This window comes from Yersinia sp. LJYL362, assembly GCF_048323875.1.
Map to the genome: position 1 here is coordinate 1 of NZ_JBLWEX010000299.1, position 43642 is coordinate 43642.

Here is a 43642-nt window from a genome sequence, read left to right on the forward strand (position 1 = left end):
CTTGCCATTCAGCCTCTGTAATTACAAGGCCTTTAGCTTGAGCCGCCGCCCATGCATCTGGGAATAAAGCCCTGCTAAGTTCTTGTCCATCGCGCGGGGCCGTTCCCTCTGGGATGTGTGTGCGGTTATCTTCCCACCAACTGAACAGTAGCGGTAAACCGCCAGCTGGCTTTGCGTCTAACTGTTGCTTAGTGACTGCACCTTTCGGATCTGTGGCGTCACCGGCTAATATTACCGGCCCTGTAAATGTGCCGCCTGTAGTATGCATAAGTAAATCGGGGTTAACGCTTTCAGCAAATTGTTCCGCTTCATCTCTGGCAGTAACTGCCCCATCTTTGCTTTGTGTAGCTATTGTTGCAGCCTCAGATGCAATCGATGCCGAATCTGTCGCCGCCGCAGCAGCATCGCTGGCTGTCGTAGCGGAACCAGAAGCCGATGTTGCAGAACCTTCCGCTGCCGCTTCTGCTGACTGGGCCGCTGTCTTTGCCGCGACCGCTTCATCTCGTGCCGTTTCCGCCCCAGCCACCGCCTCTCCGGCGTTCTCTATCAGCTCCCTGTTATCATCAAACCACGTTTTCGAGTCATTAACCCATGCAGTCAGATCGCTCAAAGATGGAATAACCACAGTGGAACCATCAGGAGCAATAATGGTGACATCGCCTGTACCAGTGGTTATATCTTGCCAGTCTTCTAATAACTTCTGATATAAAGCCAATTGCACGGCTGTTCTACGCGCCAAGTCAGACATTGAATTTGATACAGTCGTGACAATTGCATATTCAGAATTGGTAATTGCTGATGTTAAATTCTTTGTTACTCTTATTTTAGTATCGCTATCGACAGCAAGTATTTCATATATTACAACCTGCCCAGAGCCAGGAATAAATATCATCTGCCCAGGGGCGATTCCAAATATTGGGTTATTCCATAGCGTACCAACACCAGTAATCACATTTGTCCCAGCTACGGACGTGACTGTTCCTGCCTCATACCAAGACATAGCTATATTCCTATGGTTATTGTATTTAGTCGTATATTGAACAATCGATATAATAAATATACTGTTTAAATTTAAACGTTGGTCGTTGACCTTCAATCTGTTCTGAAAAAGTGTTTTGATGCCCGATAGATGTCCCAAACGCTAATGACCAGTTATACCCGAATAAGTAAATACCTAAAGCGGGATTTAACGCGGTAAGCCTTGTTGCTACCAATCCTGGCATCACTGCCACTTGCTTTCCTATATCCGTTATAGACGTCGCATCACCTATATTCACTACTGGATATTTATTAATCATTAATGGAATTGAATCTGTTGAATATGTCAGTTCACCTAACTCATTGAACAACTTTATGCCGTATCCCGAACTAACCAGGGCGATATTAGAGAATATATAAACCCATCCTGACCCCATTCCTTTCGCAGCGGTGAAAGACCAATTAGCCCCTGCATTTGAAAATTTAATCTCAAAAGTGGTGTTGCTGTCTGTCCTATAAAAACCAAGACATGTTTTATTGGATGGAACATTGGTTTGATAGGTATTGTTTGTTGTTATTCTTATTTTCTGTATTAGATTTAATGGGGTAATATCAGGGGATAACCATAAATACCCGTCATCACGTAATATTTGCATTCCATATGACATTATTTTAACACCACCATAAATGGTTGCTCCACAGAGACTCCAGACCAGGTTATGGTATTCCCACTAACAGATATTAATGATGGAGTGGTCCCATAATACGAAATGTAACCCATCTGGATCACGTCAAGACTCCTTCCGAATGAGGTATATGTTTTACTGCCTGACGCTGTAGTTATATAATCAACTATACATGTTGGAGTTAGCAGGGTTAACATATCCCTTCCTGTGGAATCCCTAATCTGTATTCCGTACGCCATCAGGATAGCCCCCGTTGCATTCATAGTTAACTAAAACATCAGCACTCTGCCACCTACCATGCCATTTAGTGTTTAAACTATTTCTAGGTTGAACGTAAACTTTGCCAACTCTATTTGTATAAGTGCGTACTACGCGCACTTTATCCTTATATTTCACGCTATCATAAGTGCTAATGTAGTAAGCGGTACAATCGACTTCTCGTTCATTTGATAGCTGTATCGAACAGCCAGTCAGTGCACTAATACTTACCAATAAGAACGCGCCTAATATTGTTCTGGTCATATACCTCAATCCTTTCGTTTGTCTGAGACATTCTGCCTTGCCCCGCAGTAGCGCCGTTTATTTCTATTGTCCCTGTTCTCATTCCAATGCGAATGCCAGTTGAATTGGAAGCCCAATTTGTCGATTGGAGATAGTCAGTTATTTTTGCAGACTCAATTGTTGCATCACCAATGAATGCTTGATTGATAAATGTCTGACCGTTGACGACAGCGAATGGTGATGAAACATTACCAGCAGGGCCGGAGAGTAATATAAATTGATCAGCATTAAACCCGATTGAGGATTTAGCCACCCCATTAATAAACTCAGCACCAATGACCATCCCTGCATTAACAAGCTGGCCGTTATAGTTAATACCCGCCCGCAGGCTGTAAGTAGCACTTGCTCCGTCACTATCAACCACTGCTGTTAACTTTTCATCAATAGCAGCAGTTTGCTCTTCAAAAGTCGCGGTTACCAATGTTTCAAACTCAGCGAATGCCCGTTCAGCATCAGCGACAGTGGTCGTTAAGTGGATAACCCCAGCTTTATTCTCTCCGTATTGCGCCCATTGCTGCACGATACCCGCATCATTCGCGACAGCGTTCTCCAGAATCGCCTCAGCATTCATGAAATCATTATTAAATAACTGCTGTCCCGCTACAGTGTTACTGATGAAATCATCACCAATAGCTTCGAGAATAGCGCTCGTGTCGGTACTCGACATGCCACGAACCCAATCTATCCACGGCGACTGATTACCGGATTTATCCACGATCCGTGCACGGAACCAAAACACTTGCCCCGCCCTTAATCCCTGCATGGTGTAGTTTCGTTGCGGATACGGTACATCACTCAACAGCATGGCGTCAGTGCCATCGGCAGACAGGCTATATTCAATCTCGGTTTTTAACGCATCTTCGGCTCCTTCTGGATAACCCCAATTCAGAGTGATGCCAAAGAGAATGCCTGTAGTTGCAAACCCAACTGGCATTGGAGGATTGCCCTCTTTGCCGTTTAAAGCTGTTTCAGTGGCGTTGGCCCAGATACTTGATATCTCAGCAGCATTGATAGCTCTGACTCTGCACTGATAGCGCCCGGCGTAAATACCCGTAACATCAAAACTACGTGTAGACGTGCGCGGGGCGGCGATCCAGTTGCCATTATCGCGCCGCCACTCGGCCTCGTAAGCAATTGCACTTTCAGCGGCATCCCATTCTACATGCAAGGTGGTGACAGCAAGCCCTTGAGCTATTGCAGAAAAACTGGTTATTTCAATGTTTTTTGGTGGCGGCTGAACACCTGGTGGAATAATACTAATCGGGCGATCTTCAATAATTGCACCGCTTTCTATCTTGGCCCATTTATTTTCATCGTATTCAATAGCATTAATTTGATAGGCTATTTCCTTCTCGGTTGATGCGTCCTTGATGCCAACAACGCGATAAAGCTGTACTGCCAGATCATCGGAATCAACACTCCAGGCACATTCAGCGGCAGGTAATTCACTGTATACAACACTAACAGTGACCACTTTATCATTCACTGATTGCACCGTTCTTGCCTGCGCCACCCCACTCGGAAGGTTAACAATAAGGCGATCCCCTGGCTTTGCGTCAGGCTTGCGATCAAGCGTAACATTGCGGCCAACTGCGCTACTTATGCGCCCTCCAAGCACTCGCCCAGCCAATAGCTGATCGGCAACCCCAACAACCCAACCCGGCAAGGGAATGCGGCCCTCAAGCCCCACTGTGAACGAAACCGCCCTATCCTTTTCATTGGTATAAAGAACCCACTTACCTCGGCGAATTGCCTCACTGCGCCGAGTACAGCCTATTGCCGTTATGTCAGCATTTAAAGTACCGTAACGCCTAACCAGGGACCGAACGACGACAGGTTCAATATCATCCTGATAACGGTTGTCAGGGTTTGAATATGACACCATCGCCTGGCTGTAATGGGTTCGCTCACTGGCGGAGCTATACTGAAAACCATCTTTCACATTAGCGAGAGAATAAACCATATCAACTGGACGGCTCATATCGGCCAACGCTCTGATCTCGCCGCCAGCCCAATAGAACATGCCAGAAAATATACTAATGATGTCACTCAGTACGTTAATTGCATCTTCTTGTCCTTGGATATAAACATCACATAGGTGACGAGGCTCGGTACCGCCGCGACCGTCAGGGACAAGCTGATCACAATATTTTGCTATCTCGTACAATTCCCATTTTGAGGTTGAGAGATTATTTGCCTTAATCCATTGGCCCAGCCCATATTCCTCATTAATGCAGAGGTCATAGAAAATCCAGGCTGGGTTATTGGTCCATGCCCATTTAAATGTGCCATCCCAAACACCGGAATAAATTCTGTTAATAGGATCATAATTTGATGGAACTCGAATTATGTCCATTTTAGGCTTGCACGTTATTGTCGGGATGTTCTGGAACTGTTTTGCATCAAATTGGATATACAGCAACGCCAGATTTGGGTAGCGCAATTTTGCGTCAACAATTTCGACGACAGCATCAACTAACATCCGATCGGCAACCCGGGCAGTATTTGTAGTATTTGGGGTTATCCTCCGAACGCGGATCTGCCAACCCTCTGTTGACGCTGGCAAATCAATACGGTGAGAGCGCGGATACCCCGTTGTTGATTTACCATCGACCGCAGACCGTAAAACCTCATTGTAAGCCCCGCCACCGGTTGCTAAATCAATCGCGTACTCAACTCGGTATCCAACTACATCACCATTATCGAGCTGTTGCTGCAATGCCGGCCATGACAGGCGAACACGCACGGCAGAGAGATCAGTATTGGTGATTGCCTTAACCCACGGAGTTTCATATTTCAGCTCAACGCCCACGGCAATGTCATTCTGAACATCTGGCATTCCCTGGATATAAGTTTGATGCTGGGTTCCAGGGCGAAACTCCCACTGCACACCGGGAAAATTGACACTGCCGTCCGCATTGCCGATTGGCGTCCCATCCAGAAAAATACGAGTATTATCCAGCCCACCAACCCACTCACCATGGCCCAACACCAGCAGCATCTTTGCAAATGAAGTAGCAATTAGTGAATCTGGTGATTCAACCGGTGTATGACTGTCTGAACTCCCCGCCTTTTTACCCACAATTGCCGACATACTTTTCTCCGGGCGAAAAAAACCGCCCGGAGGCGGTTCAATATTAAAGTTAATAGTTACATCTGATCTTCGGTATAGATGCCTGCTGAAATAATGGCACCGCCGATAATTCGCTCACCGTAACCAATGGGGATAGGGTTTCCCTGCGCCACGGTATTCACTGGTCCACCGAAAGCGTAGCTTGGGGTATTCTCTGCTGATTGCCTTGACGCAAGCCCACCCTGTTGCGGTGATAACATTTGCACCACTCCACCGAGCATCATTGCTGCACCAACTTTAAAAAAACCAGCAGCTAAAGGGCTTGCGGTACCACCAGACATCCATGTCATAACTGCGCCCACAGCTATAAGAACTGCTCCAAGTATTGTTTGGAATATACCGGCTTTCTTACTACCAATAATAATGGGGATAATACGGATAGGTTCTTTCCCGTTAAGACTTAATTCATTCTCACCAATATTCCGTTTTCCATTAAAGACCGCAAATGTAAGCCCCTTGGATTCACTATCAAGCATAAACTGTCTAAACCCCTTAATTTGTAAACTTAGAGCTTCTATTGCTTCTTTATGGTTGGACACATCCCAGTTATATTCCCGCCCGAATTTCTTACCTAAAACTCCACCGAGGGTTATTTTTCTTCGCATTTATTACTCCACGCACAAAAAAAAACCGCCTCTCGGCGGCTTAGTTTCAATTCAAACTTATGGGTTTTATATCTAAGTTTCCGCTTGGGTCAGAAAACAGCCTAACCCCTTTGCTTTGTCCTGCTTTTAAATTAATTTCCTGTTCTGTTGGGAGTTCGTCAGCGATACAGACTTTACCTTCTCCCTGAAACCCAATCATCCACTCCCCAGGCAACAAATAAAAACTAACTTTTTCACCGGGATTTAAACTTGCGGCCTTCTTCCCATTAAGGAATACTGCCGCATAGCATCCCCCCCCAAGGAAACCACTATCTCTGACCACTGTCAGTTGCGAGGCACCTGGTAGCAAGTTTTGATATAAAAATACTCTTTCCTTGGGTGCTTGTAGCGCATTGCTTGGTTTAACAGCGGTTGTAGCGCAACCCGATAGCCCCAACAAAATAATTACCATAAATATATTTTTCATATCGTTACACCCATCAGTTGATTACTGATAATCATAACATCAAGGCTTTATGCCGCAACTTCACTGTTATGCGATCCTGATAATAACCGCCAAATGGCACCCTCTTACTCATATGCCCGTACATATGATGAATCATCATTCCATCGCCGATATAGATTGCTGCATGATTCGGGACCGGGGCGCTGACCTGCATGATAATGACATCACCAGGCAATAACTCGCCGTCAATCTCCACAAACCCCACGCAGCTATAATTATCCATGTATAAATTTTCGGTACCGGATTCCCACCAGCAAGGTGAACGCTCGAAATTGGGCAATTCAATACCTCGTTCCAGTTTGAACCAGTCGCGAATAATGCTGAAGCAGTCCCACACCCCATGCACGAACGGACGCCCCTCAAGTGGTCGCGGTCCTATAACCGGTTCAACTATTCGTAAGTCACCTTCCGGCCAACTGACAATAACCCAGGGTAACTCGGACATGTCACACTGGGCATGATCAACATTGCTGGGCTGGGTTGTTGCATCAGGGTGACTGTGAACAATATGGGTGACACGCCCCCAATCTTCGGCGGCGACGTAATCTTCCGGGTGCAAAATGAAATTATCGCGGGGATCAGTGGACTGATTGCGGCACGGAAAGTATTTTTCCGTTCGTCCATTGCGACAAATTAAACCACAAGCCTCGCGGGGGTAGTCTTTTTCAGCATGCGCAAAAATCGCTGTCTGGGTTTTCTTCTGCATGCTTATCTCCTTAAGAGCGATGAGCCTGGCTCGGCGCCATAAGGCAAAGGTTCAGCACCATGCCGTAGTTTGCAGGCCCGAAGTGATCCGCTGCATTCATCACGACTCGGATCATCGGTTGGGTTATCATTTTCATCAAAATACAGCGAACCGGCATAATCACAGCCCCGCCCCGTTCGATACCAACCTCGCATACAATGACGGCAAACACTCCCCTGAATTTGCTCCCGAGGAATTTTGATACCCTGCATATTGTAAGGACCGGATAAATCGAACTGTATTCCGCCCGGGCCTTCACCTGCTTTGCGGTCGATGAAATAAACATACAATGTTTCATCATCCGGGCTGGCGGAGGGATTACCCTCTAAAAAATTACGCGCATCAAGATAGTGAGAAAAAGTTTTGTGTACCTGTACTTTCGCCTGAGCCAAATCCTGATAAGCGAGACACATTGCGCTGATGGTACCGTCAATGTTTCCCACGCTAAGGGAGGGGGTCGGTGCAGTACCGTCACCGGCTATTTCTATTCCGGCTAACTCCACTGGCCACGGCAAATACTCGACGCCTTGCCACCAGATAGATTTAACGGGAAGTTTGGTGATATCCCCGTCTGCCGCACGTAGCTCTTGGGAGGTGTACGGTATTTTATGGTTATGAAAAAAGAGTTCAGGACCATTAAAGGCGGTGCAATCAACCGCATAAAGCCAAACCTCGTTGCCGGGGTCCAGCGTTTGATAATCGTGTTTTATACCCATATTAAACCTTACGGATGATAAGCAATTTCGAGAGGGACATTGAGCTGAAACATCGGTTTACCGGCTGAGTTTTTACCTTTTGCTGTCGGGTCATATGCCTTGCAAACATAAAGGCCCAACTCCCCCATGGGGTTAGTCCATTCAAAAGCGGTGTGTCCCTGATGTTCATCCAGAAAATCGAGGATTGGCTTGATGTAGTCCCAATCTCCAATAAACTGAAGTGTCCATTCCGTTGACTTGGTGTTTATCCCATCACCGGCCCGCTGGATATACCCGTCACCAAACTGAATCTCTCGGGTTCGAAACTCGGTTTTTGCCGTAGCGTCTATCCGGGGGCAGAACGTGAAGACCTTTATCACTATCTACCCCCTTGGATGGCAGTTGTAATAGCGCCTCGCTGACCTAAATCTTTTTGTATCAACTCTCTGTATTTACTTTCGACGAAACGGCCAATTTCACTGCCAAACTGCTCGTATCCAGATGAAGACTGTGAGCTGGTACCACTGTCATTTATCTCAATGAAAACCTGTGGCGGCGCGCCACCCGCAGTTGATGAAATCTCAGGTTGCCGGGTTGTTAAGGCACGAACACCTAGTGAACCATCTGCTGATCGGGTCAACGGCATAATGGCTTCTGGCCCCGCTTCACCCATAACGCCAGCACCTTTCGCAAAAGCAAAGAACGTCGGTGAACTGACAACCTGCCCGCTATAAGCGCTCAAACTCGGAGAGTCATAAACCCCCCCTTTAGCGTTAAATGACAAACCACTGTAAGCCCCCGTAGAAAAAGCACTACTGGCCGAACCCGCGGCCCCACTCGTCCCCCCCATAAACCCGCTCATTAGGCCGCCAGAAACACCGGTAATGGTCTGCATAATCGAACTGGTAATAAGGGCTTGTGCCGCCATATCAATAAGATTCTTGATAATCGACTGAGATAGTGAGGCAAATAAATTAGACATAGCCTCTTTAGTTGACTGAGTGCCATTCACTAACCCGGTCAACATATTACTAAGGCGGTCTTGAGAATCTTGAAACAAATCCACGGCCATTCGTTGCAAGTCACCTTGTGAGGCGAATAATTGCAAGGATGCCTGGTATTGCTGTTCACGGGTTTCTGTTTCAGAGGCGAGGATGAGCTGATTTTTACGCTGCTCAGTAATCACACCCGCTGCTGCATAGGTCTCTATCAGCGCCTGACGTTTTGCTAATTGGTTACTGAGATTTTGTACCGGATCGACATTACCGGCCAGCTCATCATTCGCGCTGACGGCGGAACGTTGGTTAGCATCGGCTAGCGCAGCTAGATAATCCGTGTGGATCTGCTCTTTGCGGCGATAGAGTTCCTCGGTGCTTTGTATTTCACCCCCCGCAATCTGCCGCTGAAGCTGTTCCTGCGCCTGCCGCTGAGATTCTGCGGCACTGCGGTAAGGATCTGACGCAATAGCAGCGTTGTGGTCTTCCCATCGCTGTTTTGACTCTGTGAGGGTTTTATTCAACCGTTCCAGTTCAGCGCGCTGACCATCAGTATATTTCGCACCAGTTTCAATTGATGCGGCAAATAATGATGCAGCAGCCTCACCCTGTGCCAGTCGAACAGACTCAATCTGTATTTCTTTATTCAGGTTAGCAACAGCTTGCTCATAAGCCTTGGTGGCGCTTTCAGCCGCTTTAGTTGCACTGGCCGCCTTACTCTTTGCTTGCTCATTCGCCTTATTCTGCTCGGACTGATCGTAGTTCCTGAGTTCACCACTGACAAACTTTGATACCTCGGTGGGATCGGTGATTTTGAGCCGCTCAGCTTCCTGCCTGGCGATTTCACTCGCCTGCGCCCTGCCCGAGAGTTTCAATATAGCGAGCTTATCATCCTGCACTTTTTGCGCGTTTTTCAGCTCTTCGCTAACAGGTAAGATCAGGCTGGTAGAATTAAACGCGGCTTTGGCTTGGGTAGCAATATTCAAAGAATGGGTAAAGTTAGCCATCATTCCTGCTGCGATGCCCACTTCTACCTGTTCCAGCTTGAGGATGCCTACCCCCTCCTGAAGTGTGCCATTTAACTGAGCGCTCAGAACATTGGCACCATTTACCGCCCTGCTTTTGTTGTCCTGGGCATCGGTCAGTTCTTTGAGTGCTATCGCCTGATTGTTGAGAGAAACATTCAATTCTTCAGCCGCTTGCTTCCCAATGGTCGATCCCTCACCCCATAAATAAATCTGCCGGCTGTTTCGCTCAACGGCTTCAGTGGTTTTGTCGTAATTCTTTTGCGCATCAGCGACAACAGAAGAAAGTGCCGGTAATGAGTTATTCAGCTTGCCGATCTCAGCCGCTAACTGAACATTCCCCATCTCCCGCATTTTATCAATCAGCCCACCCACGCCACCCGCCAGCTCCGTCGCTGACCGCTTGGCTTGCTCTGACTTTTCATAAAAATAGTAGATTGCACCAGCAGCCAGCATCGCGGCTCCAACAGGGCCACCCACCAGCCCCAGCGCCTTGCTTGCTAGTCCGGATGCGATATTCAAACGCCCCTGAGCCGCCGAAAGAGCATCGGTTGCAGCAGCTTCGGCACGGGACGCAGTGGCAACAGCAGCCGAGTTAACAGCCAGTTGCTTACGAATACTGGCGCGGGCCTTTTCGGTTTGCGCCAATTGTAACTGAGCGACCAACGAACGTTGCGCTGCAACCGCGGATTCTCGCTCGGTCTGAATTTGTAGCAATGATGCCTGAACACCTTCAACCTGCGCAGCAGCCAGGGCAAGCTGCGATCGGGTCGCAGTTATTAGATTGCCGGTTGCACTGGAAATGCTACTGGCCAATCCACCGAAGTACCGTGCTAATCCAAGCCCAACCAACCCGGTACCGGCAGCAACCAGCACATCAATATTATTGGCAGCAGTGGAAATCACGCCGGATATCGCTGCCGTCACACCCATTGCCGTGTTGGCATCCCCGATATAGGCTTTCCAGTGGTTTGACAATTTAGTGATGGCATCCCCGACCGTCGTCGGCATGGCCTCTGCAAGTTCAGCATTACGGTCTTTTGCAGCTATTACTGCCTTGGAAAAGGTATCCATTGATAACTTTCCAGCCGCGCCAAGTTTTTTCACCTCAAGCTCGGTGGTACCTAAATAACGGGCAATATCACCGATAACAGTCGGCATAATTTCCATGATGGCATGCCACTGATCACCAGCAACTTTGCCATTCACCATGGATTTAGACAGTGCATTAATCGCGCTTTCGCCCTTTTCAGCACTGGCGGCATTGATGGTTAGGGCGCTGGAAATTGAATCAATAAAATCAATGGTGCTGGCCGTGGAGAAGCCAAGCTCCTTCATTGAGTTGGCACTGCGTATATATAGCTCGGATTGCTCCTCGATACTTTTATACGTGCGGTCGCTGATCTCCATTAAGCGCTGCTGAACGCTGTTATATTCTTCCTGTGAGCCGGTCGCCATTTTGATTCGAGATGCAATCTGCCCGTATTGGTCTGCTGTACTGATCAGACTACCTACTGCAAATGCCCCGGCAAACATCCCCACCATGCCGCTGGCCGACTCTTTCACGGTGACCAGTTCGCTATTAAGTTCAGCTAATGCACGCTTACTCTGGCGTGTAGCCGCTTCCGCCTTGCGCGAACCACCCTCCATGGTTTTATAATACTCACTCCCCATACGTGAGGCGCGGGCCATCTCCGCCTGATAAGAGGACGAGTTAGCCGTGATTTTAACGATCAGTTCGCGCAATGCCATATCAACACCAGTAAAGTAAAAAACCCGCCGAAGCGGGTTAGGTTATGAGGGATTCAAAGAAAGACTCCAAAGCGGTACTGTCTTCCTCTGTCTCTTCAGGCTCTTTCCATTGCAGCAATAAATCTTCAAGACTGACGTTACCGCCCTGCGACCGATATACTGCGCTGGCTATTTGTGCCGCATGAATATCCCCACGCCGATCCCCAATAGGACTGCCAGCATCAAACTCAATCCACATAGCCAATTCACGCGCTGTCATTGTGGTTTCAAGTTCATGCAGGGTTCGCCCCAGTCGCAATGCCAGCGTCATGAGAAAGGACATGCCCGGCGTGTTTACTTTTTTTCAGCAGTTTCAATATCCTGCTTACTGAGGTCGAGCGCTTCTTTGAGTAAGCGTGCATGCACCGGCCCATAACTTTCAGCTACCAGGGGAATATCTTCATTAGAAAACGCCTGTAGACCACTCTCATCAAGAAGCACATCAACAAACAACGTGACATCTGAGAGAATATTGTTGGTGATCCGGTCCTCAATCGAGGCTTTTACCGTTTTATCTGGGTTCGCCTCGCCTTTTACCGCAACCTCTCGCCAACGTAGCCAGGCACCCGAAGAGGCTTCACGTAGTATCACCGTGGCATCATCCCATTCAGGAACGACCACTGTTTTGTGTCGAAACCCTGAGCGGGGCGCAATAGCCAGTGATCGCAAATCCTTTTTAGCCATAATTATGCAGCCTCAGTAACAGTAAAATTACATGTTGCGGTAAAACCACCATCAGCCGTAGTAAAGGTAACAATTGCGGCGCCATCGTCCAGACCTTCATACTGACCGGTCACCGGATCGACGCTCACAATGGCAGGCGCTGACGAAATGAAAGTACCTGTTTTATTGGTGGCATTAGCCGGTAAAAATGTCGGGATTAACACACCGGTATCACCAACTTCGATAGCAACATTCGATTTGTTTAGCGTGATGCTGGTAACAGGAACATCAGTAGCGGCAATACGAACCGGTTTACCTTTGATGCGCAGTGTGAATGAAGCCGATACAACACCCGAGGTGCCAGCACTCCAACTGTTCTGACGCACTTCAGCAAGATAGGCATAACCATTGCCGCTGGGGAAGACGACCTTGATAGAGCGCATGGTATCGGTTTCGTAGGCTTCATAGAGCGAGTATTGCGCCTCCTCATCCGGACTCCAGTTGCGCGAAATGGTCATTTCTGACGGCGCAGGTAAACCGTTCGTCATTTCCTGCTCTTCAGAACACAGAGTTGTGACGTCGATATCCGCCTTTTGTCCACCGGTAAAGCTGATCTCTTTGGTAGCACAAGCCGCTGACAACCACACCACCGAGCCAGTCGGCAAAGGCTGAGTCGTCACACCAGCAGAAACATAAATTTTCGTGCCCTGCGTTTTTTCATAAATACTGGTCATATTTTTCTCCAGACATAAAAAAACCGCCCGTAGGCGGCTGGTAACTTTCTTTGAGGGTTATTCCCACACCTGAACTTCAAGCAGGGCGCGGAAAAGGGAGGTATCCGGTTCGAAATCAGTGATCTCATTCATCTGAACGGGCGAAAGCGGTTTAATAAGCGCCCTCACCTCACGGCGAATGGCACGGGCCTCGTCAATGGTTCTGGCATAGACATCAATTTGAAGCATCGATGCTGTGGCAGCCTGACCATCCAACACATCATCAGTCATGCTGGATGGCAGAATGAAAACCACCCACGGCGGGGATATTGCCGGGCCACTGCCATCAGTTTTTTGTGGGGCAACGTAAGGGTATACCTGCCCGCCCGCCAAATGTTTGATTAGGGGGTAAACATCAGCCTCGGTCATTTTGCTAATACCTCGTCAATGGACTTAATTGCACGGTCAATCGCAGCCTGTGCAGCAGCGTCGGCTTTAGAGTCAAATGCTGGGCGGATAAAAGGAACGGCGGGGAACTTTGACGTGCCAAGCTCAAGAAAGCGCCAATAGAATGAATTGTTCCTGTTGATCGCTTTCTTGGTGTTGTCGCTATTGGTGCCTGAAGGATTTGCCCCCCTGACCCGAATACCGGCGGTTGCTTCGGTCGCACTCCCTTTACCATTGGCAATGATGATGTTGCGCTTTAGTTTTCCGGTACGTTCTGGCGCGCGGTTTTGGGCCTCCGTTTGAATAACAGCCGCTCCCGCACGAACAGCCTGCCGCAGTACGGTACGGCTTTCGGCTTTACTAAGTAATTCAAGCTCTTTGTCCAGATCCAGCATGCCGGAGAAATCGAGATGTGCGTCAATCATGATTTCACTCCCCGCTTACATAACAGCTCAAGCCGTGTATTATTTTCGGCGGTAATTACTGAAACAATGTCATAAATCTCACCATTGCCAGTCGGAGGCTCATGCACAATTCGATTAGCCGATGTAACAGGAAAAGAACGATAACGACGCATCCAGATCCTGACAGTGGTTTCCGCCAGTTCAGCCCCCGAAGAAATTAGCTCTCGCCCAGAGATATCGGTTATATCAGCTCTAACGGATATTAATTTCTCCCAGTCAGTTACGGGCTGCCCGGATGGGAGAACACCAGAAGCACGTTTCTGAATGGTCACGCGGTATCGAAGTTTGCCTGCTTTCATACGCCGTAAATCCTGTAAGGTTGCAGCAGCGAATCGACTGTAAACTCAAGCTGTTTTGACGTGACGCCAATGACTGTGGCCTCTCGGTTGGTGTACCAGTGACCGATCAGTAGCAAAATGGCTGTATCAATATCCTCTTCATAAAGCAGTCCATCCTCTTCTGAATAACCCTCATCACTGGCTTCAGCATACAACTTGCGGCGGGTATAGTTTTCTACGAAGCGCTCACCGGCCTTAATTCTGGCCTCTAACCAGGCATCATCCTCCGTGAACTCCGGTTCGATGTTGCAGTGATGCTTCACCTGATCCAGTTCCAGCATAGGTTCGCCTTATTTAGCTTTAGTTTTCTTACCACCAGCACTGGAGTCAGGGGTTGGCTCCGGCGCTTCCGGCGCTTCCGGCGCTTCCGGCGCTTCCGGCGCTTCCGGCGCTTCCGCAGGTTGTAATACCTCAGGTAGCTTCGCATAACCTTTTTTCAGGAGTTCACGTCCATGCTGCTCACCCGTTTCAAATTCCTGACCGTGATCAAGAACGCTATAGCCGAAATAAATCTGCTTTAGTGCTATCAATTTCATGATGTTATCTCTGATAAAGCGGCCCGCAGGCCGCTCATTGAGGTGAATTGATTAACCGCCGACAGGTGCAGGAACCGTAAACGCACCGGTAATAAACGCTTCAGGGCGATACACCGCCAGTGCGAGACGCTCTTCGCAACGAATGGTGATCATGTTTTTCTCAAAGTCGTCGGAGTTTTCGGTACTGATCACCACATTGGCGTCTTCGCGGTCAAAAATCTGAGCGCCTGCGTTAAAGGCACCGGTCAGGAACTTGCCTTTGAATGCCGCCGATTCTGTAGCGACAACAGGCAGCCCCCACAAGGTCGGCGTAGTCAATGCTGACGGATTACCCAGGATGTAACGGCCCAATGTGTCTTTGGTCAGTTCGATCTTGGCCCAATCAATAAAGTGCAACACATGACCAGAGGCGGAGAAACGTGCAAGCTGAGACTGCAACATAGCCAGACGCAAATCATCAATGCCGTTCTGTTGGGCAACGTCAAATGACGGATCGAATACTGACGCCTGCGGCATAATCCCTTCAAGATGAACACCGGTACCATCACCGAACAAGATTTCTTGCTCTTCGGCATATTTCAGACCAAAGCGCATTTCAGTATCAATCGTTGATTGTAACTGTGAGAAATCATCAAGGATCTGTTTCGCGGCCTTGAACAAGTGGGCAATAGTGCGAACAGGCGTGATTTTTTCACCGAACTGAATGTCGCTGTAAGGCTTTTGCGTACCTTCAGCGACGACTCGCGCATTGTTGGTAAATCCGGTCTGCTGAACCCAATAAATGGTGCTTGATTGAGTGCGGCCAGGTGCAAGCAAATCACGGATAAACAATCGCTGTTTAGGCGCAACATCGATACCCGGCAGGCGGTGTGGTGCCACAATTTGCCCCGGTACATCGACAGACAATAGTGCGGCTTTCACCGGAATACTGATCCGCTGACTTGCGGCAAGCGTTGATACAAAACCTTTTAACGCCTCGGCTGATACAACCTGCTGACCAATTGATTCAACCGTCTGTACAGCATTATTCAATGGCATTTGGGCAACGTGCTGCTCCAGATCGCCCAAAGCCACTTTGAGGGTTTTCTCTGCTGCTGTCAGAGCGTTAAACTCTAACGCCATTTTGTCTACAGCTTCTTTAGTAGATGCAGAAAGCTGGCCCGCGTTTTTAGCTTCAGTCAGCGCTTCTTCTGCCTTGGCGTTAAACTTGCCAGTGGCCTCTTCCAGTGCTGCGGAAACCTTTTTCAGTACATCGTTTACATCAGACATATATTCTCCAGATTATTGGCACGCCGCTTTCAGTCCACTTAATGCAGACTCGAAGCTAGCTAAAGTTTCAGTATTGATTTCGGTGGTAGCGCTTGGCGTACCGGATGGAGTAACAGCAGCGCCCGGCATGCTGTCGGTTAAGGCTTTAAGTAATTTACGGCGCTCAGAGCGCGGGGTATTGGCTTTTGCCAGCAGCGCATCGAGTTTGCGAATGGCTGCTGATGGACTTTGATCATCATTGGTAATTTCATCAGCCGATAACAAACTGTCTGCGAAGCCTTTTTCGACAGCATCATTGCCCGCAATGTAGGTTTCATTGTCCATCATGGCTGCAATGTCTGCCGCTGGTAGGCCGGTTCTGGCTGAATAGATATCACCCATCGCCCGATCAAAAGGCTCAATATCAATAGCCGCTTTTGCCAGATCGTGACGGTTGCCCATCATGACAATCCAACAGTTGTGGATCATCAGAAACGCACCTCGCCCGACCTGAATCTCATCACCAGCCATGGCAATAATGGAAGCAGCAGAGGCGGCAATCCCCAATACTTTCACCGTGACCTTGCCGCTGTACTCGCGCAGCAGGTTATAGATAGCCAGTCCCTCGAACATGTCACCACCGGGCGAGTTGATGTTAACCGTCACATCCTCGCCGCCCATCGACCGCAACGCGGCAGCAATGCGTTTGGTGCTAACCCCCTCGCCCCAGTAGTCCTGTCCGATTACATCAAAGATTGAAATGCTGTTTTCGCCAGTGTCAGCGGCTTTTAACCCACCGTTCCAGCGCTCTACCGCACTTGGCGCAACCTCACAGGAAACACCCGCGCACGGGTGTCCCACCGGCGCTGCCGGAAGGTTTTTAATTGTCATTGGGTTTTACTCCTAGGCGGCTTGTTTTAGCGGTGACTGTTCAAGCGGGATGTCAGGGAACAGGTATCCGTGAAGCTCAGTGATGGCTTTCGCTTTAACAACAGCGTTATGTGATTTAAGGTCTTCAAGTGCAACAAGGTTAAGTTGCACGGTATAGAGATCCCCGCCCGGTATCGGTGGCAGATTTTCAAGACGGCGAACATCGTTGCGGTTCATCCAGCCATTTTGTAGCGCAGTGGTGTAGTAGGCAGAACGGCCCGCACTGTCGGCGCGCAACAAACCTTCAACAGAGAATTCAGCAAAGTAATCCTCATCACCAGCCAACAGGCAACGGACAATTTCCTGCTCAATATTGACCAACAGCGGGCGTAAGGTGTTGCTCAGAAAAAGGAGGTTCATCCCCTCAACACTGGAAGCCCAGCTGCTTTGCTTGGTCATATGGCCCACCATAAATGGCGGCACCCTGAACCAGCGGCAAATCTCTTCGATACTGAATGCCCGACTCTCCAACATCTGAGCGTCTTCTGGATTCATGGTAACGCTGTGGTACGTGAGATCGGCTTCAAGTACCATGGTTTTACCGGCATTTTTTGAGCCGGTGAATGCAGTCATGCTGCTACGCAGTTTTTCTCTCTGGGCTGTTGTTAGCGCGGTTTTACTGGTCAAAAAACCCGAGTTTTGCATGCCATTTTCAAATACTTTCGCTGCCGACTCTTCGATAGCCATGGCTGAACCAAACACGTCTCGACCGGTATTCATCGGCATTAACCCACACATACCATCCAGGCCAAATCCTCGGATGTGCATCATGGTTTTAACCGGTATCACCCGTTTTTTACCGTTCTCGGTATAGGTGTACTCGAGTTGGCCGTTATCAAGGCGCTTAACTACCATATTCTGTGGCAGTAACGGAATAAGAGAAACTACACGATCACCAATCATTCTCTTTTCTATGAACGCATTGCCCCGCAAACAGATACTGGCCACCAGCATTAGCATAAAGCGCGAAGGGGTCATTTCGGAATTTGGACTACGGCATAACACGGGATACAGCGGGTGATCAGTTGCTGTGCCTCGGGAGCCGTCCGGCATTCGCTTATACAATTTTAGGGGGAGAGTCGAAACTGACTCACTGATAAGCCGGACACATGCCCAGGCTGCGGCCAACTGAATAACTTTATCCGCCGTGACCACCTTACCGCTGCTGCTGGTGCCAAACCATTCTTGAAAGAAAGTGCCAGTAGTGAGGCTAATTGGCACACCAAGCCAGTTAAGGAGCGCGCTTTTAACGCGCCCCGGATGTTTATTTCGTGCCATTAGATACCTACTATTATTGGGTTATCAAAGAAACCATCCAGATCGCCCTCCTCCTCAATATCGACATCTTCAGCAGCGCCGATTGCCATTGCAGAAGCAACCACGCCATCAATGCGGCCGGTGCTTTTCTTCTTGGCAAAGATACGGTTATCTTTCTGGTCTGCTTCGAGTACCGCTGAGGCTGCATTCCAGCGCAGGCAAGGGTTACGCTTGATAATCAACTCTTTGTCATTGAGTTTTTCCTCAAACAACTCGATGGAACGCGGCATCCATAAACCGGATTCCTGCGCTTTGTAATAGCCCTGCCCATGCGGTACCAAAACGACACTGACCGAGTTGCTTTCCAGTTCAAGCTCAAGGTATTTGATGCGGTATTGGTCACAAGCGATGCATTTGATATCAAACATGGCTGTTAGCTCACCGAATCGGTGAGCAACAAAACCATAGTTCACCGCCTTGCCCGGTGGTGCTTGAATAAAACCCGCCTTTAGCCATTTGTCGTAAGGCACTCGGTCGGTTTTAGCACGCTCGAGCAAACTGTCTTTAGGTGTCCAGAACTCAACAAATAACTTGTTATGCTTGGGAAAAAACAGCGCCAGTGCGGTTAAGTCGCGGGAGCCTGACAAATCGAGTCCGCCATAGCATTCCTCTCCCGCCAGTTCATCAATATCGAATTCGTCTTCACAGTCCATCCAGGTATCACCGCCGATCCACGGCGTGGCTGATTCTACCCATTCACAAAAGTTGAGGCGGCGCACGATGCTTTCTTTGGCGGGCATCCCTCGGGCTGCGGTAACCTGTTCGCGCAGGTATTTAAGTTCAAATGTTTGGCCCAGCGAGGGGTTAGCTTTGCCCCAGCAAGATTCGTCTTTAAATGGGTCGTCACCTTCGTCCAGTGAACAGATAAAACTAAAGAAGCTGTCATCTTCCTGATCGCCGCTTGCGACCTTTTTGCCGTATTCGTGATAGTCATAGCAAACGCTGGTCTTATCATGGCCGCTGTTAGTGATTAGGAATATCAGAGCCTGACGCCGCCCTTTGGTACCGGCGCGCATCATCTCAACAACCTGATTGGTTTTATGTTCGTGAACTTCGTCAATTAGTGCGCAGTGGGGGCGCGGGCCAGATTGTCCATCGTCTGAGCTGATGGGTTTAAAGAATGAGCCGGTTTGCAGGAATGCCAGATTCCACACGTTTAAACCGGTACCGGATTTAACCACCCGCTGAGAGAGTGCCGAAGACTGATCGACCATTGAGACAGCATCGCGAAACAGGATCATGGCCTGGTCTTTTTTGGTCGCAGCCGCGTAAACTTCGGCCCGTGGTTCTTTGTCGGCTATCATACAGTAAAGACCGACACCACCGGCCAGTGGGGATTTGCCCGAACCTTTGCCCGACTCCACATACACCATGCGAAAACGTCGGGTGCCGTCACTGGATTTCCAACCAAAAATAGAGCCGATAACAAAGCATTGCCACGACAACAAAATAAACGGCTTGCCTTCGTAGTCGCCACCATTGAGTTTTAATATGTTGGCAAAAAAGGCAATAACACGGGAAACCGCTTCGACATCCCAAACTAATCCGCGCGCGGGGCCAAGTTCCAGATCCCGCAAATGTCTTTCACAGGCATGGCGAATATCGGGGCCTGCCACTATTTTCCCTGACGTCACATCGGTTGCATATTGTGTTACTGGATCAACTGAAGAACTGGGCGAGCGGGTCTTCTTTTTCTTCTCCGCCATTTACATTCACCTTTGATCTCGCGGCTGGGGTCAGGCCGAATTCAATTAAGTAGCCTTTGAAGCGGCGATCCGCATCGGCAAGCTGCCCTACGGCGGGATGTCCTTTAATAAGAAAATCACCCATCTGGGTTTTGGTCGTATAGGTGTTGCCCTCGATATCAATCTGCTGCCGCAACCGAAGGATTTCCGCATATAGATCACAAAGGCGTTCCAGTGCCATGGTATCGGCGACGGTCAACACGCCCATCTGATCCAGCAATAAGGTCAGCCGCCCCCAAGCCGCCTTGCCCCAGTCAGTTAAATGAGCGGGAGGACTTGGGATTTCTCGGGCGGGTTGAGGTTCGTTTTTATTCAGTGGGCGCTTGCCCGGATTACCGGTGACCACCTTCAAGTGGGTCGGTTTTGGTCGGCGTCCAGCCATGGAAAACCTCCCAAAAAAAAGTTTTCAATTCGCGGTTGTGCACAGAAATGACGATGATAGGTCATTGGGGATCAAAGCCCTGAACTTTCACCCCACCCTCCCCCTTTGATAGTCATTATCATTTGAGGTGATGGGATTCATTATCATTTGTTCCAGTGTGAGTTAGGGTCAATCGGCATGCCATCATCGGTACACCCCGTTACACGACCGCTCTTCTCTTGCCGTTGCTTCGTTGAGCTATGGTGTGGGGTGCATAATGATTGCCAGTTCTTTCTATCCCAGAATAGTTTCTGAGCCTTGGCTATCTGGACTAAGTTGCCAGACATCAAGGCTTCTTTGAGTCGATGCGGTTCGATGTGATCAACGACTGTTGCGGCTTCTATCCGTCCCTGTTGTTGGCACATCACACACAGGGGATTGTCACGCAAGAAAGCCACTCGAGCCTTGGCCCATCGGCTACCGTATACCCTTGGCTCTTTCATGGGTTATCTGATGAATGAGTCACGGTGGCTAAGTCGGCTGATACTTTCCTCTACTGACCGCACAGCTTTTGATAGAGCAACAAAGTCTTCATTTCGCTGATGATCAATACGTTCAAGCTGATGCCGAGTATCGGTGGCATTAGTGATGATGGCCGCAACGTTATCCTGAAGCTCTTTAATGGAAGCCAGAGAGGATTCAATCTTTGAGGCGCGAACTGCTCCACCTAATATAAAGCTATCAATATGAATGCCAGTACGGAGCAAGTATGTTTGGCCGGTATCGACAGCGAAGGGGGTGGGCATGGCATTAAGGATTTCACTAGCATCAGAGCTAGCCTTGCCCTTTACTGTAGGGCTACGGAATGATTCCCCCCCGTCGTTATCATAGAAACGCACATGGCACTCAGTGTCTTGACCGGCAGGTAAGTTATTAACTAAATAGCTCTGGTATGAATTCGAGATAGGCCGACTGCACATCTCTATTGTTTCATCGCCACGGCGATATTTGCTGTATATCCGAACCTTTCCGGGCCACCAAACGTTCCAGCTAACCACAACACCAAACACTGCTGGCGTGACATCAATAAGATTAGCCAGTGTAACTTTCTTAGTTTGTAGTGGTTCTTGGGTTAACTGCTTTTGTAGCTCAACAGCCCGCTCTAACTTGGTAATCAAGCTATCAATCGGGCCAGTATCAACACTGACTTTAATCTCAATCGTATTCATTTGGAGTTTCCTGCTGGTTGGTTTACTTGTTTTTGATTAAAAGCCGGTGATTTTTGACACCAGAGAAATTTCACCCAGCGTGTTTATGCTGCTTTTATCGTTGGACAATCGCCGATTTCAGAATTAAATAAAATGCCACCAGCCTGTTAATGCTCAGGGTGAGCGGTGGGCAACAAGTGGTAGCATTGCTTATCGTGTATTGTCGCAACCACTCATTGAATGGCTGCTGCAATACAGGCCGTCTCTCCGGCTGTCACATCGCTTCTTCCACCACGGCTGATGTTGCCGCCAATGCCCTGACTATCACGGAGGGGTGTTGGTTATTATTGATTCCGCCTGTACGCTCAATGGACAAGGAGCCACGTCAGTGCTAATACAGGCAGGCAGCGATAACCGGCGCGGGAAATAAAAAACCACCAACTTATTAGGCTAGTGGTTTAGGTTGTGCATTATCGATGGCGCTCATTGAGTACCATCTGTAATGCTTTTACTCTTTGTCACGTAAAAAGCTTTTGATGAAATCAGGGTTAGGGTATCGATAATTAATTATGTCTGGGGGCATCTTCATGAACCGATTTTCAGCACCTTTAACTGACACAAAGCAACTATGAACACCACATACGGTTGTATCTATTCGTTCGTCATACTCAAACAACAGTTCAGCCATCTTTTCTTGCCACTCGTCTGACATTGCCTGCATGAACACTCTAGGCATGACACAGAAAGAGGCGTGGTCTAATCCGAACCATAGTTGCAGGTCTTTACGATCATCATCATCCATCGTCTTTACCTTTGTTAATTATTAAAAAGCCCCGCTATTGCGAGGCTTCAGATGAATTTGGCTCACTGCTTACGCGTGGCGTTCTGCCGCCAGCTAATAATCTCATCTAGCCGTCCCTTGCAGATCCGCAACTCACGCTTGAGGGCCAGTGCATACAGCCCACTATCGCCCCAAGTGGTACCGACGAATTCTGGCACTTCGCATTGAGTTAATGCTGATTCTGGGGGCCACAACTGGATTAATTCGGCTGACTTATGCGGTGGGCTATTCTTGCAGGATGACAATGCTAGCGTCAGGCAGAGGCTTGATAGAACAATCATCACTCTCCGCCGAAGCTTTGAAACGCCGGAGTCGCTCGTCACTTTCATTGCGTAACTTCCTCTCATTATCTAACTGACGGGCTGTAGCAGCTCGGTTGGCGGCATCGTTAGCACCGTAAGCATCAATGATGTTACCCAGAGCAACGTTAGTAGCATGTTCGGTCACCAGCTCTGCTTCTCTTTTCTCGACCTGATTTGAGAGGTGATTACGATTGAGAAGCAGGAAAAGGAATGCCGGAATAACCACCGCCACAAATACAGTTCGCCAATTACTGACTAGCCAAGTCATGCGGGTATCTCGATATGAGGTGCGTCCAAGAACTTCGCAGGCTTGTCATTCGGGTTATCTGTCCAGGTGATACCGAAACGCAGCTTAACGCCTAGCTCTTTACCAGCGCGGTGCATGGCATCCAATACCGGCAACCAGCATTTATAATCATTCCAGTCGGCACCAGTGGGGAGCAGATCAACCGCATTGCCGGAGATATGGCGGCTGTTCATGGTCTGGCTTTTACCAGTGGCCACCAGCTCTTTTTGCCGTTCTACCGTGCGGACTCCTTCGATAACGCCGAAATCAACAGCCGAAAGCTCCAGAGCGCGGCGCACCACTTTCACCAGGCTAGCGTTAACGCCTTTCAGGTTATTCTCGCTTCGCTGGCTAAATCGAAAATTAGTTGTTTGCATTCTTAAACCCCGTAATCCGCTCCCAGAAGAATGAGAGAGCCACACTACCCATAGTTCCGCTCATGCCAGCAACAACCAGAACGTAGTAAATACTGAGTCCTGACTCGATGCTGATCAGTCCGCCGATTAACCCAGCGAACCCCGACACAGCAACCTGAGCGAATGCCGCCACCCAGCTCCATGTGGTTTTGTTCGTTCTGGTATCGATGATGTATTTAACGAAGCCGCCATAAATTGACATGGCAGCAATAAGCACCCAAACGATAAGACCGTATGAGCCAGGGTCATTTTTTGGCATTTTCATATCTCCCCCTCCCGGATGGGCTGGGCGTGTAGTTAAGGAATTTAGCCCACCAGTGCAGCCACTCATTAGCAGTGATGTGTGTGGAGTTGACTGGGTGACTGGTGGGCTAAAACTGAAAAGGCCCACCGGAGTGAGCCTTAAAACACGTACGTTAACGTTTTCATGCCGTTAACTATAATTTGAAGCCGGTTACGGTTCCGGCGTCAACACCTACCAATGTGCTGACCGCATACCTTAGAAACGACAAGACCCCGCCGAAGCGGGGTCTTTTAAATTGTGTAAGCTACGTGACTAAGTAACCACTCTTAACATATTACAAGAGTTTTTGCGTACGCGTTAATAAATTCTATATACTTATCATTGAAAATTAGAGTGGTACTGCTGTTCAGGAACAGTAATTTTAATGTGTAGTAACTTCAACAGGATGTGAGCATGAGTTTTTTAACCGATGAAGAAATTAAGTCTCTTTCAATAAAAAGAATGATTTTTCATGTAGTTGGTAAGAGTTCTGAAGCCGCTACTCTCCTAAACGAAATTTCCCCACCGTTGTATGTTGATTTCTTTCTCGAAAGAATTAAGTCTGCCCTAAATGGCAATTTATTTGAATTTACTGACCTATCAAATACAGAAAGAATTTTGAGAATTGTTAGAAACGAAGCCGACCAAAAAAAGAAGTGTTTCACTGAGCAATCAAGAATGTTAGCCACTGATTTTCAATCGCGTCATTCAGGTAACACAAGTATGGGGGTATTCTTCCTCTTTGAATTATTAACAAATGATACTGAAAAACTCTACGCCCTAATAAAATACGATAATGATGATGTTGTACGCTATGTACTAAAAGACGATGGTGATGAATCTCAAGTACCAAAGCTCGAACGTTTTCATGAAAGTTTTGTAAGAAAACCTGAAGCAATGCAAAAAATTGCTCTCGTTAAGTTAGCCCCTAAAAAAGGCGGGCAAGTAATAGTAAGAGATCGTAGTAAAAGAACTAATATCTCTGTCTATTTCGAAGGTTTCCTACAGGTACGGCGTGTTAACTCAGAGCAAGAACTATGTGATAAATTAATTAAAGCGTTAAAAGAAGTATTTAAGGAGCATAGAGCCTTGTTACCCGAAGCAATACGGCGTAGCGGAGTGAATAAAATCTATGAGGTTTTACACCATGCTGAGCAAGATTTTAACCCTGATGACCCATCTCCATTACTCACCAGTATATTCGGCCCATTAGATGAGACATCCCCGATACTAAAGTCTTTCACTAAACAAATCAGAGACTTAGGATTAAGTGGGGAGTCATTTAAAGTAACACCTGAGCGAATACAAAAACCACCAAGAAGAAGATTAGAGACTGCAGAAAATGTTGTCATAATGTATGATGATGCAAATAGACCTGAAGTGAAGAAACTCGACGATGGTCGCACGGAGATAAGAGTAGTAACTGCGAGGATTACGATTGATGACATCGATGCTAGCAAAAATCAGCGAGGCCATTGACGCTTCACGTAATGATCCGGCTGTCATCATCACTGAAACCTTGCTAGATAATAACACCGCGAAACTTTTTGTTTCCGGTGTTATGGACAATCTAGCATTAAATAAGTGGAGCGAGGTTTATAACTTTCAAAATGAACTCGTCAACTTCAAATTTATTGATGACTATAACGATGAAATCCCTCCTTCTCAAGCTAAACCAGGTGAGGTAAATAAAACAACTATTATTTTTAAAAACAACAATACATCCCCTTATATTATTACAATCGAAGGATGGAGACAATTTTTATTAAGTAATGTGAATACAAGTAAAATTAGTTCAGTAAACTTGGCTTTTATATCAGAGGGTTTTGAAACACTTGGTTATAAGGTTTCGAAGTGGACAAAATGGTTTGATCATTCAGGTTCGAATATTACCCCTCCTATTTTAAATAAAAAAAACACACCTGCAAGAAGCATAGTAAAATATTACTCACCAGAATTCATGCCACCTGAGGACTTATCTTCATGGATATTAAACTCTCCAAAACCTATAAATAATGTAGCATTTGACACATGGCTAAATATATCATGTCGAGAAGTTCTTAAATGCTTGCCAAATGAGCTTTTTGTTGCCGAAAAAAAAATGGTAGGACTATCTGGAAAACCACCTAAGAAAATCGAATTCGGAGAATATTTAACATGCAGAGAAGAATTTAAAAATATTCAGAAGGCGGCAAGGTGGGTTTATTTCGAAGGTGAAGAAGTAGAGCTAAAACACACGTTCCTCTCAAATGAATTAGCTAGAGAGTGGCCTGAGGGAACCAAATTCTGTAGCGGCATTAAGGTTCGTTTGAGTCCGGCATTAGAGTCAGCGAGATTGCTTTATAAGGCTCATATTAGATCTAGTAGTAAAGAAACTCTAAAAGCACTCGGTGATTTGCGGAAGAGCCTAGCTGATGACATGCAGAAAATAGTACAACAATCCAAGGAATTGACATCTTCTCTATGGAGAGACGTTGCTCTTGTTATCAGTACAATGGTAATTAAATATACTCTCGATGCTTCTAAAGTACCTAACTCATCTAAAGTGTATGCAGTTGTTTTTTTTGCTATCGCAATATACATATTACTATCACATTTCACCTCACTATTTATAAATTCAAATTTCATAAAAATAGTTGAAGAAAATAGACTGAGTTGGAGAAAAAAACTTTATGCTTACCTTGATGATAATGACTATAATGAATTAGCAACAACCCCAGTTGAAAGAGCTTACAATGCATATAAATTAGTTAAAAACATATCAACAACTTTAATAGTAAGTTTGTCGATCATTTTAATTTATTTAGGTCTTTCTGAGTTTATTAACGTAAAAGATACTTTTTCGTTACTTACAAAAGAACTAATCACATTATTGTCAGGCCAATTAAAAGTAATGGCGAACTTCAATTGCCCGCCATTTTTTTACCATTATAAATAGTTTATCATTGCTAAACAGCCATAGATAAACCCCTGAGCCGTCTGCATTTCTTTTCTGATTGTCCCATCTGAGCATTTACGTCTTTTTGCTATCATGCGCAATGAAACACCAAATACATAATGCAAAATTACCAACTCATACTCTTCAGGTTTATACTTTTTAAGTCGAGCTACACAACCATCAATCATTATACCATCATCATCGCAGCACTGGGGGCGTGACTTATTAGTGTTCGGCAATAAACTTTTAAATCCTGCGGCGACTGGTTGCCAATCTACCTGACTGTTATCACTAGCAGCCCATGCACCCCATAACTCTAAAACATATTGAATGTCACGCATTATGCTGCCCTCTTTGTGTAGACCTGCTCACGAACCTGGTCCCCGTTCATTACAAAGTCATTAAAATCGCCGTTATCGGGCCAGCGTACGCTGACAGATATCAAATCGTTTTTTGCTCTGAGATTGGCGGTGGCACAATTAAACGCTGCTGCCTGTCCAGTGGCTGAATGTTTATCCATATCAGCAAAAATAATGAGGTGTTTGACACCTGCCGGCACCCTGAATTTCTCCATGAATCCGGCGTTGATTACTGACCAGGTATTTATCCCGTACACCTGATAGCAGGACAGTGATGTTTCAATTCCTTCAGCAACTCCCAGTGTGGAGGCAACCGGAAACATGCGGATCGCCACTGAGCGAGCATGATCGAGATAGTTCTGTTCCTGTAGTGATTTAAGCCGTTTAGCGCTATCACCGATATTCGCTTTTTTATCCCCATCAAGCAGGGTCTGATGCAGGTAACAGAGTTCTCCCTTATCATCTGTCGCCAGAGAATAAAGCGCCTGATATACCCGCCCTGCATGCCGCTGTTTATCGCAAAACCGGACCGCTTCAACAGGAAGCCGGTTAATACCCCGCTGGCGCAAATAATCTGCGGCAGTGGTACCGCGCAAATCCACCAGCTTTGAAAACTTACTGATAACTCGCTGCCGCTGTTTCGCTGCTGAACTGGTGACAGGAATGCTGATGTGTCGGTAGTTATTGCCAATAAGCTGATCCACCTCGGCACACAACTCAGAAAAGGATTTCCCCTGCGTCAGGTTAAGCAGCTTCATGCCATCGCCGCTATCACAGGTACAAATCCACGTTCCAGCACCTTCACGATCATCAATACGGAACTTGCCGCGAGCACCGCATGCTGGACACTCTCCCTTGAAGTGGTTTTTGCCAGTGATTGGCGGTAAACCAAAGTATTCAAAAATCTCAGCCCATCGGCCCTTTGCTGCTTCTGCTGTCTTCATGCTGGTTTCCTTAAGCTTTTCCGTATTTCTTCAAGGTGATTTTTGGCTTCGATAATCGCCGTAGTGGCATCAATATTTCCGATATTGCATTGCTGATTCGGTGACTTTAATTTCTCCCTGCCCTTAGCAAAGGAGATGCGTTTATGTTTGATGTAGCTGCTGACTTCCGGTGTTATTTCCATCGGGAAATCACTCAAGCCATTAGGCCATTCGCTGAATTTGTCGTGGAAGGTATGTGAGCACCACCCATCGCTTACGGGCTTACCCATCGATGAGCGCTGACGTTGATAGAACTTGATCTGACTCCACCACGCTTGCTTGTCAGATTGGGTGAACACCCGCTTACCCTTACCTAACTTTTTCAGTCCGCGCTGGGTGTCGGTCTCCACGTCCTGCCCTGCCAGTGGCTTAAATCCACATTTCGGGCAGACATATACACCAGCAGGCTTCATGAAATGACACTCGGTGCATTCTTTAGGGAGTTTTTCAGTGCGTTCCTCTGCCTCACGACTGGCGCTATCTTTCATTCCGTCGCTTTTGGATGGCAGTTCGTTGTATTCGATAGAGTCAGGGAAGCCTAAGCGGTGAACAGTGCCGCTGTGATCGAAAACAAGGCAAGACTCTTTACCCAGCGCAGTACGCAAGCCACGCCCAAGCGCCTGCAACCAACGGATTTCGCTTTTTGTGGGTCGGGCATAGATAACGCAGCGAACATCACTATCAAAACCAGCGACTAACACGCCCACACTGACGATGATTTTTGTGGCGCCCATTTCGAAGCGATGAATAATGAGTTGACGCTCTTCATGCGGGGTTTTGTCAACCATCACCTCGGCATTGATGCCTACCTTGTTAAATTGCATCGTCACAAAATTGGCATGGTCTTTATTTACGCAGAATGCCACCGTAGGCAGATCCCGCCCGTTCTGTAACCAATTATCAACAATGTCGCCCACGAGATCAGCACCACACATAATTTCTGCCAGTTGGGTTTCGTTGTAGTCAGATCCAAACTCAGCAGAAACGGTAGTTTTGACGCCTTTCAAGTCAGGTTTGCCGGGCGCATAAAATTCGTAACCGCTTAAGTCGCCGCGCTGAATTAGCTCTCCGATGGTCGTTGGCTTAATCAGACGGCGGTAGTAATTGCCTAAAAACGGAGAAAATGGGGTGCCAGACAGCCCAATAACTTTCACATCGGTTTCAGTAACCAGTCGATTAATCTCAATGAGGATCTGCTTTCTGCGTAAGTGGGCTTCATCAATAATCAGCAGATCGATATTGTCGGGAAACTCACGGCGGATCAGCGTATCGGCACTGGCAATCTGAATTTTTAGTGCTGGGTCATAGCTCGGGTGGTTACGCCAAATAAAGCTGATTTCATCTTCTGGCAAACCGTACTCAACAAACCGGCGGGAAGTCTGGTTGATCAGAACGGTGAACGGGGCAACAAACAGCACCCTCATGCCACGACTGACAAACCCATCAGCGATGAATGCCGCCAGTCCGGTTTTACCACTGCCTGTAGGTGCATAGACCATGAATGAATTAAATGACTTCCAGTCACGGCGCAGCATGTTCAAAGCGCGCTCCTGTGCGAAGTTCGGTGTAATGTTCAGCATTGTGTAACCTCTCGCCAATTAACTATTCCAGAGAAAACCTTTCTTCTGGTCTATGCCCACTCAGTTGTACCAGTTGTCTAGTACTGTGCATTTTTAAGGGATAACCCCTAGATCGAGAGTTACCTAACCTATGGAGTTGTCTGTTGGAAAAGGCCTATTCCAATCCCACAACCACCTCCCCCCCTTACCCCCCCTCCTCCTTCTCCCTTATTCATGTACTAGTTAGAAAGTACATTGATACGGAAAAAGACGAACTGAGAATCTCAACCTGCTAACACCTGACACCTTCAAGTCAGCCTGTCGCACTTGCCAACTCCCCCGAAAATTTCAGGGCTGTTATTACTTCGCCACCAACGGCGGACTAACCGTGTAACCCTGTAGTGCTTTTCCGTGGCTTTTTACAAACAATCTCAGCCGCGTATTTGCCTCATGCCTTGCTTTGTTCTCCTGACGGTATGAGACGGACTCGCTGTAAAGCGCGACCTGATAAACCTCCGCATACTTCACGACAACCTTTCGACGCAACGAGGGTGCTAATTGCTGCAACTGCTCCTGAATCCACTTACCATCCTCGGTGCAAAATACCGTCGGCATGATTACTTGGGTGAATGCATCAGGAGTCATGGGTTAGTCCCCAACGCTTGATGAATCGCCGTAGATAATCCAACGCGGCTCACAACCTAAAGCATCAGCAATCTCAAGCAAAAAACGCGGTCTGGCTGTTGTCCCTGCTTCAATTCGTTGAATTGTTTGCTGCCGTATTCCCGATTTTTTTGCTAAATCATCTTGAGTAAGTTCCAACTCTATTCGGCGTTTTTTAATTCTCTCACCTGTACTCGGCATGTTTATCACCTCAAATACTCATTTAAATGTATTTAAACACAATATTTATTGTTTGTAAAATACAGTATAAATTGTATTATGCTTGCAACTGACATAGGGGGTTGTAAAAATGAGCCTTGCAGAACGAGCTAAAGATCGGAGATTAGCCCTTGGGCTAACTCAAACAGAAGTGGCTGATCGAGCTGGGGTATCCCAACAATCAATTGAAGCCATTGAGAGTGGAAGAACAAAAAAACCTCGAAATATCTTAGCCTTAGCGAGAGTGTTAGAGTGTGATGCATCATGGTTAGTTAATGGTGGGGTGCTTAAATCCATGGCAGAAATAAATACCAGAAGGATTCCACTCATTAGCTACGTACAGGCTGGTGCCTTGGCACAAAATTCTGAAATCTTTAGCGAACTTGGCGAATTTGAATATGTGCTAACAGACATGGACTGGTCAGAAAATACCTTTGCTTTGAAAATTGAAGGGGATTCGATGCAGCCAGAGTTTAAGGCTGGTGATGTCATCATTGTCGATCCAGAGATTGAACCTTGTCCAGGCGAGTTCGTCGTTGCTAAAAATGGCGACAACGAAGCTACATTTAAGAAGTATAGACCTCAGGCCATAAGCGTGAACGGAGTTCCTGTTTTTGAGTTAGTACCGTTAAATCCTGACTATCCGGCCATTCGCTCTGACATGGTTCCGGTTACAATCATTGGCACAATGGTCGAACATCGAATTTACCGACGAAAAAGATAGCCCCTCCCTCACCACCAACCCGCTTCGGCGGGTTTTTTATTGCCACAATCAGTAAAAAAAACAAATAAATCAATAAAAATTACAATAACTTAAGTAAAGAAACACACGAAATACAATTATTATTGTTTACTAAATACAGTTTAATGAGTAAATTAACTTCATCGAAAACAATGATGGAGTAAGCGTAAATGGGTAATAACAAAAACTATGAAGGTGATAAAGAAATTGCAGCTATTAAGATTAGAGTAACCCCAGGAGATTACCGCCTAGTTACTCCATCTAAATATGAGTTAATTCCATCTTTCTTTTCAGCCAAAAATCATGGTGATGCACGTTTTATATTTACCACTAACTTCCCAGAAGATGAACGTTATATCTATTCAATTTATAAGCGCGCTGGTGACTATTTCCTTTTAGTAGATTCATTCCAAGACTTAAATTCAGCCAGTAAAAAAGCAATTGAAGTTTTAAATATTTACCCCTGCTTGATAGGCTCGATAAATTATCAAAGTGAATATCATAAAAACAATAATTTAGTGAGAAACTCATGAGCAATTTAACTAGCGAAATAGAAAAAGCAAAAATAATGGCTAAACAATCAGAGGTTTTATTAAGAGCTTCTTATGATCCTGACAGCAACGAGGATGGTGATGTTCTTTGTTATTTGGCTTTTACCCAAATTATTGAGCTTCATACCTATCTTGCTAAGTTACTTGATACTGCTAAGGCTAAACCATGAATAACTTATCTAATCACATTAATTCGGCTCTGGTAATGACGCCAATCGAATACCAGAGCCTGGCCTTAAACAATACCTACGATGAAATTTATAAGGTTGAAATGGATTCTAACTTAACGATATTTATCTTTGCAACTATTAAACGTTCTGACATTAAAGCCAAACCAGCAATGATGCGTATAACTGCCAACAGCTATAAAGAAGCCCGGCAACAATTAATTCGTAATTACATTATTTCATTTGCTGGTCGCATCCCAAGTAAGGGAGTATGCAATGCTTAAAAAATACCGTGTTGAATTTAGCGCAATAGACACTGCTGGTAGCCTACTCAAGCTGTCATGGTGTGGTGAATCTGAAAGCCTTGATAAAGCATCCGCTCTTGTTCTCTTAAGTTCAACTGAGCGCCGATTAAGCAACATTCAGATCACCAGTATAATGCAACTGCTTGATGAAGATGATATCTACCCACCTTCATACAAAGAAACTCAGACCCTGATCGCTGAACTAATAGGCAGCCGTGGTAAATCAATTCCTGACACCAGTGAAAACGTATCCCGCACTCGGCTACTTCGCGTTAAAGAAGGTCTGCTTCATTTGTTGACCGTTGTTATTCCTCTGATTGAGAACGATCAGCAACGACTACAGGTGTATTGGTGGACTGAGGCTGTACACAACATTGTACGGTTTGAAGAGCATGATGCGAACAAAGATCAGAGGCTGAATCATGAATAATTTAATACCCATACAGAGAACCCGGCGCACTTATGACCTTAATCTATTTACCCCAGTCGAGAATAATAGATTCATAGCAGTAATGCCTGACGACACAATGACAGGTGAAATTGAGTGTCGGGATAAAGTCATTATCGATACAACACCAATGCGTTATTTTGAAGATGGAATTTTTGCCTTTTTTCTTGACGGTATTTTCATGATTAAGCGGCTCCAGTTCATTCGTATTAATGTCTGGGTTTTACCATCAAATAAATTTTACGAAAGTTTAGAAATCGCAAGTAATGATCTCATCGAACTGATGATTATAGGTCGCGTTATTTACAGCCAAGAAATCAGGAGTCACTAAAAGATGAAAATTGAAAAGGTTGACCCAGCCAGATTTGAAGAGTGGGAATTAGATTTAATTGATGATGGCGGCATTGAGGTTGCATTCCAATTAAGACCAGAGCCTGTTTATGTCGTTATACGTCATGGTCGCCGTAAAAAATGTTTTAGCCGCACTGCTGCGATAAATAACTTAGCTCACTTCATGACGCAAAAAGTATTCAATCGTTTAAAGAAAGCATCTAGCCGACCAGATGAAAAAGTAATTATAGATGAAGCCACTGGCGCTACTGCATGGAAAAAAGGTGAAACACTCCCCGTTTATTGGGATTGTCATTCTCGCGCAGTTAGACGTATTCGCCGTTTGTTAGCTAAGCAAAGCGAAATTCTTAAATGGCAAAAGAAATATGATAAATGGTCAAAGCAGCATATTGAGCTGATGAAGACCAAGCCTTATTAATTAAGTAATCGTAAAGCAAACTTTAATTACAGCCTTTCGGCCGGGGGCACCCCTACGCCGAAAGCCAGAGAAAAGGTCATTCAAATATGAGCAATCTTGAATTAATTGGCAGATATCGCAGCCGACTGGTAGCCGCAAAACTGGATTCATTGCAGCGGAAAACAGGCAGCACCTGCGTAATAAAAAAATCAGCTAAAGGGAAAATCACCTCAGTTCAATTAACCACTGAAGTATTAACCCGCGCGCTGGAGCAATTCGAATTAGTGGCGATAGAGGGGCAAGGGAAGGCAGCACACACCAACGTTCTGGCCCTCTATCAATCCTGCCTAAAGAAAATGGGCGGCATGTCCTCTATGGGGCATGCATTCATGGACGACCTGATAGAGCAGTCGATTGGTGCATCTGACGAACCAGCTACCAGCGAGGCGAAATCATGATGCTATCAGGAAATCGCATCCCATTTCGGATCTACATCGGGGCCACTCAGATTTTAAATCGGTACCGCCGTGGAGCTGTTCGCCCTCGCCGCACGTATCAGCATGGCTATCTGTCTTTACGCATTACCCACCGATGGCGGTTGTTATCGAAAGACGGTGGGCAGCACTGGGAGGCAATGAGCCACCAGCGATACAACAAAGAATTGGGGTGTAAGTGATGGGAATAAGCAAAGCAAACAGCCAGGAACGCTTTGATGTTGGGTCGCTACTGACAATTACAGACCACCTTGAGGCATTGAATGTTGCGAATGCCACTCTGGCCAGAATTGAATCACAACTAACTAAAGCCAGTGATAAGGCCAGTGATTGGTATATCCGAGCCACTACTGCACATAAAGCATGGCATTGGTTTAGAACTCAAATTTGCGGGCAACTATCCGTTTTAAGGCAGAAGGAAAAAGAAAGGAATATCAACCTGCATATTTCGAAAGACCAATTTTTGATTCAAGCATTACGGCAACGGGTAACCGCGGAAGAATTTGAACAGTGCGTTCTGATTGCTAATGAAAAGGCCACTTCAGGGCTCCGCGGCTTCACCTTACGCCCGAAATCTGGAAATAACGATGGGGAGAAGGTGTAATGAATATCAGCTATATCGATCATGGCGTAACTGCATCACTGACACTTACTAGCTGGTTGCCTCATGTTCGCCAGCATAACCGCTGCGTGGATGCTGTTTTGCTGCGTGTCGGCAGTGTTCAGGCAAAAAATAAAGGCTTCATTCGTCGCACAACCGTTATTACCGGACGTACGCCGCTGATCATACATGCCTATAAGGTGGTTCTGGCTGAGGTAAAACGGTAATGACAAAAATTCAGCAAAAACGACTTTGTGATTATGAGCAATTTGTTTTGAACTTAATTTGCGAAGCCTACATGTATCACCAGATTGCAAAGCATCGCCGCCCCGTATATCGCCATAAATATGGAGACTTTGCTATAGACCGCACCTCGTTACGCAGTTTTATTGGTACATATCTTGAAGGTAATGAGACGTCAGCGGAGCGGCGAATAAAGCGTTACCACTCCATTTTAGACTGGAAGGAGATGGAAAAAACACCAAGAGGCTATTTCATTAATTGGGGAACAATTTCCACCCTAAAGCCTCGAGGTATTCAGTGGATTAATGCTTGCCTTAATCGGTTCGGTGAAATGATTCAGGATATGGGGCCGGAAGCGGTGGCCAGTGAACTGGGGGAGGATATGCAATGGTAGAAAGCAACGCATTCCAACTGGCGAACATCATCAAATCAGCCGGCAGTGATCCGGGTGATATCACAACCGCTATCTGGGCGGCCCACTACAGGAAGCCAGAGCGTAATGATGATGAGGTTACTGACTTGACGATGAACATCATCAGTAATCACTGCATGGATTTTCTACCTACCGATGTTTGGCCGGAAACGCTAGAAGGGGTGCTTAAATTTGAACTTGGTGTGTTGGTTGGCGAATTCTATTCGACAAACCCACTTCCGGGAAAAATCGCCAAAGCAGTATTGGCAGCCGGTTACCGTCTGAATGAAAGCATTGCAGCACAGGAAGCTACCGAAAGAGATATAGCGGTCGATGAAATGCACGTCATGTACGTCAATGCACCTGATACCACCAGCGTTCGACAGTACCTTGAAATGCTATATGACGCCGGATATCGCAAGGTAGGCACCAACGACTATCCGTCAGAGTGTTCAGCTACGTTTTACCCTACAGATAAGCAAGGCGGCTAATTATGATCACATGTGAATTATTGACAATTGAACGGGTAGAAAAGGCTGTAGGGTATGACCGCACAACCATCTACCTGCGAATTAAAGAAGGGACATTCCCAAGACCAGTTAAAGACGGGCGCAACTCTCGCTGGCCATCAACTGTGATTCAGGAATGGATTGATAACCTTATTGTGGAGAACCAGAAGCAAGCAGGCCAGTAACCCACTGGCCCCACTCCTCCATTAACTGCCGTCTCTCTGGCATGTACTCGGCGTGATTGTATGCGGCTGACACACGGTTTTTTTCAACGTGTGCTAGCTGCCGTTCGATAACTTCATGTCGATATCCCATTTCATGTAATCTTGTCGAAGCTGTAGCGCGGAAATCATGAGTTGTTATCACCTTTCTACCATACCCCATATGCGCAATGGCCCAGTTTAGAGTCGATGCCCCCATAAACGTATCCAACCTTGTGTTTGGGAAAAGCCAACGTCGTCTACCTGTTAGCTCTTTTAGCTCACTTAGCAATGAAAGCACAGGGGCAGATAATGGCACTCTATGCGCGCGGTTCATTTTCATTAACTCCGCGGGAATAACCCACTCCGCATTATCAAAATCGATGTGTGACCACTCAGCAGAACGCAATTCAACTTGGCGCACAAATACCAAAGGCAACATCTTTAGCGCAATAATGGTCGCTCGATTGCCAACATAGCTGTCCAGACGCAGATAATAATCACGCAGTTCATCTCCAGTCAGTGATCTGGAGTGAACAACTTTGGGGGTAATAATTGCCCCTTTAAGCGCGGCGGCCGGATCAGAATCAGCACGCAGCGTGGCAACTCCATAACAAAAAATAGCAGAGCACCACTGACGGGTTTTAACGGCAACAGAGATCGCTCCGCGGCCTTCTAATTCTCTGATTATTTTTAATATATGCGAGGCGTTAATCTCGCGCATCGACATGCCGCCAATAGCCGGAAAGATATCATTATCCATGAAAGCTATTATTTGATTTTGGGTATTAACTGACCAGTTATCCCACTTTTTAGCCATCCACTCTCTGGCTACTATTTCGAATGTATTAGCGCTTTCAGCCTTCGCGATGTCGCGTTCTGTTGCTTTGGCTTCTTTAGGAACTATGCCACTTTTAACCTGTTCTCGCGCCCACTCTCTTACCTTACGAGCTTCAGCCAAAGATACCACTGGATAACTGCCGATAGTGTAGCGACCATCTTTAGTAGGGGTAACCCAGTACCGATATCGCCAGGTCTTTACACCGGAAGGGCGCACATCCAAATACAGGCCGTTACCGTCCTGCAATTGATAGGCTTTTTCTTGGGGTTTCGCATTACGAATTTTGGTATCAGTTAACTTCATGGGGCCACCGGACAACCGTATATTTATCCGGTAGATTGTCCGGTAAACACTTCATTGTCAATCAATGCCATTCGATACCAATAAACACAAAGCCCCGTTATTTAGGGGCTTAAAGGGATTTATTCGATGTTACCAGATGTCATTCAACACTAATAATTATCTTCACTCAATATCATTAGCGTGTGGTAAATCCATATTTTTCGAAAACAACAGCCGCTGCCGGGCTTTTCAGGTAATCATAAAAAGCAGTAACGGTAGGGTTTTCATGACCCTTAACAATCGCCATTGGGTATTCAACCGGCTTATGACTCGCTTCCGGGAATACCCCGACAACTTTCACTTTATCGCTGGCTATCGCATCTGAGCCATAGACAATACCCAGCGGCGCTTCTGCCCGTTCGACCAGTGCCATAGCACTGCGCACGTTATTGGCTCGTGCCATTTCTGGGGCTAAAGTTGTCCAGGCACCTAAATTCTCCAGTGACTCTTTGGCATAAATCCCGGCAGGAACATGATCAGGATCACCAACCGCCAGACGGCCACCCTCTAGCAATGTCTTCCAATCAGTTTTTTTATCAATCTCGACTTTCGTAATCTTGCTGTCTTTTGGCGCAATCAATACTAACTCATTACCTAACAGGGTATAGCGGGTGTTAGCCACTATTTGTTGCTTATCAATGGCATAATCCATCCATTGCTGATCAGCAGAGATAAACAAGTCCGCCGGAGCACCCTGCTCAATCTGGCGTGCCAGAGTAGAGGATGAGGCATAAGAAGCCACTACATCAACTTGCTTCTCTTTTTTATACTGTGCCGCGATATCTTGCAGTGCATTGGTCAAAGACGCTGCGGCAAAAACCGTTATGTCTGCCGCCATGGCCGAACTGGAAAATGCCGCCAACAATGCTGCACTCGCAACCCATTTATTCACTTTACCGTATTGATTCTTCATCTTGTTCTCCGCATGAGTGATACCGCTATATACTTTGAAATATAACGTAACATCATAGGCAGGTCATGCAGTTTATCGGCAAGATGTGAGATATCTTGAGTTGTCGCAACAGAAGTGAAGATAATGAAGCAAAAGATAAAAACGAAAATGCCCAGCATTGATACGCCAGGCATTTATAAAAGGGAAATAACCGCGTCAGAAACTCGCCGTGACTTGAGATTAAGTCCGTTCTTTCTTATGACCGCTTTTGGAGATGATATTAAACACCTCACCCAGTCCATAGATTAAGCCCAGAATGACTGCCATCACTACCGGTACCATGACCACAGCAAAGACCAGACTTTTCAATAGTTCTAACATGACTGCCTCTCATGACTAATAGTGCGATAACTCACGTTATCACAATAACCAATAGATATCATTCACCGTAAATTATATCAGCAATGAATGAATGCAGTTATTCTAACCCACACTAAAAGAAGGTAACCTGCCAAACGTGCGGTTTGAGCCAGAGTGCTACGCACTTGATATTCATTGGATCAACACCGACTGTTACGTCACAACCCCTGTTTCCGCTGGAGCCAAAATTATGCAGGCCGAAATCCTACTCACATTAAAACTTCAGCAGCGACTATTTGCCGATCCCCGGCGTATTTCATTACTTAAACAAATACAGAATACAGGATCTATCAGTCAGGGCGCGAAGCTCGCGGGGATTAGCTATAAAAGCGCCTGGGATGCCATCAATGAAATGAATACATTAGCTGAAGAAACACTGGTCGAGCGAGCCACGGGCGGCAAAGGTGGCGGCGGCACTTTTCTGACTCGCTATGGTGAGCGTTTAATTCAGCTCTATGATTTGCTGGCGCAGATTCAACAAAAAGCATTTGATACTTTAAAAGACGACTCGATGCCACTGGATAGCTTGCTGGCCGCAATTTCTCGTTTTTCACTGCAAACCAGCGCCCGTAATCAATTTTTCGGTACGGTGATTGAGCGCGACCATCAGCAAGTTCAGCAGCACATCAATATTCTTTTATCCGACGGAAAAACCCGTTTATCTGCCGCAATTACCCAACAAAGTGCTGACCGGTTACAGCTTGCTGCGGGTAAAGAAGTGTTGGCATTGATTAAAGCGCCCTGGATAAAATTGATCACTGAGCAAGCGCTCGCGGGTGCCGCGGATAACTCTCTGCCGGGCACCGTCAGCAGTATCGAGCCAGGTAATGAACACAGCGAGGTTATCGTGACGTTGGCGGGAGGGGCTAGTCTCTGCTCGACACAAAATAACAGCGAGTTGCACAAACTGAATTTGCGCGTGGGAAGTAATGTTATTGCCCAGTTCAATGCTGATCGGGTCATTATCGCCACACTGTGTTGAGTAATTCACGTTAGTTATCAACCGTAGATAAGCATTTACCTGAGGTTAATAGTAAAGCTATTTATAGTTCAGTGTGTGAAGGGGTGACCGCACCTAGGGGCACTCCGACGGCTTACGCCGTTACGACCCCAACGGCACGATTCCCCTTCATTTAACTTTGTCAGCAGTCTTAGGTAAGCATTTACCTGTTGACATTTTGCCCCTTCCCGCCTATTCCTACACCTATTATTGTGTTGCAGAATATGGGAAAGATGATGTCTGAATTGCAAATATCGCAAGGTTGTTTTCGTCTGAGTGATACCCGGACACTCATCTTGCCAGAGTTACATATTTCTTCTGGTGATAAGCAGCGGTCAGGTGATAGCTGGGCATTTGTCGGGGCCAATGGCAGTGGCAAATCGTCGCTGGCCAAAGCCTTATCGGGTGAGCTTATCCTGCTTAACGGCAGCCGCCAGAGCAATTTCAACCATATTGTGCGTTTATCTTTCGAGCAACTCCAACAGTTAGTCAGCGAAGAATGGCAGCGCAATAACACCGATTTACTGAGCCCCGATGAAGATGATACCGGGCGCACCACAGCCGAAATCATCCAGGAAGCATTCAGCGATTCACCGCGCTGTCAGCAGTTGGCTGAGCAATTTGGTATTGGTCACTTGCTCTCACGCCGCTTTAAATATCTTTCGACCGGTGAAACCCGCAAGACATTGTTATGCCGGGCATTGATGCCACAACCTGACTTGTTGATTCTCGATGAGCCGTTTGACGGTTTGGATGTGGCCGCCCGCGCGCAGTTGGCTGGCATGTTGTCCACACTTTCGGCTCAAGGTGTCACATTGATTTTGGTGCTTAACCGCTTTGATGATATTCCCGATTTTGTGCAATACGTCGGTGTCCTCGCGGATTGCCAATTGACCCATACTGGCCCACGCCAGCAGATCCTTTCCCAGGCCCTGATTGCTCAACTGGCCCACAGCGAAAATCTTGAGGGATTGCGACTACCTGAAACAGAAAACCCTCAGCAGCAAGTTCATTTACCTCAAGATAAGCCACTGATAGTATTGAAAAATGGAGTGGTTGAATATAATGACCGCCCTATATTGCATCACCTCAGTTGGCAGGTCAATCCGGGTGAACATTGGCAGATTATCGGCCAGAATGGTGCGGGGAAATCAACCTTACTCAGCCTAATTACGGGTGATCATCCACAAGGTTACAGTAATGATTTAACTCTGTTTGGTCGCCGTCGTGGCAGCGGGGAGACTATCTGGGATATTAAACGCCATATCGGTTATGTCAGCAGTAGCTTGCATTTGGACTACCGTGTCAGCAGCAATCTGCGCACAGTAATTTTATCGGGCTTTTTCGATTCAATTGGTATTTATCAGGCGGTATCTGACAGGCAACAGCAACTTGCCGATCAATGGCTGGCGTTACTGGGGTTTTCTGCGGCGACGGCCGATCAGCCTTTCCATAGCTTATCGTGGGGGCAACAGCGTTTAGCTCTGATCGCCAGAGCACTGGTAAAACACCCTGCGCTACTGATTCTCGATGAACCACTGCAAGGATTAGACCCCCTTAACCGATTGTTAGTGCGCCGTTTTATTGATGTGATGATCAGTGAAGGTGACACGCAATTGTTGTTTGTATCTCACCACGCAGAAGATGCACCGCAATGCATTACCCACCGGCTAACCTTTATTCCTGATGGCGATATTTATCAATATCAACAGGAAAAATTGCCCAGCCAAATGAGAACAGCATAGTTATATTATAATATTTGGCTTATCAAATAATGAGAACTTTTCTCAACTGACGTGAGTTTTATCCCCAATCACTTATGCTACTATCGCCACCGTCAGCCATCATTCAGGTTGACGGTGGATAATGCTTATAGCTTATTCATTTTATAATATTTTTAAGATTGAATAACAAAGGGATGACCTATGTGGGGCGTACTTGCTGCATCACTGCTTTTCTTATCAATTAACCGGGTACTCTCCCTGTTTCTGTTGGCTTTATCCTTATCTATTGCCCTTTATCACAGCGTTCTGACGTTACCCTCGACAGCATTCTTATTACTGACACTAATGGTGGCGCTACTACTAAAAAAATACCGTCAACAGAAATGGCTGGCTGCCGGGTTGGAACTGCTTTTAGTCATCGCCGCTGTTGCGCTTTTCTTGCATTGGGTTCCTGGTTTTAACAATCTGAAAGTGATCGATAATGTGAAAGTCGGGCCGCTCAGCGCCGGCTTTAGCATGTATTACAATCTTGATAAGGCACTCATACCCTTTATTTTGCTCGCTTGCCTACCCACCTTGTTTGTCGCCAAAAAACATCACTCCGTTAGCCGGCTCGGCTGGTTAGGTTTGATTGTCAGTGTCCCGGCAGTGTTGCTACTGGCGGTCGCCTTAGGCGGCTTGAAAGTTGAAATGCACACTCCGGTATGGATTGGCTCCTTTGTTATGGCCAATATATTTTTTGTTTGTTTGGCCGAAGAAGCGCTATTCCGTGGCTATTTACAGCAACGTCTAAGCCAGTGCATCGGGAGCTATCCTGCGCTGCTGCTTACCGCACTGTTATTCGGTGCTGCACATTTTGCCGGCGGCGTGCTGTTAATGGTGTTTGCCGCCCTGGCTGGGGTCATTTATGGTTTGGCATGGCTGTGGAGTGGTCGTTTGTGGGTTGCAGTGGCATTCCATTTCGGCCTGAATTTAATGCATTTGCTGTTCTTTACCTACCCGCTGTATTCTGCTCACTGATTTTTACTGACAGGGCTCGATACCCTCTTATTCGCTGGTATCGGGTCAAGGCGTCATTAGCAGGACATTCCTGCTGAATTAATGGATGAGAACGCTACCACTGTAGGAATCTCAGTCATGCCCGAGATTTCTCTGCTTTTTTGCCTATCCTTGTTTATTCCCCTGTATTTACCCTCCCACAGAGATTAAACTTGGATAAAATTAAATGTAAACGATTCCATTATTGAGCGCAGATCACCTTTTCGCACATAATGGCATGCTATCTTTCTTAGACAAAAGTCATTCGAGGAGTCTTTTATGTCCGTACTGGTAACAGGTGGTAGCGGTTACATTGGTAGCCATACCTGTGTGCAATTGATTGAAGCTGGCTACAAACCCGTCATCCTCGACAATCTTTGCAACAGCAAACCCAGCGTATTAGCTCGGATACATCAATTGACCGGCTATGTCCCAGAGCTTTATCAAGGGGACATTCGTGACCGCGCCCTGCTCGATAAGATATTCGCCGCTCATTCTATTCAAGCTGTCATTCATTTTGCTGGCTTGAAAGCTGTCGGTGAATCCGTCAATAAGCCATTGGAATATTACAATAATAACGTTTTCGGCACCTTAGTCTTGCTGGAGGCAATGCGCGCCGCTAAGGTCAAAAACTTTATCTTCAGTTCATCCGCCACAGTATATGGTGATCAGCCGCAAATTCCTTATGTTGAAAGCTTCCCGACGGGCACACCTTCCAGCCCGTATGGCCGCAGCAAATTAATGGTTGAGCAAATCCTGCAAGATGTGCAACTGGCTGAGCCACATTGGAACATGACCATTCTGCGCTATTTCAATCCGGTTGGAGCGCATCCATCAGGAGATATGGGAGAAGACCCACAAGGTATCCCTAACAACTTGATGCCGTTTATTGCACAAGTTGCAGTAGGCCGCCGTGAATCATTGGCGATATTCGGCAATAACTACCCAACCCCTGATGGCACTGGGGTTCGTGACTATATTCATGTGGTCGATTTAGCTGACGGCCATGTTGCCGCAATGAAAACGCTACACAATAAACCGGGTGTACATATTTTTAATTTGGGTGCCGGTGTTGGCCACAGTGTTTTACAGGTGGTCGAAGCATTCAGCAAAGCTTGTGGCAAACCACTGGCCTACCATTTTGCCCCACGTCGTGAAGGCGACCTTCCGGCTTATTGGGCTGATGCCACTAAGGCTGCAGAACAGTTGGACTGGCGAGTCAGCCGATCACTGGACGAAATGGCGGCTGATACCTGGCGCTGGCAATCACAGAATCCTCAGGGCTATCCCGATTAAGGTATTGTTATGACTGATTTTAACCCTGTGGATCATCCACACCGCAGATATAACCCATTAAGTGATCAGTGGGTATTGGTATCGCCTCATCGGGCCAAGCGCCCCTGGCAAGGTCAGCAGGAGTCGCCTTC

The 43642-nt window shown here is 46.7% G+C and carries 56 protein-coding genes and 3 pseudogenes; 21 read left to right on the top strand and 38 right to left on the bottom strand.

Annotated elements, in window-relative coordinates; translation table 11 throughout:
* From ACNSO8_RS21645 to ACNSO8_RS21790, 30 genes and pseudogenes are all read right to left on the bottom strand, one after another.
* A pseudogene (locus ACNSO8_RS21645) lies at positions 1-1000 on the bottom strand (phage tail protein); the annotation flags it as partial.
* A gap of 25 nt (positions 1001-1025) precedes the next feature.
* On the bottom strand, positions 1026-1646 hold the full coding sequence (locus tag ACNSO8_RS21650) for a hypothetical protein (RefSeq protein ID WP_342229795.1): 621 nt from the start codon (positions 1644-1646) through the stop codon (positions 1026-1028).
* A gap of 496 nt (positions 1647-2142) precedes the next feature.
* Positions 2143-5319, bottom strand: a complete 3177-nt coding sequence (locus ACNSO8_RS21655) for a host specificity protein J (protein WP_418395841.1) — start codon at positions 5317-5319, stop codon at positions 2143-2145.
* A gap of 56 nt (positions 5320-5375) precedes the next feature.
* Complete coding sequence (locus tag ACNSO8_RS21660; RefSeq protein ID WP_342229797.1) at positions 5376-5963, bottom strand: tail assembly protein; 588 nt, start codon at positions 5961-5963, stop codon at positions 5376-5378.
* 46 nt (positions 5964-6009) lie between these two features.
* On the bottom strand, positions 6010-6429 hold the full coding sequence (locus ACNSO8_RS21665; RefSeq protein ID WP_050879465.1) for a hypothetical protein: 420 nt from the start codon (positions 6427-6429) through the stop codon (positions 6010-6012).
* Between the two features lie 31 nt (positions 6430-6460).
* Positions 6461-7174 (bottom strand): C40 family peptidase, encoded by a 714-nt coding sequence (locus tag ACNSO8_RS21670; protein ID WP_418395842.1) that lies wholly within the window; start codon positions 7172-7174, stop codon positions 6461-6463.
* A gap of 2 nt (positions 7175-7176) precedes the next feature.
* On the bottom strand, positions 7177-7929 hold the full coding sequence (locus tag ACNSO8_RS21675) for a phage minor tail protein L (protein ID WP_342229800.1): 753 nt from the start codon (positions 7927-7929) through the stop codon (positions 7177-7179).
* An 8-nt stretch (positions 7930-7937) separates the two neighbouring features.
* Complete coding sequence (locus ACNSO8_RS21680) at positions 7938-8288, bottom strand: phage tail protein (RefSeq protein WP_418395843.1); 351 nt, start codon at positions 8286-8288, stop codon at positions 7938-7940.
* Entirely contained in the window at positions 8288-11680 is a 3393-nt protein-coding gene (locus tag ACNSO8_RS21685; RefSeq protein ID WP_418395844.1) for a tape measure protein, read from the bottom strand. The genes ACNSO8_RS21680 and ACNSO8_RS21685 overlap by 1 nt, the downstream gene beginning before the upstream one ends.
* Before the next feature lie 37 nt (positions 11681-11717).
* Positions 11718-11990, bottom strand: a complete 273-nt coding sequence (locus ACNSO8_RS21690) for a phage tail assembly protein T (RefSeq protein ID WP_411928245.1) — start codon at positions 11988-11990, stop codon at positions 11718-11720.
* Positions 11991-12013: 23 nt separating this feature from the next.
* Positions 12014-12403 carry a phage tail assembly chaperone gene (locus ACNSO8_RS21695; protein ID WP_418395845.1) on the bottom strand — a complete coding sequence of 130 codons (390 nt, stop codon included), beginning with the start codon at positions 12401-12403 and terminating at the stop codon, positions 12014-12016.
* Positions 12404-12405: 2 nt separating this feature from the next.
* Positions 12406-12654: an Ig-like domain-containing protein gene (locus tag ACNSO8_RS21700; RefSeq protein ID WP_418395883.1), complete on the bottom strand. Its 249-nt coding sequence runs from the start codon at positions 12652-12654 to the stop codon at positions 12406-12408.
* Positions 12655-13116 (bottom strand): annotated as a pseudogene (locus ACNSO8_RS21705) (phage tail tube protein); the annotation flags it as partial.
* Between the two features lie 57 nt (positions 13117-13173).
* A complete protein-coding gene (gene gp17 / locus ACNSO8_RS21710; RefSeq protein ID WP_418395846.1) occupies positions 13174-13524 on the bottom strand; it encodes a tail completion protein gp17 in 351 nt (116 codons plus the stop codon).
* A complete protein-coding gene (locus ACNSO8_RS21715; RefSeq protein ID WP_342229804.1) occupies positions 13521-13967 on the bottom strand; it encodes an HK97-gp10 family putative phage morphogenesis protein in 447 nt (148 codons plus the stop codon). The genes gp17 and ACNSO8_RS21715 overlap by 4 nt, the downstream gene beginning before the upstream one ends.
* Entirely contained in the window at positions 13964-14305 is a 342-nt protein-coding gene (locus ACNSO8_RS21720) for a phage head closure protein (protein WP_408573217.1), read from the bottom strand. Before ACNSO8_RS21720 ends, ACNSO8_RS21715 begins: the two co-directional genes overlap by 4 nt.
* Positions 14302-14625, bottom strand: a complete 324-nt coding sequence (locus ACNSO8_RS21725; protein WP_221866428.1) for a head-tail connector protein — start codon at positions 14623-14625, stop codon at positions 14302-14304. Before ACNSO8_RS21725 ends, ACNSO8_RS21720 begins: the two co-directional genes overlap by 4 nt.
* 9 nt (positions 14626-14634) lie before the next feature.
* Positions 14635-14880 carry a hypothetical protein gene (locus ACNSO8_RS21730; protein ID WP_418395847.1) on the bottom strand — a complete coding sequence of 82 codons (246 nt, stop codon included), beginning with the start codon at positions 14878-14880 and terminating at the stop codon, positions 14635-14637.
* Positions 14881-14931: 51 nt separating this feature from the next.
* Positions 14932-16149, bottom strand: a complete 1218-nt coding sequence (locus tag ACNSO8_RS21735) for a phage major capsid protein (protein WP_418395848.1) — start codon at positions 16147-16149, stop codon at positions 14932-14934.
* A 12-nt stretch (positions 16150-16161) separates the two neighbouring features.
* Entirely contained in the window at positions 16162-17019 is an 858-nt protein-coding gene (locus tag ACNSO8_RS21740) for a head maturation protease, ClpP-related (protein ID WP_418395849.1), read from the bottom strand.
* A gap of 12 nt (positions 17020-17031) precedes the next feature.
* On the bottom strand, positions 17032-18336 hold the full coding sequence (locus ACNSO8_RS21745) for a phage portal protein (protein ID WP_418395850.1): 1305 nt from the start codon (positions 18334-18336) through the stop codon (positions 17032-17034).
* Positions 18336-20081: a terminase large subunit gene (locus ACNSO8_RS21750; RefSeq protein WP_418395851.1), complete on the bottom strand. Its 1746-nt coding sequence runs from the start codon at positions 20079-20081 to the stop codon at positions 18336-18338. The genes ACNSO8_RS21745 and ACNSO8_RS21750 overlap by 1 nt, the downstream gene beginning before the upstream one ends.
* Positions 20035-20502: a phage terminase small subunit P27 family gene (locus ACNSO8_RS21755; RefSeq protein ID WP_418395852.1), complete on the bottom strand. Its 468-nt coding sequence runs from the start codon at positions 20500-20502 to the stop codon at positions 20035-20037. Before ACNSO8_RS21755 ends, ACNSO8_RS21750 begins: the two co-directional genes overlap by 47 nt.
* Before the next feature lie 143 nt (positions 20503-20645).
* Positions 20646-20984, bottom strand: coding sequence for an HNH endonuclease signature motif containing protein (locus ACNSO8_RS21760; protein ID WP_418395853.1), 339 nt, complete (start codon positions 20982-20984; stop codon positions 20646-20648).
* A 3-nt stretch (positions 20985-20987) separates the two neighbouring features.
* Entirely contained in the window at positions 20988-21710 is a 723-nt protein-coding gene (locus ACNSO8_RS21765) for a hypothetical protein (protein WP_418395854.1), read from the bottom strand.
* Positions 21711-22197: 487 nt separating this feature from the next.
* Entirely contained in the window at positions 22198-22491 is a 294-nt protein-coding gene (locus ACNSO8_RS21770) for a hypothetical protein (protein WP_418395855.1), read from the bottom strand.
* Between the two features lie 62 nt (positions 22492-22553).
* Positions 22554-22811 carry a hypothetical protein gene (locus tag ACNSO8_RS21775; protein ID WP_418395856.1) on the bottom strand — a complete coding sequence of 86 codons (258 nt, stop codon included), beginning with the start codon at positions 22809-22811 and terminating at the stop codon, positions 22554-22556.
* On the bottom strand, positions 22756-23100 hold the full coding sequence (locus tag ACNSO8_RS21780) for a DUF2570 domain-containing protein (RefSeq protein WP_418395857.1): 345 nt from the start codon (positions 23098-23100) through the stop codon (positions 22756-22758). Before ACNSO8_RS21780 ends, ACNSO8_RS21775 begins: the two co-directional genes overlap by 56 nt.
* A complete protein-coding gene (locus ACNSO8_RS21785) occupies positions 23097-23495 on the bottom strand; it encodes a M15 family metallopeptidase (protein ID WP_418395858.1) in 399 nt (132 codons plus the stop codon). The genes ACNSO8_RS21780 and ACNSO8_RS21785 overlap by 4 nt, the downstream gene beginning before the upstream one ends.
* Positions 23482-23799 carry a phage holin family protein gene (locus tag ACNSO8_RS21790; RefSeq protein ID WP_049525581.1) on the bottom strand — a complete coding sequence of 106 codons (318 nt, stop codon included), beginning with the start codon at positions 23797-23799 and terminating at the stop codon, positions 23482-23484. Before ACNSO8_RS21790 ends, ACNSO8_RS21785 begins: the two co-directional genes overlap by 14 nt.
* Positions 23800-24231: 432 nt before the next feature.
* Between ACNSO8_RS21790 and ACNSO8_RS21795 the strand changes: the two genes are divergently transcribed.
* Entirely contained in the window at positions 24232-25296 is a 1065-nt protein-coding gene (locus ACNSO8_RS21795; protein ID WP_418395859.1) for a nucleoid-associated protein, read from the top strand.
* Positions 25259-26755: a hypothetical protein gene (locus tag ACNSO8_RS21800; protein WP_418395860.1), complete on the top strand. Its 1497-nt coding sequence runs from the start codon at positions 25259-25261 to the stop codon at positions 26753-26755. Before ACNSO8_RS21795 ends, ACNSO8_RS21800 begins: the two co-directional genes overlap by 38 nt.
* Here ACNSO8_RS21800 and ACNSO8_RS21805 read toward each other — a convergent pair.
* From ACNSO8_RS21805 to ACNSO8_RS21825, 5 genes are all read right to left on the bottom strand, one after another.
* Positions 26746-27096 (bottom strand): antiterminator Q family protein, encoded by a 351-nt coding sequence (locus ACNSO8_RS21805; RefSeq protein WP_418395861.1) that lies wholly within the window; start codon positions 27094-27096, stop codon positions 26746-26748. The genes ACNSO8_RS21800 and ACNSO8_RS21805 overlap by 10 nt on opposite strands.
* A complete protein-coding gene (locus ACNSO8_RS21810; RefSeq protein ID WP_050879732.1) occupies positions 27096-28058 on the bottom strand; it encodes a DUF7146 domain-containing protein in 963 nt (320 codons plus the stop codon). Before ACNSO8_RS21810 ends, ACNSO8_RS21805 begins: the two co-directional genes overlap by 1 nt.
* Positions 28055-29632: a DEAD/DEAH box helicase gene (locus ACNSO8_RS21815; RefSeq protein WP_418395884.1), complete on the bottom strand. Its 1578-nt coding sequence runs from the start codon at positions 29630-29632 to the stop codon at positions 28055-28057. Before ACNSO8_RS21815 ends, ACNSO8_RS21810 begins: the two co-directional genes overlap by 4 nt.
* 384 nt (positions 29633-30016) lie before the next feature.
* Positions 30017-30301 (bottom strand): hypothetical protein, encoded by a 285-nt coding sequence (locus tag ACNSO8_RS21820; RefSeq protein ID WP_418395862.1) that lies wholly within the window; start codon positions 30299-30301, stop codon positions 30017-30019.
* A gap of 3 nt (positions 30302-30304) precedes the next feature.
* Complete coding sequence (locus ACNSO8_RS21825; RefSeq protein ID WP_418395863.1) at positions 30305-30520, bottom strand: helix-turn-helix transcriptional regulator; 216 nt, start codon at positions 30518-30520, stop codon at positions 30305-30307.
* Positions 30521-30629: 109 nt separating this feature from the next.
* Between ACNSO8_RS21825 and ACNSO8_RS21830 the strand changes: the two genes are divergently transcribed.
* From ACNSO8_RS21830 to ACNSO8_RS21895, 14 genes are all read left to right on the top strand, one after another.
* Complete coding sequence (locus ACNSO8_RS21830) at positions 30630-31262, top strand: LexA family protein (RefSeq protein ID WP_418395864.1); 633 nt, start codon at positions 30630-30632, stop codon at positions 31260-31262.
* A 188-nt stretch (positions 31263-31450) separates the two neighbouring features.
* Positions 31451-31813: a hypothetical protein gene (locus ACNSO8_RS21835; RefSeq protein WP_418395865.1), complete on the top strand. Its 363-nt coding sequence runs from the start codon at positions 31451-31453 to the stop codon at positions 31811-31813.
* Positions 31810-32001, top strand: a complete 192-nt coding sequence (locus ACNSO8_RS21840) for a hypothetical protein (RefSeq protein WP_418395866.1) — start codon at positions 31810-31812, stop codon at positions 31999-32001. Before ACNSO8_RS21835 ends, ACNSO8_RS21840 begins: the two co-directional genes overlap by 4 nt.
* Complete coding sequence (locus ACNSO8_RS21845; RefSeq protein WP_418395867.1) at positions 31998-32282, top strand: host cell division inhibitor Icd-like protein; 285 nt, start codon at positions 31998-32000, stop codon at positions 32280-32282. Before ACNSO8_RS21840 ends, ACNSO8_RS21845 begins: the two co-directional genes overlap by 4 nt.
* Entirely contained in the window at positions 32275-32733 is a 459-nt protein-coding gene (locus ACNSO8_RS21850) for a hypothetical protein (RefSeq protein ID WP_411929311.1), read from the top strand. Before ACNSO8_RS21845 ends, ACNSO8_RS21850 begins: the two co-directional genes overlap by 8 nt.
* Positions 32726-33082 (top strand): S24 family peptidase, encoded by a 357-nt coding sequence (locus ACNSO8_RS21855; RefSeq protein ID WP_418395868.1) that lies wholly within the window; start codon positions 32726-32728, stop codon positions 33080-33082. The genes ACNSO8_RS21850 and ACNSO8_RS21855 overlap by 8 nt, the downstream gene beginning before the upstream one ends.
* Before the next feature lie 3 nt (positions 33083-33085).
* Entirely contained in the window at positions 33086-33520 is a 435-nt protein-coding gene (locus ACNSO8_RS21860) for a hypothetical protein (RefSeq protein ID WP_418395869.1), read from the top strand.
* Between the two features lie 86 nt (positions 33521-33606).
* Positions 33607-33957: a hypothetical protein gene (locus ACNSO8_RS21865; protein WP_418395870.1), complete on the top strand. Its 351-nt coding sequence runs from the start codon at positions 33607-33609 to the stop codon at positions 33955-33957.
* Positions 33954-34175: a hypothetical protein gene (locus ACNSO8_RS21870; RefSeq protein ID WP_418395871.1), complete on the top strand. Its 222-nt coding sequence runs from the start codon at positions 33954-33956 to the stop codon at positions 34173-34175. The genes ACNSO8_RS21865 and ACNSO8_RS21870 overlap by 4 nt, the downstream gene beginning before the upstream one ends.
* A complete protein-coding gene (locus ACNSO8_RS21875) occupies positions 34175-34597 on the top strand; it encodes a hypothetical protein (protein WP_263697888.1) in 423 nt (140 codons plus the stop codon). Before ACNSO8_RS21870 ends, ACNSO8_RS21875 begins: the two co-directional genes overlap by 1 nt.
* Positions 34597-34821 carry a hypothetical protein gene (locus tag ACNSO8_RS21880; protein WP_418395872.1) on the top strand — a complete coding sequence of 75 codons (225 nt, stop codon included), beginning with the start codon at positions 34597-34599 and terminating at the stop codon, positions 34819-34821. Before ACNSO8_RS21875 ends, ACNSO8_RS21880 begins: the two co-directional genes overlap by 1 nt.
* Positions 34821-35231: a hypothetical protein gene (locus ACNSO8_RS21885; protein ID WP_418395873.1), complete on the top strand. Its 411-nt coding sequence runs from the start codon at positions 34821-34823 to the stop codon at positions 35229-35231. Before ACNSO8_RS21880 ends, ACNSO8_RS21885 begins: the two co-directional genes overlap by 1 nt.
* Positions 35225-35740 (top strand): hypothetical protein, encoded by a 516-nt coding sequence (locus tag ACNSO8_RS21890; protein WP_418395874.1) that lies wholly within the window; start codon positions 35225-35227, stop codon positions 35738-35740. The genes ACNSO8_RS21885 and ACNSO8_RS21890 overlap by 7 nt, the downstream gene beginning before the upstream one ends.
* Before the next feature lie 2 nt (positions 35741-35742).
* Positions 35743-35943: a helix-turn-helix transcriptional regulator gene (locus ACNSO8_RS21895; RefSeq protein WP_418395875.1), complete on the top strand. Its 201-nt coding sequence runs from the start codon at positions 35743-35745 to the stop codon at positions 35941-35943.
* Here the strand turns inward: ACNSO8_RS21895 and ACNSO8_RS21900 are convergent.
* The 3 genes from ACNSO8_RS21900 to ACNSO8_RS21910 form a co-directional block, all read right to left on the bottom strand.
* Positions 35909-37102 carry a tyrosine-type recombinase/integrase gene (locus ACNSO8_RS21900; RefSeq protein ID WP_418395876.1) on the bottom strand — a complete coding sequence of 398 codons (1194 nt, stop codon included), beginning with the start codon at positions 37100-37102 and terminating at the stop codon, positions 35909-35911. The two genes, ACNSO8_RS21895 and ACNSO8_RS21900, sit on opposite strands and share 35 nt — an antisense overlap.
* 175 nt (positions 37103-37277) lie before the next feature.
* The gene (gene modA, locus ACNSO8_RS21905; protein WP_418395877.1) at positions 37278-38054 is read right to left on the bottom strand and encodes a molybdate ABC transporter substrate-binding protein; all 777 of its coding nucleotides are present in this window, start codon (positions 38052-38054) and stop codon (positions 37278-37280) included.
* A gap of 219 nt (positions 38055-38273) precedes the next feature.
* Positions 38274-38414 carry an AcrZ family multidrug efflux pump-associated protein gene (locus ACNSO8_RS21910; protein ID WP_418395878.1) on the bottom strand — a complete coding sequence of 47 codons (141 nt, stop codon included), beginning with the start codon at positions 38412-38414 and terminating at the stop codon, positions 38274-38276.
* 229 nt (positions 38415-38643) lie between these two features.
* Between ACNSO8_RS21910 and modE the strand changes: the two genes are divergently transcribed.
* From modE to ACNSO8_RS21935, 5 genes and pseudogenes are all read left to right on the top strand, one after another.
* Positions 38644-39435, top strand: coding sequence for a molybdenum-dependent transcriptional regulator (gene modE, locus ACNSO8_RS21915; protein WP_418395879.1), 792 nt, complete (start codon positions 38644-38646; stop codon positions 39433-39435).
* Positions 39436-39689: 254 nt separating this feature from the next.
* Entirely contained in the window at positions 39690-41198 is a 1509-nt protein-coding gene (gene modF, locus ACNSO8_RS21920) for a molybdate ABC transporter ATP-binding protein ModF (protein ID WP_418395880.1), read from the top strand.
* A 180-nt stretch (positions 41199-41378) separates the two neighbouring features.
* The gene (locus tag ACNSO8_RS21925) at positions 41379-42197 is read left to right on the top strand and encodes a lysostaphin resistance A-like protein (RefSeq protein WP_418395881.1); all 819 of its coding nucleotides are present in this window, start codon (positions 41379-41381) and stop codon (positions 42195-42197) included.
* A 297-nt stretch (positions 42198-42494) separates the two neighbouring features.
* Positions 42495-43511, top strand: a complete 1017-nt coding sequence (galE, locus tag ACNSO8_RS21930) for a UDP-glucose 4-epimerase GalE (protein ID WP_418395882.1) — start codon at positions 42495-42497, stop codon at positions 43509-43511.
* A 9-nt stretch (positions 43512-43520) separates the two neighbouring features.
* A pseudogene (locus tag ACNSO8_RS21935) lies at positions 43521-43642 on the top strand (galactose-1-phosphate uridylyltransferase); the annotation flags it as partial.

Excerpts from the sequence above, each read along its gene's own strand:
- ACNSO8_RS21735 (WP_418395848.1), bottom strand. The coding sequence starts at position 16,149 with ATGTCTGATGTAAACGATGTACTGAAAAAGGTTTCCGCAGCACTGGAA.
- ACNSO8_RS21875 (WP_263697888.1), top strand. The coding sequence starts at position 34,175 with ATGGGAATAAGCAAAGCAAACAGCCAGGAACGCTTTGATGTTGGGTCG.
- ACNSO8_RS21865 (WP_418395870.1), top strand. The coding sequence starts at position 33,607 with ATGAGCAATCTTGAATTAATTGGCAGATATCGCAGCCGACTGGTAGCC.
- ACNSO8_RS21775 (WP_418395856.1), bottom strand. The coding sequence starts at position 22,811 with ATGATTGTTCTATCAAGCCTCTGCCTGACGCTAGCATTGTCATCCTGC.
- ACNSO8_RS21690 (WP_411928245.1), bottom strand. The coding sequence starts at position 11,990 with ATGACGCTGGCATTGCGACTGGGGCGAACCCTGCATGAACTTGAAACC.
- ACNSO8_RS21650 (WP_342229795.1), bottom strand. The coding sequence starts at position 1,646 with ATGTCATATGGAATGCAAATATTACGTGATGACGGGTATTTATGGTTA.
- ACNSO8_RS21840 (WP_418395866.1), top strand. The coding sequence starts at position 31,810 with ATGAGCAATTTAACTAGCGAAATAGAAAAAGCAAAAATAATGGCTAAA.
- ACNSO8_RS21895 (WP_418395875.1), top strand. The coding sequence starts at position 35,743 with ATGATCACATGTGAATTATTGACAATTGAACGGGTAGAAAAGGCTGTA.
- ACNSO8_RS21670 (WP_418395842.1), bottom strand. The coding sequence starts at position 7,174 with ATGCAGAAGAAAACCCAGACAGCGATTTTTGCGCATGCTGAAAAAGAC.
- ACNSO8_RS21825 (WP_418395863.1), bottom strand. The coding sequence starts at position 30,520 with ATGCCGAGTACAGGTGAGAGAATTAAAAAACGCCGAATAGAGTTGGAA.
- ACNSO8_RS21655 (WP_418395841.1), bottom strand. The coding sequence starts at position 5,319 with ATGTCGGCAATTGTGGGTAAAAAGGCGGGGAGTTCAGACAGTCATACA.
- ACNSO8_RS21900 (WP_418395876.1), bottom strand. The coding sequence starts at position 37,102 with ATGAAGTTAACTGATACCAAAATTCGTAATGCGAAACCCCAAGAAAAA.
- ACNSO8_RS21675 (WP_342229800.1), bottom strand. The coding sequence starts at position 7,929 with ATGGGTATAAAACACGATTATCAAACGCTGGACCCCGGCAACGAGGTT.
- ACNSO8_RS21925 (WP_418395881.1), top strand. The coding sequence starts at position 41,379 with ATGTGGGGCGTACTTGCTGCATCACTGCTTTTCTTATCAATTAACCGG.
- ACNSO8_RS21730 (WP_418395847.1), bottom strand. The coding sequence starts at position 14,880 with ATGAAATTGATAGCACTAAAGCAGATTTATTTCGGCTATAGCGTTCTT.
- ACNSO8_RS21850 (WP_411929311.1), top strand. The coding sequence starts at position 32,275 with ATGCTTAAAAAATACCGTGTTGAATTTAGCGCAATAGACACTGCTGGT.
- ACNSO8_RS21835 (WP_418395865.1), top strand. The coding sequence starts at position 31,451 with ATGGGTAATAACAAAAACTATGAAGGTGATAAAGAAATTGCAGCTATT.
- ACNSO8_RS21785 (WP_418395858.1), bottom strand. The coding sequence starts at position 23,495 with ATGCAAACAACTAATTTTCGATTTAGCCAGCGAAGCGAGAATAACCTG.
- ACNSO8_RS21885 (WP_418395873.1), top strand. The coding sequence starts at position 34,821 with ATGACAAAAATTCAGCAAAAACGACTTTGTGATTATGAGCAATTTGTT.
- ACNSO8_RS21910 (WP_418395878.1), bottom strand. The coding sequence starts at position 38,414 with ATGTTAGAACTATTGAAAAGTCTGGTCTTTGCTGTGGTCATGGTACCG.
- ACNSO8_RS21790 (WP_049525581.1), bottom strand. The coding sequence starts at position 23,799 with ATGAAAATGCCAAAAAATGACCCTGGCTCATACGGTCTTATCGTTTGG.
- ACNSO8_RS21810 (WP_050879732.1), bottom strand. The coding sequence starts at position 28,058 with ATGAAGACAGCAGAAGCAGCAAAGGGCCGATGGGCTGAGATTTTTGAA.
- ACNSO8_RS21765 (WP_418395854.1), bottom strand. The coding sequence starts at position 21,710 with ATGAATACGATTGAGATTAAAGTCAGTGTTGATACTGGCCCGATTGAT.
- ACNSO8_RS21760 (WP_418395853.1), bottom strand. The coding sequence starts at position 20,984 with ATGAAAGAGCCAAGGGTATACGGTAGCCGATGGGCCAAGGCTCGAGTG.
- ACNSO8_RS21740 (WP_418395849.1), bottom strand. The coding sequence starts at position 17,019 with ATGACAATTAAAAACCTTCCGGCAGCGCCGGTGGGACACCCGTGCGCG.
- ACNSO8_RS21795 (WP_418395859.1), top strand. The coding sequence starts at position 24,232 with ATGAGTTTTTTAACCGATGAAGAAATTAAGTCTCTTTCAATAAAAAGA.
- modF (WP_418395880.1), top strand. The coding sequence starts at position 39,690 with ATGTCTGAATTGCAAATATCGCAAGGTTGTTTTCGTCTGAGTGATACC.
- ACNSO8_RS21750 (WP_418395851.1), bottom strand. The coding sequence starts at position 20,081 with ATGGCGGAGAAGAAAAAGAAGACCCGCTCGCCCAGTTCTTCAGTTGAT.
- ACNSO8_RS21745 (WP_418395850.1), bottom strand. The coding sequence starts at position 18,336 with ATGGCACGAAATAAACATCCGGGGCGCGTTAAAAGCGCGCTCCTTAAC.
- modA (WP_418395877.1), bottom strand. The coding sequence starts at position 38,054 with ATGAAGAATCAATACGGTAAAGTGAATAAATGGGTTGCGAGTGCAGCA.
- galE (WP_418395882.1), top strand. The coding sequence starts at position 42,495 with ATGTCCGTACTGGTAACAGGTGGTAGCGGTTACATTGGTAGCCATACC.
- ACNSO8_RS21830 (WP_418395864.1), top strand. The coding sequence starts at position 30,630 with ATGAGCCTTGCAGAACGAGCTAAAGATCGGAGATTAGCCCTTGGGCTA.
- ACNSO8_RS21755 (WP_418395852.1), bottom strand. The coding sequence starts at position 20,502 with ATGGCTGGACGCCGACCAAAACCGACCCACTTGAAGGTGGTCACCGGT.
- ACNSO8_RS21800 (WP_418395860.1), top strand. The coding sequence starts at position 25,259 with ATGACATCGATGCTAGCAAAAATCAGCGAGGCCATTGACGCTTCACGT.
- ACNSO8_RS21860 (WP_418395869.1), top strand. The coding sequence starts at position 33,086 with ATGAAAATTGAAAAGGTTGACCCAGCCAGATTTGAAGAGTGGGAATTA.
- ACNSO8_RS21665 (WP_050879465.1), bottom strand. The coding sequence starts at position 6,429 with ATGAAAAATATATTTATGGTAATTATTTTGTTGGGGCTATCGGGTTGC.
- ACNSO8_RS21715 (WP_342229804.1), bottom strand. The coding sequence starts at position 13,967 with ATGATTGACGCACATCTCGATTTCTCCGGCATGCTGGATCTGGACAAA.
- ACNSO8_RS21870 (WP_418395871.1), top strand. The coding sequence starts at position 33,954 with ATGATGCTATCAGGAAATCGCATCCCATTTCGGATCTACATCGGGGCC.
- ACNSO8_RS21820 (WP_418395862.1), bottom strand. The coding sequence starts at position 30,301 with ATGACTCCTGATGCATTCACCCAAGTAATCATGCCGACGGTATTTTGC.
- ACNSO8_RS21890 (WP_418395874.1), top strand. The coding sequence starts at position 35,225 with ATGGTAGAAAGCAACGCATTCCAACTGGCGAACATCATCAAATCAGCC.
- ACNSO8_RS21805 (WP_418395861.1), bottom strand. The coding sequence starts at position 27,096 with ATGCGTGACATTCAATATGTTTTAGAGTTATGGGGTGCATGGGCTGCT.
- ACNSO8_RS21725 (WP_221866428.1), bottom strand. The coding sequence starts at position 14,625 with ATGCTGGAACTGGATCAGGTGAAGCATCACTGCAACATCGAACCGGAG.
- ACNSO8_RS21685 (WP_418395844.1), bottom strand. The coding sequence starts at position 11,680 with ATGGCATTGCGCGAACTGATCGTTAAAATCACGGCTAACTCGTCCTCT.
- modE (WP_418395879.1), top strand. The coding sequence starts at position 38,644 with ATGCAGGCCGAAATCCTACTCACATTAAAACTTCAGCAGCGACTATTT.
- ACNSO8_RS21720 (WP_408573217.1), bottom strand. The coding sequence starts at position 14,305 with ATGAAAGCAGGCAAACTTCGATACCGCGTGACCATTCAGAAACGTGCT.
- ACNSO8_RS21660 (WP_342229797.1), bottom strand. The coding sequence starts at position 5,963 with ATGCGAAGAAAAATAACCCTCGGTGGAGTTTTAGGTAAGAAATTCGGG.
- ACNSO8_RS21880 (WP_418395872.1), top strand. The coding sequence starts at position 34,597 with ATGAATATCAGCTATATCGATCATGGCGTAACTGCATCACTGACACTT.
- ACNSO8_RS21695 (WP_418395845.1), bottom strand. The coding sequence starts at position 12,403 with ATGGCTAAAAAGGATTTGCGATCACTGGCTATTGCGCCCCGCTCAGGG.
- ACNSO8_RS21845 (WP_418395867.1), top strand. The coding sequence starts at position 31,998 with ATGAATAACTTATCTAATCACATTAATTCGGCTCTGGTAATGACGCCA.
- ACNSO8_RS21770 (WP_418395855.1), bottom strand. The coding sequence starts at position 22,491 with ATGGATGATGATGATCGTAAAGACCTGCAACTATGGTTCGGATTAGAC.
- ACNSO8_RS21815 (WP_418395884.1), bottom strand. The coding sequence starts at position 29,632 with ATGCTGCGCCGTGACTGGAAGTCATTTAATTCATTCATGGTCTATGCA.
- ACNSO8_RS21780 (WP_418395857.1), bottom strand. The coding sequence starts at position 23,100 with ATGACTTGGCTAGTCAGTAATTGGCGAACTGTATTTGTGGCGGTGGTT.
- gp17 (WP_418395846.1), bottom strand. The coding sequence starts at position 13,524 with ATGACCGAGGCTGATGTTTACCCCCTAATCAAACATTTGGCGGGCGGG.
- ACNSO8_RS21855 (WP_418395868.1), top strand. The coding sequence starts at position 32,726 with ATGAATAATTTAATACCCATACAGAGAACCCGGCGCACTTATGACCTT.